The organism is Huijunlia imazamoxiresistens, assembly GCF_037132455.1.
GTDB classification, from domain to species: Bacteria; Bacteroidota; Bacteroidia; order Chitinophagales; family Chitinophagaceae; genus Flavisolibacter; species Flavisolibacter imazamoxiresistens.
Genome location: NZ_JBBBEI010000031.1, coordinates 1 through 56927, shown reverse-complemented (window position 1 = coordinate 56927; position 56927 = coordinate 1). Strand labels below are relative to the sequence as shown.

Here is a 56927-nt window from a genome sequence, read left to right as displayed (position 1 = left end):
GAAAAAAGAGCCGGCGTTTCTGGGGATTGATGCTCCTGTTGCTGCCCCTTTGCTTTCTCCTGCATACGCCCCTGGAGCAGGGCGATGAAGGCTGGGGTGAGGTAGCCGGCGGAATTCAGAAAAATTTCCTCCCGGGAGCCAGTGAACCCCTGGGGGCTAAAGAAAATAAAGCCGCCCCGGCAACGGGCCGCCCGGTAACCGCCTCCGGTGGACCGGTTCTTTCCGGGCCGCCGAAGCAAACCGTTCCGGCGCCGGCGGAGTCCGCCATCCTGACCCAACCGGGCAGAACGGACCGGCCGGTAGCAGGCAGCAGGTTTCATCGGGACCAAAAGACTGGGGCAGGGCTTTCCGCCCAGAAGCCCGTTGCGCTGGCTGTGAAAAACCAAGCTGTCCACAGGCGCGGGGCTGTTCCGCCGGTTTCCGGCGGCCAGGAGCCCGTAGAGCAGGCCATTGCTTCTGTTCCTGTAACAAAAAGGCAGAAGACGGATACCGTGGCGTTGTTGCCGGCCGATTCGCTTCCCATAAAAGAGCCTTCGCCCGTTGCCGCCGATGCCTTAACGGGCAAAATGGTTTCTTTTGAGATTCCGGGAAGAAAGAAGTTTTATGCAGGGGTAGTGGTGGGCCCCGACCTGAGCTGGGTGAAGATCGATAAAGTGCAGGGAGCGGGCTACAGCGCCGGTATCATCGGCGGCTACCGCTTTGCCGGGAAGTGGGCAGTGGAGGCCGGGCTGCTGTGGGACAAGAAAGAATATTTCGCGGAAGGGGAGCATTTCAACCCGGCAAAAATGAACCTGCCGGCCCATACCACCATCCTTCGCGGCAACGGCACCTGCCACATGATTGAAATCCCGCTGACCCTTCGCTACACCCTGGCTTCCACCGGGAAGCACAGTTGGGCGGCTGCGGCCGGCGTTTCCTCTTATCTCATGAAAAACGAGGATTACAAGTATTGGTATAAGCGCTACAGTACCTCCTATTACGCGTACAAGGAGTACCGGAACGCTTCGAAGAACTGGTTTTCCGAGCTGCACCTGGGGGTGGGCTACCAGCGAAAGCTGGGCAACTCCCTGGACATGCGTATCGAGCCCTACCTGAAGCTGCCGCTGGCAGGCGTAGGGGTGGGCAGCCTGCCCCTGAGCAGCGCCGGCCTGCACCTGGGGCTGACGAAGTCCCTGCGGTAACTGCCACTATTTTATAGATCGAATGAAATGACTATGCAAAAAAGGACCCTTCTTTTTGCCGGGATCGCTTTATGCCTGCTCGGCGCGGCCATAGGCCTGTACTGGTACAATAAACCCCGTGCCGGCGTGGACAGGGCTTCGGCCGACTTCACCCTCACGGCCACCGAACTGTTCCGGGCCTACCAGCAGAACGAGCAGCAGGCCGATGCCCGGTACGCGGGCAAGGTGCTGGACGTGTCGGGTGTGGTGGAAAACGTAGAGGCCACCGCCGAAGGCAGCAGCCTGCTGCTGTCGTCCGGCGATCCCATGGGTGGAGTGAACTGCAGCCTGGCCAAAGACAGCGACAAAGCCACGCTGCCGCAAAAGGGCCGCCCGGTGCGGATCAAGGGAAGGTGCACCGGCTTCCTGATGGACGTGAACCTGGTGGACGCCGTAGTAGTGACCCCCTGATGTGTCACTCTTACCCACAACCGTAAATTATAAACCAGACATATGAAACGGATCTATTCCTCCCTGCTGACCATCACGATTTCCGGGCTCATCTTTGTGGCCTGTTCCAAGGATGACGAACAAACCGTCAGCCAGCCCGATACCCCCGCCGGCGGCGGCAACACCTGCGTGACGGCGAATATGAAGTTTTCCACGGATATTAAGCCCATCCTTCAGGCCAACTGCTTTGCCTGCCATGGCAACGGCCTGACCCGGGATGGCGTGAACCTGGACACCTACGCCAATGTGAAGACGGTGGCCGACAACGGCCGGCTGGTGGGCGCCATCACCCATGCTTCGGGCTTTACGCCCATGCCCCGCAACGCCCCCAAGCTGTCCGATTGCGACATCAGTAAGATCCAGGCTTGGATCGCCCAGGGAACGAAGGACAATTAAAAGAAATTGGTCAATGACTACTGACCATTGACCCTTAAACTTTGGCTATGAAAAAAATCATTTTATTGTTGATGATCATTGGAGCGGGGCAGCTTTGCAGGGCGCAGTCCTGCCTGACTCGGAACGGCTTTATCGGCTTTTATTCCAAAACACCCCTGGAAGATATCCGGGCGGAGAACAAGCAGGTGTATGCGGTGATTGATCCCGGCAAGAAAAACCTGGCCATCAGCCTGCTGGTAAAAGGGTTTTTGTTCCGCAAGGAGCTGATGCAGACCCATTTCAACGAGAACTATGCCGAGAGCGACAAGTACCCCAAAGCCACCTTTACCGGCTCGTACAGCGGCGAGGTGGACTTTTCTAAGGACGGCTCGTACCCCGTGCAGGTATCGGGGCCCCTCACCTTCCACGGGGTTACCCGCAACATCACCGTACCGGCCACCCTCGAGGTAAAAGGGGGCAGCCTTACCGGTAAGTCGGTCTTCCAGCTCGAGCCCGGTGATTTCAACATCAAAATACCCTCCCTGGTACGGGAGAAGATCGCCCAGAAAATAGATGTACACGTATCGGTAGGATGCACACCTTCAAAATGATCCCTTATGCAGAAGTATTTTCTTTTCCTGTTCCTTTTCGCTTTTTCGTTTGTGCCTGCCCGCTCCCAGGATACGTCGCTGCTGAAGATGCTCGACGACTCGCTGGCTGCCGGCCCCTGGGCCGACCAGGCGACGGGCACCTTCAAAGCCACGCAGATCATCAATACACCCACCGTGGAAGCCCCGGGGAAAAAGGGGCTCCAGTTTCTGATCATGCACCGCTTTGGCAAGTTGAACGAGGGCGGCTATGCGCTTTTCGGGCTGGATAACGCCACCATCCGCTTCGGCCTCGATTACGGCCTCACCGACCGGCTGGCCGTAGGCATCGGCAGGAGCCAGCTCGACAAGACTTTTGACGGCTCCCTTAAATGGAAAGTGCTGCGCCAGGCCGCCGGCAAGGTGCCCATAACGGTCAGCCTCTACGGACTGCTGACTCATTACACCCTGAAGATGCCGGACAAGCCGTACCTCAACGCCCGTTATCGTACCGCTTATACCACCCAGGCGCTGATTGCCCGTAAGTTCAACCGCAACCTGTCGCTGCAGTTGTCCCCGGCATGGACGCATTTCAACCTGGTGCCCACGCCCCAGGACAACAACGAGGTGTTTTCCCTGGGCATCGGCGGGCGCATGAAGATCACCCGCCGCATCAGCATCAACGCCGAATACAACCTGCTGCCCGGCAGCCAGCTGCCCAGCACTGACCCGGACAATTCGCTCTCGCTGGGCTTCGACTTTGAAACCGGCGGCCACGTGTTCCAGCTGGTGTTTACCAACTCGCAGGGCATGACCGGTCCCTACTACCTGGCTAAGACCCAGGGCGAGTGGGGCGACGGCGATATTTATTTCGGCTTCAACATCTCCCGATCTTTCAGTTTCAAGAAAAACAAATAGTGGTTCTCCATGCTGTTTTGAGAAGTCAAGACCCTGCCCCGGCGGGGTCTTTTTGTGGGCTGGAATTGTATTCCGGGTAAGTACACTTCATCCTAAGTAAAAATAGGCCGAAGCTTCTTATGCGGTATGGATACGTCCTATGCGGAGCAACAGGGGAAATTGCACTTCCCGGATTGGTTGGGTGCCCCAATGCCGCTCCAGGACAGGGGAGAGGCGGTCCACCGGGTTGTAGCCCTGTTGCCCTATAAAATGTTTTACCGCCGACCAGGTGTTCAAATACCCGATCAGGTGTTCCAGGGTCCAGTGCCGCTTAAGGACAAAGCGGGGCGCTTCGATTTCTTCAAAGGGAAAGGGGATGGTGGTATAATGCTCCTCGATATACCTTCTTTCCTGGTCCCAATAAGGGCCAATCACATTGTGGTAAAAATCGTCAATAACCGCATCCAGTTCAGGAGCCACGTTGATCCTGCCATAGCCGGTTACGGCGATCAGGGCACCGGGTTTCGAGGTGCGCCGGACTTCGGAATAAAATTTTTCAAAATCAAACCAATGGATGGCCTGTGCCACCACGACCAGGTCAAATAGCCCCTCCGGGAAGTCGGTCTGTTCGGCAGGCTGAACGGAATAAAAAATATTGGGGACAGTTGGGGCCTGTTCCATTTGAGCGGCGCTGATATCCGTTGCATAAACCTGGTCAAACAATTTTGCCAGTTCGTACGCAACCTGTCCGTTTCCCGTTCCGCAATCCCAGGCTGTTTTTTTGCCCGGGACCAGGGAGTCCAGGTAGTCAAAAAGTTCTGGCGGATAGCCCGGCCGGTATTTCGCGTATTGGTCGGACCGGGTGGAAAAGTTGTCTTTCATCTTTAAAATTAAGAAAATGTACCGGCGAACCATTGTAGGCGTAGGCCGAAAGCCTTTTGCTTGTTTTTCTTTACCTTAATAAGAAAAGGATCATGCAGCAGGATTTTATCCATCCGGATTTTTCATCGGGCAGTTTTATTTTTAAAACGGTCATAAATACGGTTATCCTACTTCTGTTACTGTTGCATAGTATGGGGGTGCAGGCCCAGGTTCCTCCGGGCCTTTCTTCTATTCGCATCCATGATCTGAAACGCGACCTCTTTTCACTGGCCGGCGATTCTTTCCGGGGCAGAAGAGCCGGCACCCCGGATGAGCTGAAGGCGGCCGCCTGGCTGGCGCAACAGGCCCAAAAGGCAGGGTTAAAACCGGCGGGAGATATGGGCACGTACTTCCAGTACTTTCCCCTGGAGCGTACCGTGCTGGCGGCCACCAGCGAAATTTTCCTCAACGGCATGGGACTGCGTTTATGGGAAGATGCCTGGGTACCCGAACCGGCGGAGGCCGACATCAGCGGTCCCGTGCGGTGGCTTTCTTCCCTGGCCGATACGTCGAAGGACGGGATAAAGGGCGGCATTGTGGCCATGAAGATACTGCCGCCGGTTCCTGCAACTCCTTCCTGGGTAAGCCTCTGGGGTTTTCGCTATGTATACAAGGCCATAAGGCTGCAGGCGCAGGCATTGAGCGCACAGGGCGCCCGGGCGGTGGTGCTGGTGGCGGATAGCACCGCATCGGCGGCCCTGGCTTCCCTGGAGCATGAGCTGGATTTTGAAACAGGTTATTATGGTCTGCCCGGCGACCGGCAAAGGGCAGGAGCCACGGAGGTGCCTGTGATCCTGGTTTCGGAAAACTATGCCGCTGCCCTGCAGCGACCCGGCGCCACCTTTGTGGCCCGATTGCGGGAAACCCGTTTTGAATATCCTTCGGTGAACGTGGTGGCGATAGCGCCGGGTACGGACGCCCGCCTGCAACAGGAATACCTGTTGTACAGCAGCCATATCGACCATGACGGGGTAGGGATACCTGTTGCCGGGGATTCCATCTGGAACGGTGCCGATGACAACGCCTCCGTTAGCGTGGCCTTGTTGGCCATCGGCCGTGCCTTTGTTCAAAAACCTGCCCGGCGGCCCGTGTTGTTTGCCTGGCACGGGGCGGAGGAACGGGGCCTGCTGGGTTCGCGCTGGATGGTGCAGCACCCGGTGGTGCCAAAGGAAAGCATCGTGGCGGTGATCAATGGCGATATGATCGGGCGCAATCATCCTGATTCGGCAGCCTTGCTGGGCGTGACGCCGCCCCACCGGAACTCCAAACAACTGGCGGAAGCCGCTTTCGAGGCCAACCGGCAAACCGCCCGCTTCAAAATAGATACTTCCTGGGATCATAAAGATCATTTGGAGCGCTGGTATTTTCGGAGCGATCACCTTTCCTATGCCCGGGCGGGCATCCCGGCCCTGTTTTTCACCTCCCTGCTGCACGCCGATTATCATACACCTAAAGACGAAGCGGACCGCATCGATTACCCCAAGCTCAAACGCATGACGGACTGGATGTATGCCACCGGCTGGAAGGTGGCCAATGCCACAAATCCCCCTGCCCTGGATAGCAAATGAAGCTTCTCGTCCCATAAGCGGCGCCGGCACGTACCCTAAGGATTTTGGTCACGCTCGTCCATGAAGTCGTTTGTATCCAGTTCTTTCTGGGGGATCTTCAGGACCAGCCGGGGATCGTTGGGCGGGAGGACCATGCGGTAGGCGGCGGGGTGGTTGGCCGAACGCTCCAGCGGCAGTTGCAGGCGCTTGGCGTCCAGCCATTCGATGCCCCCCTCGCCGTACAGTTCCTTCCGCCGCTCCAGCAGGATCTCTTTTACCAGTTCTGCGCCCGAAGCTTCCGAAGCTGATTTTTGCGGGTCGCGGTTGACCTGCAGCGTGTACAATACCTCGCCGGCCTCGGGGCGGCCCAGGCGGGCCAGGGCTTCCGCCTCCACCAAGTACATTTCGGCAGCCCGCAGCAGCACCAGCGATTCGTCGAAGTCGATGGTCTTTTTAAACACTTCCTCGCCCGTCACCAGTTGCACTTTTTGCGTCGAAGGCTTGCCGAATTTATTGGTGGCATAGCGGTCGGGGCCGCCGGGGTCATTGCCCGCTATAAAGAAGGTATTACGTACATCTGTAACCGAAAAGGCCGATACCAGCGCGGCGCTCACGTAAAAGTTGCCGTAACCGCTGCCCGTCTGGTCGAAAAACGAGCTGGGGGTGCCGAATTCCAGGGTCTGGCTGCCGCCGCCCTGGGTTTGGGCAAAGCCCCAGATCACCTCGGGGGAGGCTTCCATCTCTTTGAAATGGTTGCGGTACTGGGCGGCATCCAGGGCGCAGCCCTCCCGCGCCTGGCGGGCGGCTTCCAGGGCCTCTTCCCAGCGGCCCTGCTCCAGGTAGATGCGGGCCGCCAGGCCCCGGGCCACGCGCAGGTTCACCTGGCTTTTCAGGCCGCGGTCCATGGGCAGGTGCGCCAGGGCGAAATCCAGGTCCGCATGAATAAATGCGTACACCTGCTGTAGCGTGCCCCTGGGAGCGCCCTTGTTGGCCAGGCTGGACGGCTGGCGGTAGAGGGGGACGCCCGGTGCCAGCGAATCCCTGGCCCAGCCGTGCTGGAATTCGCGCACCAGCTCAAAATACAGCCAGCCCCGCAGCGCCCGGGCCTCGGCCAGGAACCGCTGCTTGTCGCTGTCGGCAAACGTGCTTTTCTCCACCCCGCTGATCAGCACATTGAGCTGGTTGATGTGCTCGTAAAAAAAGCCCCAGGTAAAGGTGACCCGCCGGTACATCGGCTGCCGGTTTTCCTGGCGGTAGTCGAACTGGTACCAGCCGCCCGTGTTGATGACGTCGGTACCCTTGTTCACCCGGGCCAGGTGTACGGCCGCATAGCCCCAGGTGTCCGTGGCGTTGCCGGCCGTCCGGTCGAGGTTTACCCAGCGGCTGCGCAGGCTGCGGTAAATGCCGTGGAAATAGGACCGCACCCCGGCGGGTGTCTTGAACACCTCTTCCTCCGGCACCGAAGAGGTGGGCACCGGCCCGTCCAAAAACGATTTTTTACACGCAACTGCTGATAATAGCAAAAGCAGAAACAGGACGGGCAGGGCGGCTGCGGATGTACAGGCTTTCAACATGGCAAGTATGTTTTTAGGCGCAAGCGTTAAAAGGAAATATCGATTCCCGCAGAGGCGGTTTTGAAGACGCTGGAGGTCAGGGAGGAGGTGCCGGTAATGTTGGCTTCGGGGTCGGCGCCCCGTTTCAGGCGGCTCCAGGTAGCGTAGTTGTCGGCCTGCACGAACAGCCGGGCCGAGCGCACCACCTTGGCGGCCCGCGGTCCCGGTTTGACCGTGTAGCCCAGGGTCAGGTTGCGCAGGCGCAGGTAGGCACCGTCGAAGAGGAAGCGGGTGGACAGCTGGCTGGCATCGCTGTTGTTCTCGTCCAGCCGCGGCACGTTGGTGCGGTCGCCGGCCTTTTGCCAGCGCTGCAGGATGTCGCGGTGCTGCTGGTCGCCATAACCTGAATTAAAGCCGTGCATCAGCCGCACATAGCTGGCGTCGTAATACTTACTGCCCCAGGAGAAGTTGAACAGCAGGCTCAGGTCCCACTGCCGGAAGCTGAGTTTTTGGGAAAAGCCGCCGGTGACTTTCGGGATACCGCTGCCGACCCAGTGCCGGCTGGCCTTATCGTAATTTTTGACGGTCACTTTCTTGCCGGTGGGGGCGCCCGCCGCATTCACCTCGTCGCGGTACCAGAGGGGCGAACCGTCGGCAGGGTCTACGCCCGCCCACTCGGGCAGGTAGAACTCGTACCGCGACCGGCCCACCACGAAACGGTAGGCGCCGGAAGGCGCCAGCGTATCGCGGTCGGTCAGCTTGGTGATCTTGTTGCGGAGCGTGGTGGCGTTCAGCGACAGCTCCCAGTTCCAGTTCTTTTGCTTGATAGCCTGGCCGGTCAGCGAGAACTCCAGCCCGCAGTTGCGGATGCGCCCGATATTGGCATTGATCGAAGGGATGCCGCCCGAATACACCAGCGGCAGCTGGAACAGCAGGTCGATGGACGTTTTTCGGAAATAATCCACGCTTCCCCACAGCCGGTTTTGCAAAAAGGCGAAGTCGGCCCCCAGGTCCAGGTTGCCCTGCTTTTCCCAGCGCAGGTCGGGGTTGCCCAGCTGGGTCAGGTAGGTGCCGGGATTGACGCCTTCCGCGAAGCCGTTGGTGGAAAAGGTGGTGCGGTAGGGAAACCGGCTTTCCAGCCCTTCGTTGCCCAACTGGCCGTAGGAAGCCCGGAATTTTAGAAAATCCACCGCCGGGTGGTTGTGCAGCCAGGGTTCGTCGGACAGCAGCCACGACAGGCCCAGGGAGGGGAAGAGGCCCCAGCGCTTGCCCGACGGGAAGCGCGAGGAGCCGTCGGTACGCAGGCTGGCCTCCAGCGAATACCGCTTTTTCAGCGTGTACTTCAGGCGGGTGAAATAGCTGTTGAGAACACTGGCATCGGAAGAGCCGGTCAGGCTTTCGATGGCGGCCCCCGCGCTCAGCTCCCGCAGGCCGGTAAAGGGAAAGCCGGTTTTGACACCCGTCATCGCCTGGTAGTCGGACCGGTAAGCCTCGGTGCCGCCCAGGGCATCGGCCTGGTGGTCGCCCCATTCCCGTGTCCACTGCAACGTATTGGTCCAGGTCCAGGAGGTGTGGGTCTCCTGGCGGCGCTCCAGCCGGCCGCGCACCTCTTCGCCGTCGCCGAACTCGGGGTTCTGGTAGCTCAGGCTGTAATACAGGTAGCGGTCGATGCCGAAGGTGGAGCGGAAGCGCAGCCCGGGGCGGAACCGCAGCTCCCCGAAGACGTTGAGGTTGTGGTACAGGCGTTGCCGCGATTCTTCGTTGACCTCGGTGGTCGCCGCCAGGTTGGAGGGTTGCAGGGTGTTGCGGTCGGCATTGACGGTGCGGCCGGGGATGGGCTTGCCGAAGTCCCACAGGGGCTGGCCGTTGTTGTCCCGCAGCAGCTCGCCCTGCTCGCCCCGCTGGTAAACGGGATAAAGCGACGACATGGTGCGGATGTACTGCACCACGTTGTTGTAGTCGCCGCTTTCCTGGATGGGATAATCCTGGCGCGAGCTGGTCACGGCGGTGCGGGCGCCCACCAGCAGCCAGTCTTTCAGGTCGGCGCTGTAGTTCATCCGGGCGGTGACCCGCTCAAATTCCGAGCTGCGGATATAGCCCTCCTGTTTCAGGTAGCCGCCGGAAAAGAAATAGCGGGATTTTTCCGAGCCGCCGGACAGGGTCAGGTTCGCATCGGTGCGCAGGGCATTTTTGCGGGTCAGCACCTCCGTCCAGTCGGTATGCCACAGCAGTGGGGCTTCCGGGCGCAGCCGGCCGTTGGTGTCCACGGGCTTTTGGAGCGAAAAGGGGTTGTAGCGGAAGGCCGTTACCAGCCCGTCGGTGGCCAGGCGGGCGGCGTCGGGGGCGCCGGCATGCAGGTTTTTGAGGGCTTCCCAGCCCAGCTCGTAATGTTCGCGGGAGGAGAGGAAGGCGTACTCGGGCAGGGCCCGCGAGCTGAGGCCGAAAGTAGCGGCCAGGGTAATGAGGGGCTGCTGCTGGCGGCGCCCGTTTTTGGTAGAGATGACGATGACGCCGTTGGCGGCCCGCGAGCCGTAGAGGGCGGTGGCCGTAGCGTCCTTGAGGATGCTGATGCTTTCCACGTCGGCGGGGCCGAGCATGTTCAGGTCGCCGTTGAAGGGAACGCCGTCCAGCACGATCAGCGGTTCGGAGGTGGCGTTGACCGAGGCGATGCCGCGGATGCGGATGATGGGGTTGACGCCGGGCTGTCCTGAGGGGTTGATGACCACCACCCCCGGTGCCGTGCCCTGCAGGGCCTGGGTGACCGACACTACCTGCTGGCGTTTGAGGGTTTCACCCGTGACCAGCGACAAGGCGCCGGTGACGGCCCGCCGCTGCTGGCTGCCGTAGGCCACCGTCACCACTTCGTCGAGCGAGCGGCTGGCGATGTCCAGCGATACGTTCAGCTGGGTGCTGCCGGCAGCCAGGGTATGTTCCTGGGTGGCCATGCCCACGGCCGAGAACACCAGGGTGGAGGCGCCCGCCCGCACTTTTAGGGAATACCGGCCCTGCCCGTCGGTGACGGTACCGGTGGAGGTGCCTTTGATCATGACGGAAACCTGGGGGAGACCATTGCCCCCCGGCCCGGTGACGCGGCCGAAGATCGTACGTACCTGCGCCCACAGCAATGCGGGCATGAAAAGGGCTGCCAGCAGGGTCCATAGCGCTTTGCTCATAAAAACCTGTTTTGCGGTGAGGTTGTTGGGGCCGGCTATTTTTCACCCGGGTAAGAAGGGAGCTTTTCTTGGACAGGATGGTCCGGGTTCTTCGCGCCGCAGGAAAGGATTTATGAGGAATAATATAAATTTAATGCCGGAAGTTTCCCGGCCCCCTTACCGCTCTGTTTTACAGGGCGGAATAAAAATTTGGTCAATCCGGTTGATGCCTTATTTTTGCGCCACAATTATGAAACCTTTTGCACATAAACATCATCATGGTCGCACTCTTTCGCAGGGGTAAGCTATTGGTGTGTGTGCATTCAAATAAGCTGGGCTTACCGAAGGGTAAGCCTTTTTTAATTTAATTCAACATGAACCTCAAAATTGCCATTCAAAAATCCGGCAGGCTGCACGACGATTCGGTGAAATTGCTCAACGACTGCGGCATCGGCCTGAAGAACGGGTACAACCAGTTAAAAAGCGTTGCCGACAACTTTCCCCTGGAAGCCTACTTCCTCCGTGACGACGATATCCCCCAGTACGTAGAGGACGGCGTGGCGCATATCGGCGTAGTGGGCGAGAACGTTTTGTTGGAAAAGAACAAGTCCGTGGACATCGCCGAGAAGCTGGGCTTTGGCAAATGCCGCCTGTCCATCGCGGTGAAGAAGACCGACGAGTACGGTGACGCTTCCTTCCTGCAGGGCAAGAAGATCGCTACCTCTTACCCCTTCCTGGTACAGCAGTTTCTGGACAAGAACCGCATCCAGGCCGAGATCCACGAGATCAGCGGTTCGGTGGAGCTGGCCCCCGGCATCGGCCTGGCCGACGTGGTGTGCGACCTGGTAAGCAGCGGTTCCACCCTGTTCATGAACGGCCTGCGCGAAGAAGAGGTGATCCTGCGCAGCGAGGCGGTGATGATCAAGACCAAGGGCCTGGCCGAAGAGCAGCAGCAGATCCTCGACCAGTTGCTGTTCCGCATCCGCTCGGTGCGGAAGGCCAAGCGCAACAAGTACATCCTGCTGAATGCGCCCAACGACGCGCTGGACGCCATCCTGAAGCTGCTGCCGGGCATGAGAAGCCCGACCGTGCTGCCCCTGGCCGAAGGCGGCTGGAGCTCGGTGCACAGCGTGCTGGCCGAAGACGAGTTCTGGGAAAAGATCGAGCAGCTGAAAGCCGCCGGCGCCCAGGGCATCCTGGTGGTTCCCATCGAGAAAATGATCATCTGATAAAATTTCGGATGTCGTCTCCCCCAGGCGAGACGACATCCGAAATCAAAAAGACTTTACTGTACCATGCATATCATAAAAGATCCGTTCCGGCACGAGTACCATGCCTTGTTGCAGCGGCCTTATTCCGACAACTCGGCCGTATTGCAGTCCGTGCAGCATATCCTGAAAGAAGTACGCCTGAAAGGCGATGACGCCCTGTACAGTTTTGCCCAGGAGTTCGACGGCGTGGAACTCCACGGCCTGCAGGTCAGCTCTTCGGAGATCGCCAAAGCCGGTGAGGCCCTGACGCCCGAACTGAAGGTCGCCATCCAGCAGGCAAAGGCCAATATCGAAAAGTTTCATGCTACCCAGCTGTCGCAGCCCGAAAAAATCGAAACCATGCCGGGCATCGAATGCTGGCGCAAGGGCGTGGGCATTGAAAAGGTCGGCCTGTACATTCCTGGTGGCACGGCCCCGCTGTTCTCCACCGTGCTGATGCTGGCGGTGCCCGCCCGGCTGGCGCGCTGCCAGGAGGTGATCCTGTGCACGCCCTGCGACAAAAGTGGCAAGGTGCACCCGGCCGTACTGTATTCGGCCGCGCTCTGCGGCATTACCCGCATTTACCGGGTAGGAGGGGCACAAGCCATTGCCGCCCTGGCCTACGGTACCGAAACCATTCCCGCCGTGTACAAGATCTTCGGCCCGGGCAACCAGTACGTAACGGCTGCCAAGCAACTGGTACAGATGCAGGGCGTGGCCATCGACATGCCGGCCGGTCCCAGCGAGGTTTGCGTGCTGGCGGATGAAACGGCCAACCCTGCCTTTATTGCCGCCGACCTGCTGTCGCAGGCCGAGCACGGCGCCGACAGCCAGGTGCTGCTGGTGAGCACCTCGGAAACCCTGGTGCACCAAACCCTGGAAGAAGTGGAAAGGCAACTGGCCGAACTGCCGCGCCAGGACATGGCCCGTAAAGCCCTTAAAAACAGCAAGGCGCTGGTGGTGGCCAACATTCATCAGGCCATGACGGTGGTGAACGACTACGCCGCCGAGCACCTGATCCTGTGCTGCGAAGAGGCGGACCGCCTGGCCGAACAGGTGATCAATGCCGGCTCGGTCTTTATCGGCAATTACTCGCCCGAAAGCGTAGGCGACTACGCCTCCGGCACCAACCATACCCTGCCGACCAACGCCTTTGCCCGCGCCTACAGCGGCGTGAGCGTGGACAGCTTTCTGAAAAAGATCACCTTCCAAAAGCTCACCCGCGAAGGCCTCCGCAACATTGGCCAGACCGTCGTGGAAATGGCCGAGGCCGAAGGCCTGCAGGCCCATGCCAACGCCGTGAAGGTCCGAACGGCCGCCGGAGCTGAAAAGAAATAAATTGAAAGCCCGGCCACCCGGGCTTTTTCATAAACCCTTGTAATTCAAAAACTCATGTCTTTCAACATAAACGACCTGGTACGGGACAACATCCGGAAACTAACGCCTTACTCCTCCGCCCGCGATGAGTTCAAAGGCGAAGCCCGCGTCTTCCTGGATGCCAACGAAAACAGCCTGGGCTCGCCCCTGAACCGCTGGTACAACCGCTACCCCGACCCCCTGCAATGGGAGCTGAAAAAGAAGATCGCCCAGATCAAATCCGTGCAGGCCGAAAACATCCTGCTGGGCAACGGCAGCGACGAGTGCATCGACCTGCTGATCCGCGCCTTCTGCGAGCCCACCAGGGACAACGTCATCATTTGTCCGCCCACCTACGGTATGTACGAGGTGTACGCCAACATCAACAACGTGCCCCTGAAGTCCGTGCCCCTGACGCCTTCCTTCCAGCTCGACCTGGAAGCCCTGGAAAAGGCAGTGGACGAAAACACCAAGCTGATCTTCCTGTGCTCGCCCAACAACCCCACCGCCAACAGCCTCGACCGCGAGGACGTGGAAATGGTGCTGAACAACTTCGACGGGCTGGTAGTGGTCGATGAAGCCTACATCAACTTCAGCCGCCAGCGCTCCTTTACTTCCGACCTGGCCGACTACCCCAACCTGGTGGTGATGCAAACCTTTTCCAAAGCCTGGGGCCTGGCCGCCCTGCGCCTGGGCATGACCATCGCCTCCCCCGAAATTATCGGCATCCTCAACAAGATCAAGCCGCCCTACAACATCAACCAGGCGACCCAGGAGCTGGCCATGAAGGCACTGGAAAACCTCGACGACGTGAACGCCATGATCGTGGAGATCGTCAAAGAACGCGAACGGCTGGCACAGGAGCTGGGACAGGTATCCTACGTGCAGGAAGTGTATCCCTCCGACGCCAACTTCCTGCTGATCCGCGTTCCGGATGCCACCGGGGTGTACAACTACCTGAAAGGCGCCGGCATCATTGTCCGCAACCGCACCAACGTCATCCTCTGCGAAGGCTGCCTCCGCATCACCGTCGGCACGGCGCCCGAAAACAGCGAGCTGATCGAAGCGATGAAGAAGTTTTAAGTTCATAGGACAGTTCACGAGTTCTGTTGTTGCGGGAAAGCATTTAGGGAGCGTGTTACGTAGTTCCCTTGATTTTAGTGTTTTATTCTCTGTAAAAAGAAGAAAAACCGTAAATCTGGGCTGACTTTTGTTGCTCAGGTACAACCTTAAATCTTCCTGGACCATCTACGTTTAACGTAACAGGTTTTCAACTACAGAACTTGTGAACTCTGGAACTATAAAAAGCCTTCAACATGAAAGCAACTGTATTACGTCTTTCCTTTGGAATTCTTTGCGTAAGTGCGCTGGCCCTGACCGCCTGTGCCGGCGACAGCACCCGCGTAGCGACGGCCGCTTCCACTGACAATGCCGGGCTGAAGCTGCCCAACGGCTTTCAGGCCACCGTTTTTGCCGACGGGCAGGGGCGGGCACGCCACCTGGCGATTACCGGCAAGGGTGATGTGTATGTAAAACTGAACAACGTCAAGGACGGCAAAGGCATCCTGCGCCTGCGGGATACCAACGGCGACGGCAAGGCCGACGACATTACCGGATTTGGCAATTACGGGGGTACGGGCATCGCCCTGAAGGACGGCTACCTCTACGCTTCCTCCAACACCTCGGTCTTCCGCTACAAGCTGAACGATAAAGGCGAAGTGATCGCTCCCAACGCTCCTGAAACCGTGGTCAAGGACCTGGTGGACCGGGGACAGCACAACTCTAAATCCATTGCCCTCGACAATGGGGGCAACCTCTACGTGAACATCGGCGCGCCCTCCAACTCCTGCCAGGTGCAGGACCGGGCCCCGGGCTCGCCCGGCCAGGATCCCTGTCCTATTTTAGAATACGCTGGCGGCATCTGGCAGTTCCGGGCCGATGGCAAGGACCAGTCCTACGCCCAGGGCGTGCGCTACGGCACCGGCATCCGCAACGTGGTGGGCCTCGACTGGAACCATACTTCCAACAGCCTGTTTGCGCTGCAGCACGGCCGCGACCAGCTCAACATGTTCCCCGAACTGTACAACGACAGCATGAGCGCCAACCTGCCGGCGGAAGAAATGCTGGAAGTGAAGAAGGGCTCCGACTTCGGCTGGCCCTATTGTTATTTCGACCCCTACCAGGACAAAAAGCTGCTGGCCCCCGAATACGGAGGCGACGCCAAAAAGCAGGGCCGCTGCGATGGCGTCAGCGCTCCGGTGGTGGCCTTCCCGGCCCACCTGGCGCCCAATGGCCTGCTGTTTTATACCGGCACCCTGTTTCCCGAGAAGTACCGCAACGGTGCCTTCATCGCCTTCCACGGCTCGTGGAACCGGGCGCCCCTGGAGCAGCAGGGATTTTTCGTGGCCTTTGTACCGTTTAAGGATGGGAAACCCAGCGGAAAATGGGAGGTGTTTGCCGACGGCTTTGCCGGCCGCACGAACATCACCTCCACCCGCCAGGCCGAACACCGTCCCTGCGGCCTGGCCCAGGGTCCCGACGGCGCCCTCTACGTTTCCGACGACAACAAAGGCACCATTTACCGGATCGCCTTTGGTGACGGATCCGTGAGCAATAAGCAATAGACAAACACAAAAAATATTCAGTAAATCATATTACTACTATGCGACTTTTAATCATTTGTGCCCTGATGGCAATAACCCCGGTGATGGTGAAGGCGCAAGCAAAGAAAGCACCGGCTGCAGGGGCGAAAAAGCCTGCGGCGGCGGCGAGCGCATCGGTGCAGGCATCCGTGGCGCGGGGAAAGGCGGTGTATGCATCGGCCTGCCTGGCCTGCCACCAGGCCGATGGCGGCGGCGTACCCAACCTGAACCCGCCCCTGGTACAAACTTCCTGGGTGCTGGGACCGAAGGCGGTGCTGATCCGCCAGATCGTGAAAGGCTCCAGCGGCACGGTGGAGATCGATGGCGAACGCTACCACAACACCATGCCGGCCATGCCGCACCTGACCGACCAGCAGATCGCCGACGTGCTGACCTACGTGCGCAACTCCTTCGGCAACAAGGCCAGCGGGGTCACCCCGGCCGAGGTAAAAGCCATACGGGCGAAGGTGAAATAGGCAACAGGCAAGGGGCAATAAGCAATAAAGAAGGAGGGAGGGAAAGGATTTTCGGACTTTTTCCCGACTTTCGGACCTTCCTAAAATAAAACAATGGCAAAGAAAGTACTCTTTATCGACCGCGACGGCACCCTCATCAAGGAGCATCCGCCGACCTACCAGATCGACTCCTGGGAAAAACTGGAGTTTTATCCTTATGCCTTTACCTACATGAGGAAGATCGCCGAGGAGCTGGACTACGAACTGGTGATGGTGAGCAACCAGGACGGCCTGGGCACCAACACCTTTCCCGAAAAAGATTTTTTGCCCATCCATAAGCACATCATCACCTCCTTTGAAAACGAAGGCGTGCATTTTACCAACGTGCACATCGACCGCACCCGCGTGGAGGACAACCAGCCTACCCGCAAGCCGGGTACCGGCATGCTGCTGCAGTACCTCAACAACGACCAGTACGACATCCCGGGCTCCTTCGTCATCGGCGACCGCATCACCGACGTACAACTGGCGAAAAACCTGGGCTGCAAGGCCATCTGGCTAAATAACCACCCCGAGCTGGGCGCCGCGGAGATCAAGGATGCTGCCGACTCCCTGAAAGAAGTGGTGGCCGTGGAAACCGCCAACTGGAAGGATATTTACGAATACCTGAAGCTGGGCGAAAGGATCGTGGTCCATACCCGGGCCACCAGCGAAACCCAGATCACCGTGGAGCTGAACCTGGACGGCAAAGGCAAGGGCAACATCAAAACCGGCCTGGGCTTTTTCGACCATATGCTCGACCAGATCGCCCGTCACGGCATGATCGACCTGGCGGTGGACGCCCGGGGCGACCTGCATATCGACGAGCACCACACCATCGAGGATACCGGCATCACGCTGGGCGAGGCTTTTGCCCAGGCCCTGGGCAACAAGCGGGGCATCGAACGCTATGGTTTCGCCCTTCCCATGGACGAGGCCGAGGCCAAGGTGCTGATCGATTTCGGCGGCCGCAACTGGCTGGTATGGAATGCCCGCTTCAGCCGCGAAAAGATCGGCGACATGCCCACCGAGATGTTCTTTCATTTCTTCAAATCCTTTTCCGACGGCGCCCGCTGCAACCTCAATATCGAATGCCGCGGCGAGAACGAACACCATAAAATTGAAGCCATCTTCAAAGCCTTCGCCAAAGCCATCAAAATGGCCGTCAAGCGGGATGCCTCCAGTAACCAGTTGCCCTCCACCAAGGGAGTATTGTAGAGGGGGAATTGGTTCATTGGTTCATTGGTTCATTGGTTCATTGGTTCATTGGGGGCGTGAGTGCCCCTTGGAAATAAATAAAAAGGACGGCGTAAACTTTCGCCGTCCTTTTTTATTTTATGTGCTCTTTAATTGCTGTAAGAATGTTTCCGTCCCCAATTAACCAATACCCACAATTTACTTCACTCGCGTCCACGTGTCGGATTTGCCGATGAAGGAAAAGCCGATGTAGCCGTGGACGACCAGGGTGTTGGGGTTTTCCATCTTCATGTAGGCTTTGTAGGATTTTCCGTCGGAGGGGTTGTAGATGCGGCCGCCGGTCCATTCGCCGTCTTCGTATGCAAAGTCGCGCAGCATCACCAGCCCGAGCAGGGGTTTCTGGCGCTGGCCGGGGTCGGAGTTTTTCCGGTCCGTTTTCAGGTTGCCGTTCCCGTCACTCGACTCTTTCAGCCAGATGATCTTGCCGAAGTACCGGCTGTTTTGCTTGTAGATCTGGATATGTCCTTTCCCGGTACCGTTTTTCCAGATGCCTACGATGGCATCCGGGTTCAGGGCCGCAAAGACGGGCAGCAGCAGAAATAAGGAAAAAGCAAGCAGCAGGGCCTTTTTCATAAGGAAACTGTTTAGGGGCTGTTGGTGAACAATAGTAAGGATGCTTTTCATCGAACATCATTCCATATTGCCGTGCCGGGCAGTTTTTAACAAACCGGTAGGCTGCATACAGGGGCCGCCGCTTATACGACCACATCCCGGAAGTCGGGCTTCTTGTCGAACACCGATTTGGCGAAGGGGTCGACCGGGCGGATCACGATGCCATGGGTGCGTGCATAGTCCACCGCTTTATGCACGAGGGCGTAACCGATGTCCTGGCCGCGGAGGTCGGCGTCGATCACGGTGCGCTCGATGATCATTTCATTGGCCGCTGGCATGAAATAGATCATTTCCGCTTCAATTTCCCCATCTTCCTCGACAAAGAACATCCCTCTTGAGCCTGTTTTTTTGTGTTGGATAAGCATACTCTAATTTAAAAAAAAGTTTACGAGTTTACAAGTTTTGGAGCTGTTCCGGCTCAGACCGCATGGGGGGCGGGTCGCCTTGCTGCGGTTTCCACCCCTTTTACAGTTTATATTGTACATTTTTTTTGTTCTTTTCTCTTTTCCCTGCATCTTTGCACCCAATGATTCAGGCAAACAACAAATATTGGTGGTGGCATACAAGCTCTTTCGGGGTTCTGTAATGTCATTGCTATATCTTGTTCAGCATATTCAGGCCCCGACAGTGTCGGGGCTATTTTTTTTATCAGTCCCGGTCTGTCTTTGCAGGGCGCAGGCAGTAACAGAAAAAATTAAGAAACATGGACACCCAAATGACGGAAAACATCCAAAGTAAAGCGGAGGCCAAAAAGATCCGTATCCGCACCGAGGTAAAGAAAATGCTGGCCGACGTGTACACCCCCGTAGGCATCTACCTGCGCCTGCGCGACCGCTTCCGCGACACCATCCTGCTGGAAAGCACCGACAACCACGCCGCCGAAAACAGCTATTCGTTCATCTGCATCAACGCCATTGCCGGCATCGAGGTGATGAACACCCAGACCGTGGAGTTTAAGCTGCCCAACCAGAACCCCCAGAAGGCGCCCCTGAAAGGCGTCGAAAAGCTGCCCGACGTGCTGTGGAACTTCATGCAGCGCTTCGAGGCCGAAGCCACCGACCCCAAGGCGGCCATCTTCGCCCAGAACCTGTACGGCTACTTTACCTTCGATGCCATCGAGCTGTTCGAGTCCATCCAGCTGAAACGCACCGGCGACGCCCAGAACAATATTCCCCTGGCCCGCTACCGCCTGTACCAGTACGTGATCGCCATCAACCACTTCAAGGACGAGCTGATCCTCTGCGAGAACAAGATCGACGGCCTGGAAAGCGAGCTGGACGTGGTGGAAGGCATCATCCGCAGCAAGGACGTGCCGGTTTACCCCTTCCGCACCGCAGAGGAGGAAGTGTCGAACATGACCGATGCCGACTACGTGGAAATGGTGAAAAAAGGCATTAGCAACTGCTTCCGCGGCGACGTGTTCCAGATCGTGCTCAGCCGCCGGTTCCAGCAGCCCTTCGTTGGCGACGAGTTCAACGTGTACCGGGCCCTCCGCAACATCAACCCTTCACCCTACCTGTTCTTCTTCGATTACGGCGACTATAAGCTGATCGGCTCTTCGCCCGAAGCACAGCTGATCCTCAAAGGCGGCAAGGCCATCGTGCACCCCATCGCCGGCACCTTCAAGCGCACCGGCGACGACGCCACCGACCAGCAACTGGCCGAAGACCTGCTGAAGGACCCGAAAGAAAACGCCGAGCACGTGATGCTGGTGGACCTGGCCCGCAACGACCTCAGCACCGTTTGCTCCAACGTGCAGGTGAGCCAGTACCGCAAGGTGCATTACTACTCGCACGTGATCCACCTGGTGAGCGAGGTGGTGGGCGATGTGCCCCCCAATACCAACCCCTTCGAGCTGCTGATGCGCACCTTCCCGGCAGGCACGCTGAGCGGGGCGCCCAAGTACCGGGCCATGCAGCTGATCAACGAGCACGAACCCACCCAGCGGGGCTACTACAGCGGCGCCATCGGCATCGTGGGCTTCAACGGCTCCTGCAACCATGCCATCATGATCCGCACCTTCCTGAGCAAGAACAACACCCTGTTCTACCAGGCCGGCGCCGGCGTGGTGGCCGCCAGCAAGCCCGAAAGCGAGCTGAAGGAAGTGGACAACAAGCTCAATGCCCTGAAAAGCGCCATCAAAATGGCGGAAACCATCGGCTAGGAAATGTAAAATGTAGAATATAAAATGTAGAATGTAAAATGTGAGGGCATAGCCCGGCATATGGAACCATCAACTACAAATGAAAAAATTTGAACCCGTCATGCCTAAAATATTAGTTTTCGACAATTACGATTCGTTTACCTACAACCTGGTGCACCTGGTGGAAAAGATCCTGGGCGAAAAGGTGGATGTGTACCGCAACGACCAGATCCCCCTGGACCAGGTGGAGGAATACGAAAAGATCATCCTGTCGCCCGGCCCGGGCGTTCCCAGCGAGGCCGGCCTGCTGCTGCCCCTGATCGAGCGGTTTGCCCCCACCAAGTCCATCCTGGGCGTGTGCCTCGGCCACCAGGCCATCGGCGAGGTGTTCGGCGGCAAGCTGGTGAACCTTACCAGCGTGTACCATGGCGTGGCCACTCCCATTCACCTGATCCATAAGGAGCAGGCTTCCGGTGACGGCCAGCCGCACCAGGACCTGTTTGCCGGCCTGCCCGAGCAGTTTGAAGTGGGCCGCTACCACAGCTGGGTAGTGTCCGACGAGAACTTCCCCGACAGCCTGGAAATCACCGCCCGGGACGTGAACGGCTTCATCATGGCGCTGCAGCACAAGACCTACGACGTGCAGGGCGTGCAGTTTCACCCCGAAAGCGTGCTGACCCCGAACGGCGAAGTCATTTTAAGGAACTGGTTGGGCAAATAGCCGTGTGCAGAACGGGACCGTCATTATAGAAAACAAACCATCCTAAAAACGAACAAAGAGGAAAATGAAAAAGATCCTTTCATTTTTATTCGAATACAAAACGCTTTCGCAGGCCCAGGCAAAAGACATCATCATTAACATGGCCCGCGGCGCTTATAACGATACCGAGATCGCCGCCTTCATGACCGTGTTCCTGATGCGCAGCATCACCATCGAAGAACTCCAGGGTTTCCGCGACGGCCTGCTGGAACTGTGCGTACCGGTCAACCTCAACGGCCACCCCGTCATGGATATCGTGGGTACCGGCGGCGACGGCAAGAACACGTTCAATATTTCCACGCTGGCCTGCTTTATCGTGGCCGGCGCCGGCCAGAAGGTGGCCAAGCACGGCAACTACGGCGCCACTTCGGTCAGCGGCGCTTCCAACGTCATGGAGCAGCTGGGCTACACCTTCAAGAACGACAGCGACCGCCTGAAAAAGGAAGTGGAAGAAGCCAACATCTGCTTTTTGCACGCCCCGCTCTTTCACCCCGCCCTGAAGACCGTGGGCGCCATCCGCAAAAACTTCGGCCTGCGCACGTTCTTTAACATGCTCGGCCCCATGGTCAACCCCGCCGCGCCGGCCTACCAGCTGGTAGGGGTGTACAACCTCGAAATGGCCCGCATCTACAACTACCTGCTGCAGCAGACGGGCAAGCCCTTTACCGTTATCCACAGCCTGGACGGCTACGACGAAATTTCGCTGACCGGCGACACCAAGGTCATTACCAACCGGGGCGAGCGGATCGCCACCCCCGAGGAGTTGGGCCACCGCCTGGTAGCCGCCACCGACATCTACGGGGGCAATACCGTGGAGGAAGCGGCGAAGATCTTCCAGAAGATCATCAAGGGCGAAGGCACCTGGGCCCAGAATGCCGTGGTGCTGGCCAACGCGGCCATGGCCCTCAACTGCACGGGCAACTACGGCTCGTACAACGACGCCTACCAGGCCGCCGTGGAGAGCCTCGAAAGCGGAAAAGCATACCAGTGTTTGCAAAAACTGATTTCTTTGCAGTAAAAACCAGTTCCTGAGTTCCTGGGTTCCTGGGTTCAAAAGTTATTTACGATATGAACATTCTTGATAAGATCATTGCGCAGAAAAGGGTAGAGGTGGCGAAGCGGAAGGCCGAAGTGCCCGCCGCCGAACTGGAGAAGGGTGCCTTCTTTAAAAGCCCCACCTACTCGCTCCGGCAGTCGCTGCTGGACGAAAGCAAGACCGGCATCATCGCCGAATTCAAGCGGAAGTCGCCTTCCAAGGGCATTATCAACGGCAGCGCCTCGGTGGAGGAAGTGACGGCGGCCTATGCCGATAACGGCGCCTCGGGCATTTCGGTGCTCACCGACGGCGAGTTCTTCGGCGGCTCGCTGCTCGACCTGCAAAAGGCGGCCATCATCAACAAAATTCCGCTGCTGCGCAAAGACTTCATGATCGACGAGTACCAGCTGCTGGAAGCCAAGGCCTACGGCGCTTCGGTGATCCTGCTGATCGCCGCCAACCTGTCGGTGGCCGAGGTGAAGACCCTGGCCCGCGCCGCCCGCAACCTCGGGCTGGAGGTGCTGCTGGAGATCCACAACGAAGAGGAGCTGGCGCATATCTGCGACGAGGTGGACCTGGTGGGCGTGAACAACCGCAACCTGAAAACCTTCGAGGTCAGCCTCGAACAGTCCGTGGGCCTCAGCAACCTGATCCCGGCGGACAAACTGAAAATATCGGAAAGCGGCATCCACAAGGTGGAGGACATCCGCTACCTGCAACAATACGGCTACCAGGGATTTTTGATCGGTGAGAATTTCATGAAAAGTGCCCAGCCCGGGGATGCCTTCAAAAAATTTGTCGACGATTTACGAAAGTAACGCATTGCCTTGCCCATACCTATAACCCTAAAAAACAACAAACTATGCGCATTAAAGTATGTGGCATGACGCAACTGGACCAGGTGGAACAGTTGGCCGGTATGGGGGTGACATTCGCCGGGTTCATTTTTTACCCGAAGAGTCCGCGCTATGTGCTCCATTCGCTGACGAAGGACCAGATCCGCAAGATCAAGAGCATTACCAAGGTGGGCGTGTTTGTGAATACACCGGTGGAAGAAGTGCTGCGTACGGTGGACGAATGCCGCCTGCATATGGTGCAGCTGCACGGCGACGAAACCCCCAAGTACTGCGAGCGCATCGCCGACTACATCACGGTGGTCAAGGCCTTCCGCGTCAGCGATAACGACAGCCTGGACTGGATGACGCGGCCGTATGCCGATGTGTGCGACCAGTTCATGTTCGACACCATGGGCGCGGGCTACGGCGGTACGGGCAAAAAATTCGACTGGCGGGTGATGCGCGACGCCTACATCAACAAGCCGTTCTTCCTGAGCGGCGGCATCGAGCAGGGCGACGAGGACAAGCTGCGGGAGTTTTCCGTGGAACCCGTGGCCAAATCGCTCTTCGCCATCGACATCAACAGCAAGTTCGAAGTAAGCCCCGGCATCAAGAACCTGGACAAGGTGAAAACATTCGTAGAGCAATTAAAAAAGTAAGTTTGAAAATGGTGGAAACAACCTACAAAAAGCCAAGCGAACAGGGATATTACGGCCAATTCGGCGGCGCCTATATCCCCGAAATGCTGCACCGCAACGTGCAGGAACTGCAGTCGCGCTACCTCGACATCATGTACGATGCGGCCTTCCAGAAGGAATACCAGGAGCTGCTGCGCGACTACGTGGGACGGCCCACTCCGCTCTACTTCGCCAAGCGCCTGAGCGAGCAGTACAACACCAAAATTTTCCTGAAGCGCGAAGACCTTTGCCATACCGGCGCCCACAAGGTGAACAACACCGTGGGCCAGATCCTGCTGGCGCAGCGCCTCGGCAAAAAACGCATCATCGCCGAAACCGGTGCCGGCCAGCACGGCGTGGCCACCGCCACCGTCTGTGCCCTCAAAGGCATGGAGTGCATCGTGTACATGGGCGAAAAAGACATCGAGCGCCAGGCGCCCAACGTGGCCCGTATGCGCATGCTCGGCGCCACCGTTATCCCCGCCACCAGCGGCAGCAAAACCCTCAAGGACGCCACCAACGAAGCCATCCGCGACTGGATCAACAACCCCGTGGACACGCACTACATCATCGGCAGCGTGGTGGGCCCCCACCCGTACCCCGACATGGTGGCCCGTTTCCAAAGCATTATCAGCGAAGAAGTGCGCTGGCAGCTGAAGGTGAAGACCGGCAGCGAGCTGCCCGATTACGTGCTGGCCTGCGTGGGCGGCGGCAGTAATGCGGCCGGCGCCTTTTATAACTTCCTCGACGAGCCGGACGTGAAGATCGTAGCGGTGGAGGCCGGCGGCCTGGGCCTCGACAGCGGCGCTACGGCGGCCACCACCCGCCTGGGACGCATGGGCGTGCTGCACGGCAGCAAAAGCCTGGTGATGCAGACCGAGGACGGCCAGGTAGTGGAGCCCCACAGCATTTCCGCCGGCCTGGATTATCCCGGCATCGGCCCCCTGCACGCCCACCTCTTCGACAGCGGCCGCGGCCTGTTCCTGCACGCCACCGACAACGAAGCCCTCGAAGCGGCGTTCCAGCTGGCGAAGCTCGAAGGCATCATCCCCGCCCTTGAATCCTCGCACGCCCTTTCGGCCCTGAAGCAGATCCAGTTCAAGGAAAACGAAACGGTGGTGGTCTGCCTGTCCGGCCGCGGCGATAAAGACCTCGCCACGTATATGAAAGCCATGGGCGTAGAAGGAAACGAAGTGACGGGGTAGAACCGGGCTTTTTCAAAAAAATCATCCACACCAATCCAGGTTCCGACAATCATGAGCAGAATAAAAGACCTTTTCGAAAAGAAACAGAATAAAGTCCTCAATGTCTATTGCACGGCGGGTTTCCCCAAGCTGGAAAGCACGCTGAAGGTGATGCGGGCGTTGCAGGAAAACGGTGCCGACCTCATCGAGCTGGGCATGCCCTACAGCGATCCCCTGGCCGACGGCCCGGTGATCCAGGCCAGCAGCGCCGTAGCCCTCAAAAATGGCATGACCATCAAGAAACTGTTCGAGCAGCTGCAGGATTTCCGCAAGGAGATCACCCTTCCCGTGGTGTTAATGGGCTACATCAATCCCATCCTGCAGTACGGCTTCGAGCGCTTCTGCGCCGATGCCGCCGCCGCCGGCGTCGACGGGCTGATCCTCCCCGACATCCCGATGTACGAGTTCCAGAACGAGTACGGCCCCATCATCAAAAAATATAACCTTGACTTTATCTTCCTGGTGACCCCCGAAACCTCCGAAGATAGGGTGCGGCAGCTGGACGAGATGAGCAGCGGCTTCCTGTATGCCGTTTCCTCTTCCTCCACCACCGGCAAGGACAAGGACTTTTCCGCCGCCGAAAATTATCTGGAAAAGCTCAAAGGCATGAACCTGAAAAACCCGGTGCTGGTAGGCTTCGGCATCAAGGACAAGAAAACGTTCGAAGCGGCCTCTAAACACGCCAACGGTGCCATCATCGGGAGCGCCTATATCCAGGCGCTGCAAAGCGGGGATAAAATAAAAGAGGCGACCAGGAAGTTCCTGGGCGCCATTTTAAAGTGAGCGGAAGACGGGACTCGAACCCGCTGCCTACAGCTTGGGAAGCTGTCGCTCTACCAGGTGAGCTACTTCCGCAGGTGATTTTTACAATCGAAAGATACAATGAACTTAGCAATAATCAAATACAACGCAGGAAATATTCAGTCGGTGCTCTATGCCCTGGAACGCCTGGGCATCAGCGCCGAAGTAACGGACGATCCCGAAAAAATCCGCAGCGCCGACAAGGTGATCTTCCCGGGAGTGGGGGAGGCCGGTAGCGCCATGCAAAGCCTGAAAGCGGCCGGCCTCGATGCCGTGATCAGGGAGCTGAAGCAACCGGTGCTGGGCATTTGCGTGGGCATGCAGCTGCTGTGCACTCATTCCGAGGAAGGCAATACCGACTGCCTCGGCATTGTGCCGGTACGGGTGAAAAAGTTCAACACCCTGTTCACGGCTAACGGGCAGGAACAACGCCTGAAGGTGCCGCAAATGGGCTGGAACCGTATTTACCACCTGCGCTCCCCGCTGTTCCGCAACATCGAGGAAGGCAGCTTTATCTACAACGTCCACAGCTTCTTCGCCGAAGACAGCGAATACACTATTGCCAACTGCCAGTACGGTATCGAGTACGCCGCAGCGGTGCGGAAGGACAATTTCTACGGGGTGCAATTCCATACCGAGAAGAGCGCCCAGACCGGCGACCAGATCATCCGCAACTTTTTGGATATCGCTTAGGGAACCAATATTCATCAACGCTTTTGACCAACAACATGGAAACATACGATCAGAAGGGACAGCAGCCGGCGGCGACCGCCACAGCCGGGCCCATCATTCCCGCCATCGACATCATCGACGGCAAGTGCGTCCGCCTGACCCAGGGCGACTACAACCAGAAAAAGGTGTACAACGAAAACCCGCTGGAAGTAGCCAGGGAATTTGAGGATGCCGGCCTGAAGCGCCTGCACCTGGTAGACCTCGACGGGGCCAAGGCCGGGCAGGTTCGCAACTGGAAAGTGCTGGAAGCCATTGCCGGCAAGACCGGGCTGGTGATCGACTTCGGCGGCGGCGTCAAAACCGAGAAGGACGTCGACATCATCCTCAACAGCGGCGGCGCCCTGGTGACCGTGGGCAGCATTGCCGTCAAGGACGAAGCTACCTTCGTGGGCTGGCTGAAACAATTCGGGGCCGACAAGTTTTTACTGGGTGCCGACGTCAAGGACGAAAAGATCGCCGTGCACGGCTGGCTCGAAACCACCGACGTATGGATCTACGACTTCATTCAAAAGTACCTGGACCATGGCGTGCAGCAGATCTTCTGCACCGACGTGGCCAAGGACGGCGCCCTGCAGGGACCTTCCCTGGAGCTGTACCAGAGCATCATCGGCAAGTTTCCCGGCCTGCACTTCATTGCCAGCGGCGGGGTGAGCAACATCGCCGACGTGCAGCGGCTGCTCGAGATCGGCTGCAAGGGGGTGATCATCGGCAAGGCCATTTACGAAGGCCGCATCCCGCTGTCCGAACTGACCAAACTGAATCAACAATAACTCCTTTCAATTCCTGATAGCCCATGCTTCCAACAGAAAACAGTACGACAGGGACCGCCGGCTTTGTTTCCCCCGCCGGGGGCAGCCTGGCCAAGCGGATCATTCCCTGCCTCGACATCAAGGACGGCCGGACCGTGAAGGGCACCAATTTCGTCAACCTGCGCGATGCCGGCGACCCCGTGGAGCTGGGCGCCACCTATGCCCGCCAGGGAGCCGACGAGCTGGTGTTCCTGGACATTACCGCCACGGTGGAGCGGCGCAAGACCCTGAGCGAGCTGGTGAAGCGCATCGCCCATGCCATCAACATTCCTTTTACCGTAGGCGGCGGCATCCGCAGCGTGGAGGACGTAAGCGTGCTGCTCAATTCCGGGGCCGATAAGATCTCCGTGAACACCGCCGCCTTCAAGAATCCCGAGCTGATCACCGGTATCGCCAATACCGCCGGCAGTCAGTGCGTGGTGCTGGCCATCGACACGCGGCTGGAGGAAGACGGCGAATGGTACGTTTACCTCAACGGTGGGCGCACCAAGACCGACGCCAAATGCTTCGACTGGGCCAGGGAGGCCGTGGAGCGGGGCGCCGGCGAGATCCTGCTGACCTCCATGAACCACGACGGTACCAAGGCCGGCTTTGCCCTGGACATCACCAAAAGGCTGTCCGAGGCCCTGCCGGTACCCGTCATCGCTTCGGGCGGCGGCGGCACCATGCAGCACTTCGTGGACGTGTTCCGGCAGGCGCAGGCCGATGCCGCCCTGGCCGCCAGCATCTTCCATTTCAAGGAGATCGAAATCCCCGACCTGAAACGCTACCTGAAAGATCAGAACCTGGCGATTCGCCTTTAAAATACCTTTGTCCAAACTGACAACACAAACGATGAAAATAGATTTTAACAAGTATGCCGATGGCCTGGTGCCTGCAGTGGTGCAGGACTACAACACCAGCAAAGTACTCATGCTGGGCTTTATGAACGAGGAAGCCCTGAAAAAGACCGAGGAGCTGGGACTGGTCACCTTCTTCAGCCGCAGCAAGAACCGCCTGTGGACCAAGGGCGAGGAAAGCGGCAACCACCTGGTGCTGCGCCAGATCCTGGTGGACTGCGACAACGACACCCTGCTGGTGAAAGCCGAGCCCAAGGGACCCGTCTGCCATACCGGCGCCGACACCTGCTGGAGCGAGAAGAACCACCGCGACGACTTCCTGTACTACCTTGAAGATATCATCCGCCTGCGCCGCAACAGCAACGATGCCACCTCCTACGTAAGGCGGCTGTTTGGCAAGGGCATCAACAAGATCGCCCAGAAAGTAGGGGAGGAGGCCGTAGAGCTGGTGATCGAGTCAAAAGACGTTAATCAGGAGTTATTTTTGAACGAGGCGGCTGATCTATTATTCCATTATTTGATATTATTGCAGGCGAAAGATTGCTCGCTGGCCGATGTGATTGCGATATTGCAGCAGCGTCATCAACCCAAATAATATGAGAAAACTCCTTTTTGCCTTCCTGCTGTTTCCCACGTTTGTGTTTGCCCAGAGCCAGGGCTTTACCCTGACCGGCTCCATCACCGGCCTGCCTGAGGGCACCGAGGTGAAGGTGACCAATGCCAATGACAACGCCGTGCTGGAGAAATCCAAGGTGGCGGGCGGCAAGTTCGTCGTGAAAGGTTCCATTCCCGAGCCCGGCCTGTACTTCCTGGTACTGGGCAAGGAGCAGCCCCAATACATTTACCTGGAGAACAGCACCATCAGCGTCAGCGGTTCGACTAAGGCCCTTCCCAGCCTGCAGGTGACCGGCAGCAAGTCGCACCAGGACTTCGATGAATTCCGTAAGGTATTTAATCCCCTGGTGGGCAAGATGAACGCGGTGGCCGGCCAGATCAATGAGAGCCCCGACGAAGTGCAGCGGGCCTCCCTGATGGGGCAATACGGCACGATCCGTCAACAGGTGAAGGAGGAAGTAGCCAAGTTCGTTACCGCCAAAAAGGAGTCCTATGTGTCGCCTTTCCTGCTGTACGTGACGGCCCAGCTACTTGACGATCCCCTGCAGGTAGAGCAGTTTTACCTTTCCCTTTCGGAAAGTGTCCGCAATACGGCCATCGGCAAAAACCTGGCGGAGTTCATTGCCTACAACAAGGTCGGCGCCGTAGGTACCGATGCGCTGGATTTTACCCAGAACGACCCGGCGGGTCAGCCGGTTTCGCTGGCTTCCTTCCGCGGCAAGTACGTGCTGGTGGATTTCTGGGCCTCCTGGTGCAAGCCCTGCCGCATGGAGAACCCCAACGTGGTAAAAACCTTTCAGAAGTTCAACGCTAAAAACTTTACCGTCCTGGGCGTATCCCTGGACCGCGATAAGGAACCCTGGCTGAAGGCCATTAAGGACGATAGCCTGGCCTGGACGCAGGTGAGCGACCTGCAGTTCTGGAACAACAGCGCCGCCCAACTGTACCATGTACAGGGCATCCCGCAGAACTTCCTGGTCGACCCCAAGGGCAAGATCATTGCCCGCAACCTCCGCGGTGAAGAGCTCGAAGCCAAGCTGTGCGAAGTGCTGGGATGTAACTAAGGCAGGTTTTGCGCAAAATATTGGAAAAGCATTCAATGAAAGTTGGGTGCTTTTTTTTATGGGGCGTAAAACCTCTCCCCCGGTTTCGCCTCTGGCGAAACCGGGGGAGAGGTTTTACGCCAGCCGGAACAGGAAGACGGTTGGAGAAGAAGTTTGGGATAATATAAAATAAAAAAGCCCCAGTTTTCACTGAGGCTACGAAGTGGGAGCACACGGGATCGAACCGCGGACCCTCTGCTTGTAAGGCAGATGCTCTAAACCAGCTGAGCTATGCTCCCAAAATAAATTATCTAAGAACTAAAGAACTTCTGTAAAAGAAGTAGAAGTGGGAGCACACGGGATCGAACCGCGGACCCTCTGCTTGTAAGGCAGATGCTCTAAACCAGCTGAGCTATGCTCCCAAAATAAATTATCTAAGAACTAAAGAACTTCTGTAAAAGAAGTAGAAGTGGGAGCACACGGGATCGAACCGCGGACCCTCTGCTTGTAAGGCAGATGCTCTAAACCAGCTGAGCTATGCTCCCAATAAGAAATAAAGAACGAATTGTAATCTCTAAAGAGATTTTGTGGGAGCACACGGGATCGAACCGCGGACCCTCTGCTTGTAAGGCAGATGCTCTAAACCAGCTGAGCTATGCTCCCAATATCTTTTGAAACTTTGTAAAGAACTTTTTGTTTTCCCTTTCCGGCGGCTTTTTTTCGTGACCGTTGTTCCGTTTTGGGAGTGCAAATATAGGGGCGTTTTTATTGCTGCAAACTTTTTCTCAAAAAATATTTTTTAAATCTTCCAGTCCACGATCTGGTTCGCCCATTCCTCCTTGAACGGAGCCGTGATGCGGATATAATTATCGCTATAACCTTCCATCATGCCGTTCTTGACATGGCTTTCAAACAGCACCTTGCGCGTCTGTCCCACGTGCTGCTCGGTAAAGTGCTGCATCTTCATGTAGCTGAGGTTCCGCAGGATCTTGTTCCGCTCATGACGAACGTTTACCGGCACGACAGGCGTTATCTCCAGGGCCTTGGTAGCATCCCTTTCCGAATAGGTGAATACGTGCAGGTAGGAAACGTCCAGGGAATGCAGGAAGTCGAACGTCTCCTGGAAGTGCTCCTCGCTTTCGGAGGGAAAACCTACGATCACATCCACGCCGATGGCGCAATGCGGCATCAGCTCCTTGATGGCCGCCACCCGTTCGGCATACAGCTCACGCTTGTAGCGACGGCGCATGCGGGCCAGGATCTCGTTGCTGCCGCTTTGCAGCGGAATATGAAAATGGGGCATGAACTTTTTGCTCTGCGCCACAAAACTGATGATCTCCGGCGTCAGCAGGTTCGGCTCGATAGAGGAAATACGGTAGCGCTCGATGCCTTCCACCGCCTCCAGGGCCACCACCAGGTCGTAAAACGATTCCTCGCTCTTTTTGGCGCCGTCCGGACCCTTTCCAAAATCGCCCAGGTTCACGCCGGTCAGCACAATTTCTTTGACACCGCTCCGGGCCAGGCGTTCGGCATGCCCCAGCACATTGGCGATACTGTCGCTGCGGCTCTTGCCCCGCGCCATGGGAATGGTGCAGAACGAGCAGGTATAGTCGCAACCGTCCTGTACCTTTAGAAAGGTGCGGGTGCGGTCGTTGATGGAGTAGGAGGCATGGAAGCCCGACACTTCTTCGATATCGCAACTGCTGATGCGGGCGGAGTCGCCCTTGGTCAGCTCCTTGAGGTGTTGCGCCAGGTTGAACTTTTCGGCAGCGCCCAGCACCAGGTCCACACCGGGAATGCCGGCGATCTCTTTGGGCTTCAGCTGGGCATAGCAGCCGGTGATCACCACCATGCTTTGGGGTGTCTTGCGCAGGATGCGCCGCACCAGCTGGCGGCATTCCTTGTCGGCATTGTCGGTAACCGAGCAGGTGTTGATGACATACACGTCGGCCTCGTCCTCGAATTCCTTCTTCACAAAGCCCTCCGCTTCCAGTGTGCGGGACAGCATGGAGGTTTCCGAAAAATTGAGCTTGCACCCCAGTGTATGAAACGCTACGGAACGTTGTTTTTCCATAAGGGCGCAAAGGTAAATCTTGTGGGGCGAAAAAGGCGGGCCGGCAACGGATTTAACGAAATGGGGACAGGAGGGATCAGGCGATCACCGCTTCCACGGTGGCGCCAATGCCGCGGTCGGTGATCTCGTCGCACAGGGGCTTCAGGTCGTCGTAGGAGCCCTCTTTTACCGCGTATTTGCCTTTGAAGTGGATGATATAGGCGCATTGTTCCGCCTGCTCGTGGGAATGGTGGCACACTTCCATCAGGGTTTCGATCACCCATTCGAAGGTGTTGACGTCGTCGTTCCACACAATTAACTGGAAGGGCTCCTCGGCGTCTACCAGCAGCTCTTCCACGATCTGGGGAGTGGTTTCGGTTTTATGGTTTCCTGCCCGTTGCATAGCGACAAAGATAATCACTTCGCGCCATCTCCTGAAGGCAGGAGGGGCCGGCATACCGGCCGCCCCCGGAGCAGCCGGTTTTTTAGCTTAGGTGGTGCAGGGGGAAACCCGTAAAGGGCATAAGAAAACAATGTATTATATATAACTAAATGCAAAAAAGGAGCTTGATTTCACTGCTGCTTTTTGGAAGCAACCTATCTTTAAGTTATTAAATTCCTATTTCCTGTCCATGTCTGTACCCGGTTTATCCAATTCTTCTGAAAAACACCTGCACCCCGTCTTCCCCCCCGGCAAGGCAAGGATGCTGGACTATTGCGCCGCCGCGGTTATTTTCTGGAATCACCACGGCGAACTGCTCTGGGGCAACAAAGCTGCTGCCGACCTCTTTGGCTATGCCCGGGAAGACCTGTCCCACCAGCACTTTGCCGACCTTTTCCCCTCGGCCGATACCCACTATATTCCCTTTCTGGCACAGGAAAACAACCACAGCAACGCCGATCTTACCCTCAGCGCCCGCACCCGTCACGGCCTCATCTTCTGCACCCTGCAACCGGTGCCCTTCGAGGAAGACAATATGGAGGGCACCTGCACCACCATCATCCCGCTTCCCGCCCGCGAACGGGAACTGCTGCCCCTGAACGAGCAGCCTTCCCGGGAAGTGCTGGAACACCCCCTACCGGGTAGCTGGGAACACCTGCCCGGCCAGGAAATGTATTACTCCCCCATGGTGGGGCTCCATACCGAGATCGCCCGGCGCCGCAAGGTCGAGGAAACCTATAAGAACCTCTTTTATTACAACCCGCTTCCCATGTGGACCTTCGACCGGGATACCCTGGCCATCAGCGAGGTCAACGATGCCGCCACCTTCCATTTCGGCTATACCCGCGCCGAATTCGCGGAAATGACGATCCTGGACTTTCTCCCCTCCGAGGACCGGCAGGAGGTGCAGGAGATGGTGCAGCAAAACAAGGAAAAGGACCGGGTGGATTATGAAAACCTCCGCCTGAAAAAGAAAAACGGGGAAACCATCTATGTGCACCTGACGCGGTATTGCTTTCCCGTCGGCAATAAGGATTATGGCCTGGTGCTGGTGCAGGACGTTACCGCCAATGTGCTGGCGGCGGAAGAGCTTCGCCGTTCGCACGAACAATATTTTCGCTTATTCCGCGAATACCCGGCGCTTTCCTGGATCATCGACCACGAGTCGCTTCAATTCCTCGACGTCAACGAGGCCGTGGTCCGGCATTACGGCTACAGCCGCGAGGAGTTCCTACAAATGACGCTGCCCCAGGTGTGCCGGCCGCAGAGTGAGGGAACCATCCTTGCCACCGCCGGGCAGGAATACGGGGAAGAGGTTTATTGTTTCCCTAGCCTGCAGCACCGGAAAAAGAACGGGGACTACATTACCGTGGAGCTCCGTGGCCGCCTGCTGGACTATAACGGGCGGAAAGCCCGCCTGGTGGTGCTCAAGGACATTACCGAAAAGGTACAGGCCGAGCAGGACCTGCACGCCAGCAACCGCCGTTTTCACCTGGTATCGCAGGCTACCTCCGACATGATCTGGGAATGGAACGTGGCCGCCGGCACCTTTGCCCGCAGCACCGAAGGCCTGCGGCGCGTCTATGGCGTAGCCGACGGCACCGGCATCCGCAAGATGACGGCCTGGATGAAACGTATCCACCCCGAAGACCGTCCTGCCGTCCGCAAGGCCCTGAAAAAAGTAGTGCAGGCCGCCTCCGCCGGCACCTTTGAAGTGGAATACCGCTTCTGCAAGGACGACGGCACCTACGCCTTCGTGTACGACCGCGGCATCGCCGTTCAGGACGAAGAGGGAAAGGCTGTAAGCGTCACCGGGGCCGCCCAGGATATTACCGACCGCAAGAAGCTGGAACAACAGTTGCTGCAGAAGGAACTGGACAAGCAAAAGCAGATCAGCCAAGCCTCCATCGACATCCAGGAGCGCGAACGCCGGGAGATCGGCAACGACCTCCACGACAACGTCAACCAGATGCTGACCACCATCAAGCTCTACCTCGACATTGCACTCAGCGACGAGGCACTGCGCGAAGAGCTGGTCCGCAAAGCCACCAGCACCCTGTTGCGGGTGATCAACGAGATCCGGCACCTGTCGCGTTCCTTGATGGACCCCAGCATCCGCGACCTGGGCCTGCAGGACGCACTGGAAGACTATGTGCTCGGCATCAATAACAACCGCGAACTCCAGCTAACGATGCGTTCAGAACCGCATATCGAACAACTGCTGGATGAAGATCAGAAGCTGATGGTTTTCCGCGTCGTGCAGGAAGCGATCAACAATACGCTGAAGCATGCCGACGCCACTGCCGCCCATATCGATATCCGTGAAAACAAGGGCCTTATCACCCTCACCATTATCGACGACGGGCAGGGTTTTGCCAATCAGGCATCCGGCAGGGGAGGAGGGCTGAAAAATATTGAAAATAGGGTATATTTGGCCGCCGGGAACCTGGCAATCCAGTCGTCTCCGGGCCATGGCTGTAAACTGAGTATTAACTTTCCTGTTCATATTAAAAATAATTCCGACCTTTAACTCCGATTGACTATGGAAAAGATAACGATACTGATAACCGATGATCATACGCTTGTACGTGAAACCTGGAGTTTTATTCTGAATACGGATCCGCGTTTTACCGTGGTAGCGGAAAGTGGCAGCGGTGAAGAAGCCGTGGAGCTTGCCAAGAAATTGCGTCCCAACATCGTGATCATGGACATTAACCTGCCGGGCATGAATGGCATTGAAGCCACTCAGCTTATCCGCAAGTTTTCGCCCGCCTCCAAGATCCTGGGCGTATCGCTGCATACCCAGCCGACCTATGCCCGCAAGATGATGCAGAAGGGCGCCATGGGCTATGTGACCAAAAACTCTTCCCGCGAAGAAATGTTCAAGGCGATCCTGGAGATCAACAGCGGCCGCAAGTATGTATGCGACGAGATCAAGAACATCCTGTCCGAGCAGGTGATCAGCGGCGGCGACGACAACCAGACGGGCCTGAACTCCCTGTCGCAGCGCGAAATTGAAACCATCGGCTACATCAAGAAAGGATTCTCCTCCAAAGAGATCGCCGATGCCCTGAACATCTCGGTCAAGACCGTAGAGGTGCACCGCTACAACATCCTCAAAAAGCTGAACCTCAAAAACGCGGCGGCCCTCGTCAACTTTATCAACAACAGCCAGCTGGACCTGGATTAACACCTCACCCCCGGCCCCTCTCCATCTGGAGAGGGGTGCCCAAACCACAGTTTTATCCTACTGGCGGGGACAATAATATTTCATCATTTAAAGAGCCTTTTCCTTTACAGGAAAGGCTTTTTTTCTTCCCTGCCAGTAAGAAAAGCTACTAATTTGGGCACCCCTCTCCAGATGGAGAGGGGCCGGGGGTGAGGTTTGCCATTAGAATCCTAATTTTGCACTCCAATTTTAAAAACAGCATGAGTACGCTTTCAAAGAACTTTGAGCCCCAACAGGTGGAGGAAAAATGGTACCAGCACTGGCTGGAGAAAAAATACTTCAACAGTAAACCCGACGACCGGAAGCCGTTTACCGTCGTCATTCCCCCGCCCAACGTCACCGGCGTGCTGCACATGGGCCATACGCTGAACGAAACCGTACAGGACATCCTGGTGCGTAAAGCCCGCATGAGCGGCTTCAACGCCTGCTGGGTTCCCGGCAGCGACCATGCTTCCATCGCCACCGAAGCCAAGGTGGTTCAGCTGCTGGAAAAAGAAAAAGGCATCAAAAAACAAAACCTTTCCCGCGAAGAGTTTTTAAAGCATGCCTTCGAGTGGAAAGAAAAATACGGCGGCATCATCTACCACCAGATCAAAAAGCTGGGCTGCAGTGTGGACTGGGACCGGGTGAACTTCACCATGGACGACCACTACTACCAGGCCGTCATCAAGGTGTTTATCGACCTCTACAACAAAGGCCTGATCTACCGCGGCGCCCGCATGATCAACTGGGACCCCCAGGCCAAGACCGCCCTCAGCGACGAGGAAGTGGAATACCGCGACGTGCAGGGTAAGCTCTACTACGTAAAATATAAAGTGGCCGGCGAACCCCAAGACGTGCGCCACCAGGCCACCGACTACATCGTCATCGCCACCCAGCGCCCCGAGACCATCATGGGCGATACCGCCATCTGCGTCAACCCCAACGATGAACGCTACAGCTTCCTGAAAGGGAAACGGGTGATCGTGCCCCTGGTAAACCGCGAAGTGCCCGTGATCTTCGACGAGTACGTGGATCCCGCCTTCGGTACCGGCGCCCTGAAAGTGACCCCGGCGCACGACATCAACGACTACAACCTGGGCCTGAAGCACAACCTGCCCGCCATCGATACCCTGAACGAAGACGGCACCCTGAGTGCGGCCGCCGAAGTGTTCGTAGGCCTCGACCGCTTTGTGGCCCGTAAAAAGGCCGTGGAGCAACTGGCCCACGAAGGCCTGCTGGTGAAGGAAGAGGAGTACGGCACCCGCCTGGGCTTCTCGCAGCGCACCAGCGCCGTGGTGGAACCCCGCATTTCCACCCAGTGGTTCGTAAAAATGCGCCACCTGGCCGACGAGGCCCTGGAAGCCGTTGTTGGCGGCAACGTGCAGATCCACCCCGAAGAACGCTTCCTCGCCACTTATAAATACTGGCTCGAGAACGTGAAGGACTGGTGCATCAGCCGCCAGCTGTGGTGGGGCCAGCGCATTCCCGCCTTTTACGACGACAAGGGCACCGTGTACGTGGCCGAAACCGCCGAAGAAGCGGCCAAGCTGGCCGGTACCGACGCCGCCTCCCTGCGCCAGGACGAGGACGTGCTCGATACCTGGTTCTCCTCCTGGCTGTGGCCGATGGAGGTGTTCCACGGCATCACCCAACCGGGTAACCCCGATATCAACTATTACTATCCTACCAACGTGCTGGTAACCGGCCAGGACATCATCTTCTTCTGGGTGGCCCGCATGATCATGGCCGGCATGGAATATAAGCAGGAAAAGCCCTTCGAGCACGTGTACTTTACCGGCATGGTACGCGACAAGCAGGGCCGCAAGATGAGCAAGAGCCTCGGTAACTCCCCCGACCTGCTCGAGCTGATCGAGCGCTTCGGCGCCGATGCCGTACGCTTCGGCATCATGATCGCCGCCCCCGCCGGCACCGACCTGCTGTTCGACGACAGCAGCTGCGAGCAGGGCAAGTTCTTTAACAACAAGCTGTGGAACGCCCTGAAGCTGGTAAAAATGTGGGAAGAGCGCCAGGCGCCGGCCACCGACGGCCAGGCCCCGCAATTTGCCGTGCAATGGTTCCAGGGCCGCCTCAACGAGGTGAAGGCGCAGGTGGAAGAGCTGTACAGCCAGTTCCGCCTGAGCGAAGCCCTCAAAATCATTTACTCCCTGATCTGGGACGACTTCTGCAGCTGGTACCTCGAATGGATGAAGCCGGCCCAGGAAGCCTCCATCAGCACACAGGACTACGAGCAGACCCTGAACTTCTTTGAAGAGCTGATGCAGCTGCTGCATCCCTTCATGCCGTTCGTGACCGAAGAGATCTACCACCAGCTCCGCCAGCGGGCCGAAGGCGATGACCTCTGCATGCGCCAGTTCGACCTGTCGGGCAGCGCTCCTAAAGAAGTGCTGCTGCAGGGCCAGCTCCTGAAAGAGGTGATCTCGGCCGTTCGGGATACCCGCAACAAGAACAGCATCAAGCCCAGGGAAGCCGTGAAGCTGTCCATCGAAACCGCCGAGCAGGCCCTGTTTGCCGGCGTGGAAGGTATTTTGCGCAAGCAGGTAAATGCCGACGAGGTGAGCTACGTGAGCGAGGCGGTACCCGAAAGCCTGACCGTAGTGGTGGGTACCAATAAGCTGTACGTGCAAACCGAAAAACCCCTGGACACGGCCGCCCAGAAAGAGCAACTGCTCAAGGACCTGGCTTACCAGCAGGGCTTTTTACAGTCGGTGGAGAAAAAGCTCGGCAACGAACGCTTTGTGCAGAACGCCAAACCCGAAGTGGTAGAGCTGGAGCGCAAGAAAAAGGCCGATGCCGAACAGAAGATCAAAGCGATCGAAGAAAGTCTGGCAGGTCTTTAAAGTTTACGAGTGTACAAGTTTACGCGATTACAAGTTCCCTGGAACCTTGTAATCTTTCTTTAAAAATAAAACAGACGCCTTCCGTTTTAGCGGAAGGCGTTTTCTTTGCAAAATGCCTCAAGCGCCGACCATAGCCGGAAAGGAGCACCAGAAGCAGTTCAAGCAGTTTCTTCAGCGGGCCGATAAGAACAAGGTGCTGAAGCAGTTGCCCCGCCTGCACGACGAAGCGGTGGAGCAAACCGACTGCCTGCAGTGTGCTGCCTGTTGTAAGAATTATTCCCCCCGCTTCAAGACGCCCGACGTCAAGCGGATCAGCAAACACCTGCGGATGCGGGAAAGCGACTTCATCGATACCTACCTGCGGGTGGACGAGGACGGCGATTTCGTGGTGAAATCCTCGCCCTGTCCCTTCCTGGGCGCCGACAATTACTGTTCGGTTTACGAGGTGCGGCCCTCCGATTGTGCCCGCTTCCCTTATACCGACGAGGACGTGCTGATCAAACGGCAAAGCCTTACTTTAAAGAATGCCTCTTTCTGCCCCATCGTGTTCCATGTGCTGGACCGGCTGGTTCAAAATAAATAAACGCTAGTATTCAAACTTTCTCAGTCCCGGGGCTTTGAACCAGGCGATGATCACGACCAGCAGGGTCATGGAACCGCCGAAGACCACGGCCGGGACGGTACCCATCAGGCGGGCGGTAAAGCCGCTTTCGAACTGGCCCAGCTCGTTGCTGGAGTTGACGAACATCGAGTTGACGGCGCTCACCCGGCCCCGCATCGTATCGGGCGTGGTCATCTGGAACACGTTGCCCCGGACGATGACGCTGATGCCGTCGAGCATGCCGGCAATGACCAGGGAGGCAAACGACATCCAGTAAATGTCCGAAAGCCCGAAGGCGATGATGCACAGGCCGAAACCGCCCACCGCGTACATCAGGATGGTGCCCTGCTTTCGTTTCAGCGGGTTCAGCGTGAGGGTAATGATCATCAGCACCGCGCCGATATCCACGGCGGCATTCAGCCAGCCGAAGCCGATGGGGCCCACCCTCAGGATGCGTTCCGCGAACTCGGGGATCAGGGCCACGGCCCCGCCGAACAGCACCGCGAACAGGTCGAGCGAAATGGCGCCCAGCATCACCTTGTGTGTAAAAACATAGTTCAGTCCTTCCTTCATGCTTTCCCACACCCGCATGTTGGTTTTCGCTGCCAGGATCGGCTTTTTGCCGATGCGCGACAGGAAAAGCGACGCCAGCAGCACATAGACCAGGATAATGTAAAAGGTGCCGTGCACCCCGAACCAGGCAATGAAAAAGCCGGCGGTGGCATGCCCGGCAATGGAAGCGCCCAGCCAGGTGGAGGAGCTGATGTTGGAGGCATAGTGCAGCACCGGCCGCGGCACCAGTTGCGCCAGGATGGCATTGGTGGCCGGCCCGGCAAAAGCCCTGATGATGCCCGTGAGGAAGATGATCCCGTAAATGCACATCTCTATACCTGTTACCGACAACCGCTGAGCGGTAAAGGACGATGTGACCAGGATCAGCCCTAGCACACACAGGCTGTAGGACAGCATGCCCTTGAGCAGCAGGGTGCGCTTGTCGGACTGGTCAATAATGTGCCCCGCATACAGGGCCAGGCAAAAGACCGGCACAAACTCCGACAGGCCCACCAGGCCGATGGAAAAGGAGCTTTTGGTCAGCTGGAACAGCTTGTACGCAATCACGGTCGACACCATGCGCAGGGCCATGATGTAAAAAAAGCGGGCGACGATGTACGTGCGGAATTCGGGCTCTTTCAAAGGGGCGAGGGAGGGATTGTTGCGCAGAATCCCCTTCTTCTCTAACCGATGCTCTTCTTGATTCATGTGCAAGTTTACGAGTTTACGAGTATACGAGTTCCTGACGGGCGCCAGCAACTCGTAAACCCGTAAACTTGTAAACCTTACCGGAACCTCCCACTCACCACCAGTTCCTTGCTTCCCGGTGTATAGGTATAAAAGCCTTCGCCCGACTTGACGCCCAGTTTGCCGGCGGCGACCATATTGACCAGCAGGGGGCAGGGGGCGTATTTGGGCTGGCCAAAGCCCTGGTGCAGCACCTGCAGGATGCTCAGGCACACATCCAGGCCGATAAAGTCGGCCAGCTGCAGGGGGCCCATGGGGTGGGCCATGCCCAGCTTCATGATGGTATCGATCTCCTCCACGCCCGCCACGCCCTCGTACAGGCTGCAGACGGCTTCGTTGATCAGGGGCATCAATATGCGGTTGGCCACGAAGCCCGGGTAGTCGTTGACCACGCAGGGCACCTTGTCCAGCAGGCGGCTGAGAGCCACCACTTCGGCGGTCACTGCCGGCGCTGTGGCGTAACCGTTGATCACTTCCACCAGCTTCATCACCGGCACGGGGTTCATGAAGTGCATCCCGATCACTTGCTGCGGACGGGAGGTGGCGGCAGCAATGCGGGTGATGGAAATGGAGGAGGTGTTGGTGGCCAGGATGCAGGAGGGAGGCGCCTGTTCGTCGAGCTCTTTGAAGATGCGCCCTTTCAGCTCGCTGTTTTCGGTGGCGGCTTCCACTACTAGGTCGGCATCCTGTATGCCGGCGGCCAGGGAGGTGTGCTGCGCAATGTTTTGCAGGGCGGCTTCCCTGGTTTCGGCGCTGATGGCGCCCTTCGCCAGTTGGCGGTCGAGGTTTTTGGCAATGGTTTCCAGCGCCCTGGTCAGCTGGGCGGGGGAAACGTCCACCAGCGAAACGGAATAGCCGTACTGGGCAAACAGGTGCGCAATGCCGTTACCCATCGTGCCGGCGCCGATAACTGCAACTTTTTTCATACGAACAAGTTAAGAAGTTCCTGAGTTTCTGAGTTCCTAAGTTCTTTGGAGGAACATGCATTTATCCATCCAAACAACTCAGGAACTCAGAAACTATTTCAGGAACACATCATACAAAAACCGCAACAGCGTTCCGGTGACCACGATCAGGAAGAAGGTGCGGATGAGGCGGTTGCCCTTGGCCAGGGCCAGGCGGGCACCGGCGGCGCCGCCAAGGGCGTTGCAGGCTGCCATGGGCAGGGCGATCTCCCAGAGGATGCTGCCATGGGCCAGGAAAAGGGTGATGGAACCCAGGTTGGTGGCCAGGTTAACCAGCTTGGCATGGGCGGAGGATTGCAGGAAGTCGAACCCGAGCAGGGTGACGAAGGCCAGTAGCAGGAAGGAGCCTGTACCCGGGCCGATAAAGCCGTCGTAAAGGCCCAGCACCAGGCTGATCAGCACTGCATACAGCAGCTCCCGCCGGGGCGAGTGGTCCTTGGCCTCGTGCTGTCCGAAATCCTTTTTGCGAAAAGTATAGATGGCCACGGCGGTGAGCACCACCAGCAGCAGGGGTTTCATAAAGCTGTTGCTCACTCTGGTCAGGAGGTACGAGCCGGTAAAGGAGGTGAAAAAGGCGACGGTGCAAAGCAGGGTGGCCAGCTTCCACCGGATGGGCACCCGGCGCAGGTACTGGAGGGCGGCGAGGCTGGTACCGCTGAAGGCCGGGATCTTCAGCGACCCGATCACGGTTACTACCGGGTGCGCCGGCAACAACACCAGGGCCGCCGGCGTCTGGATCAGGCCGCCCCCGCCCACAATGGCATCGACAAAACCGGCACAAAAAGCCACCACGCAAAGCAGCACCAACTGCACGATATCTATAGCCATAAAAACCGCGAAGCTATTTCTTTATCTCTTTTCGCTCATTGGCTTGCAGGCAAAAAAAAAGTGCATTCTTGTAGAATGCACTTTTGCCACTGAGCAGATCATGAATTACTGGCTGCTTTCGTTTTCACTGGATCTTTCATTTTGTTGTTGCGAGCCACGTTGGCTACGGCCACCGCCACGGGAGCTTTGTCCGCCTTTTCTGCCGGCTTCTCTCGCTTCTTCAGAAGTCCACTCGTGTGCGACGCCTTGCTGGTGTGCAGCGCGTCCGCCTTCACTCGCAATTTCTCTTTGACGTTGTGGGTCCATAGAAGCGAAACCCCGGTTGGAACTGCGTCCGGAATTCTCTTGTGGGTTTCTTTGATTCTTGTTTTCTGCCATAGCAAATGTTTTTTATAGGTTAAACAATAAAACAGTTTAGTAGAGCCCAAATAAATGCCAAGCTTTTTTAAAGGCAGAGTAAGGGGTGCAGTGGGGAAATTTTACCAACAAATAGAATCTTTTGTTGAAGTATCGAACCACATCAATGATTAAACCAAACTCATCGAGCGTTCCGGACCTATGGTAAAAAATATTTATTGCTGAGCTTTTGAAGCTCAACCATAAATAATAGCTCATCAATATTGGATTTTGGAGCAGGGGAAGGGGAAACGTCTCTGCGGAAAGCAAACCCTATACCAGTTTTGATGAGCTTGGCAACGGAAGTTGGGAAACTTTTCCACATCCGGGGCGCCGGTATTGGGAGCTTTTAGCGGTGGCTGGTAACGCCTACCTGCTGGCAGTAGTCCAGTACCGGGCAGGTGGAGCAATGAGGACGGGTGCCGGTGCAGATATGCTTACCGAAGGGCATGATCAGGCGGTTGAGGTCGATCCATTTTTCTTCGGGTACTTTCTTTTCCAGCTCCCGCATAGTTTGTTCGGGTTGCCGGGTGTGGATATAGCCCCAGCGGTTCACCACCCGGTGCACGTGTACGTCCACGCTGATAGCGGCATGGCCGGCGGCAATGCCCAGGGCCAGGTTGGCGCATTTGGGGCCAACGCCTTTCAGGTCGGTCAGCAGTTTGAAGTCGGCCGGGAGCTGACCGTCGTATTGTTCTACGGCGGCACGGGCAATGCCCAGCATGGTGGCCGCTTTCTGACCGGGAAAGGTGCAGCCGTACAAAAGAGTTTCAAGCTCTGCAAAGGAAAGTTGCAGGAGTTGTGCGGGGGTGCGGGCGGCGTCAAACAGCCGTTTCGATACGGGGATGGTGGTCTCGTCGAGCGTGCGGATGGAAACGATGCAGGAGATCAGTTGTTCGAAGAGCGTAGTGTACCCCTGCTCGAACAGTTCAAACATGGCGGCCTTCGGATAAGGCGTTACCGCCACTTCGATGCGCTTTAAGACCACGGAAAGTTGAAAGGGACGTTTCATGAACAGTTCGCGGGTTTGCAGAGAGCCTTTTTAAGTTTGTAGACTGTGGTTTGTGGTTGGTGGTTAGGGCCGCTCACAGGTGAGGACGACCACTTGCCGGGGTTCCACAAATCACAGTCTACAAACCACAAACTATTATCTGTTCTGTTCTGCAGGCCGGTCGCTTTCTTTCGACGGGTCGGCATCCACTTTTTTACCCTTCTGGGTATCCATGGTCACTGGGTCGATATTCTGCGTGCTTTCCGGGTCCTGGGTGAGGCTGTCGCCTCTTGAGGTCCCGGTGCCGCCGGCCCGTTCCTGGGGTGCGGAAGGATGGTTTCTTTGCGCGCCCTGCTGGTTTTCCCGATTTTCCATACAATAAATGTTTCCTTCCCTTGTTCGCAATATCATGCCATTTGCAGGAGGAGCAATGGGCAATGGGCAATGGACAATAGCGGAGAAACATACAATTATATATTAAGGAGCCCTCCCCAAATTCCAATGAACCAATAAACGAATTCCTACTTGCCTATTGACTATTGCCTATTGCTGGGCGACCAGGATCTTGACCACTACTTTCTTTTCGTTGGGCTCATCCACTTTGATGGTGGGGCGGTGGGCGTCCTGCGGGAAGAAGAGGAAGAAGGTGCCGGGGGTGGCTATATAGAACTTTCCTTCGGTCTTGAAGTTGGCGACATCCTTGGCTTCGTTGTAGGGATTGATAACGGTGGCGGTGGCCACGGGAGCAACGCCCATCTTTTCCTTTCCTTTGGCTACATACTGGAGGTCGATGTATTTTTTATGCGCTTCCCACTGGGTTTTGTCGAACTCTTTCAGCGGGTTTTCGGTGACGTTGACAAAGACACTGTCGCCGGCCAGCTTGTATTTGCCTACGGGCAGTTGTTCCAGGTCGTGGTTTTTCAAAAAGGCAAAGGCCGTGTCCCACAGGTGCTGGTGGGCGGCATACTGCCGGGCGAACTCCTGGGCGTTGGTGGATTTATGCGGCTTCAGTTTCAGGCCGTTGAGGTAATTGCCTTTCTTGAACCATTTTTTGGCTTGCTTGGCCGTTAGTGCCGGCTGGGCCGTTGGCGCTTGTGCCCCGGCCGCGGCAGCCGTCAGCAGGAAGGCGGACAGCAGGCCGGGAAGTACGATTTTTTTCATTTTTCGGGATTGTGAGCCGCAATATTACTCCATTTCGGATTGAGGACCCCGCTTTTCCGTTCCTGCCAGTTGCTGCAGCTCTTCCAGTAGCGCCGCCTGCTTCGGGTTGATCTTTTCCCGGGCTTCGGCCAGGCCGAACCAGGCCCCTTTGTCGGTTTCGGGAAAGCTTTTCCATTGGCCGGATCCGGGCGGCCACTGCAGCGGGAAGTAGCTGCTGCAGCGGAAGTCGGCTGCATCCACGTCCTGTTCCAGCGCCCAGGCCACCACCTTTTTGCCCGCCTTTTGTACAATAGGGGTCAGCGGCAAGAAGGGGCCGGAAACCTGGAAGCCGGTTTCCTCCTGAAGCTCCCTTCGGGCAGCGGCCAGCGGATCTTCCTCGTCGGTAAATTCTCCTTTCGGCACCGACCAGGCACCGGTATCCTTATGAGCCCAGAGCGGCCCGCCGGGATGTACCAGAAAGACTTCCAATTCCCGGTCGCGAAACCGGTACAACAAAATTCCTGCGCTTTGACGGGTAGGCATAATTATAGATGATGATTGCGGTGGGAAAGGGCTGTTTACTGGTACGGAGGAGTGCAAGATCCGGACCTTACCGACAGCTTTCCGCTTTTCTTTTTTCTTTTAATATTTTAAATTTTTCGTAATGCCCTTAGTATTTTTACGATATCTTTATCTGAATCAAACCTTAAATTAACCTTAAAAAAGTCTGACCATTATGAGAAAAGGAGTTTTTGCGGCCCTCGCGGCCATTGTGACCGGGTTTTCTGCCTGCGACAAAGTAGTGGACGCTGTTGTTCCGGATTTTCCCATTACCACCAGTTCGATTAGTGTAGAGGTGCCTGTTATTTCCAATACCACCCAGGTGCTGGCGATCGACACGGCTTCCTTGTACCTCAATATCGACAGCGTAGTGATGGAAAAGTCGGATGGAAAGATTGGCTACAACAAGGTCAATTCGATTAAGATCACAAAAATCGCCTTTACGGCATCGAATACGGATGCCAACAACAACCTGGGCAACCTGGAATCGGCAAAAGTGATGTTTCACACAGATTCCAACCCCACCCCGGTAGAGATTGCGTCTACCCCGATTGCCGCCACGGAAACCTCTTTTAAGGAGATCGTGCCTTCTCCCCAGCAGGAACTGAAAGGGTATTTAAACGGTAAACGGCTCACCTACACCCTCCATGCCAAGGCGCGTAAGGCTACTACAAAGCCGATACCGTTGTCTATGGTGGTGACGTTCAATGTGGACCTGTAATCCCGGCTTCATCCAGGCCCGCTCATCCAGGCGGGCATCCATACGAACTGAAGCCCCGCTCCGGCGGGGCTTTTTCATGCCCGTAACCCTGCCTTTATTGCCGGGTATAATCCTTGCAACGGTTCCGGCTACAAAACCATTTATGAAAGAATTGTTTGATGAGTCCGGCTTTGCCGAATTGGCTGTCCGCTGTCCCGCCTGCGGCTGGGAGGGAGCAGGATCCGATACGGTGATCATTGATTTGTACGGCCTCAGCGCCCGGAAGGAAGTGCATTGTCCGGCCTGCGACCGGTTTCTCGGCGGCCTGCAGGGCAAACCGCCGAAAAACCGCAACACCGGCGATGCCGATACCACGGATGATCAGCTCAGCTCGCAGATGGGATGATGGGGTAGATTTCGGATGTCGGATGTCGTCTCGCCCTTGGCGAGACGACATCCGACATTTCATGGTTGTGCCGGCAACAATACACGAAAAATAGCTCCCTGGTCCGGTTCGCTTTCGGCGGCAATGTATCCTTTGTGGTTCTCCACCACTTTATGCGCAATGGCCAGTCCCACGCCGGTGCCGGGATATTCGCTGCGGCCATGCAGGCGGTGAAACATCTGGAAGATCTTTTCGGCGTTCTCCTGCTCAAAACCCTGACCCTGGTCCACTACCTCGATGAGGTGAAAAGCGCGCTGCTGGTCGGAAGAAGGTACCATCTGCGGCAGGTCCTTGCCCAGGACGGGCCGGCTGCGGATGTCGATACGGGGCGGTTCGTCGGGCTTATGGAATTTTAAGGCATTGCTCAGCAGGTTTTGAAACAACTGGTACAGCTGCCGCTTGTCGCCGGTTACCTGGGGCAGGTCGCTGAAGGAGAGGACCGCCTGTTTCTCCCGTATGGAGGTTTCCAGGTCTCCCCGCACATCTTTTACCAGGTCCTGCAGGAGCACCGGCTCGAAAGGGTTTTTGCGGGAGCTGAGCCGTGAATAGGTCAGCAGGTCGTCGATCAGCTGGCGCATGCGGTTGGTGGCCCCTTCCATGCGGGTAAGCATCATGGCGCCTTCCTCGCCCAGCTGGTCGCGGTAGCGGGCGGTCAGGCGGTCGGCGAAAAAGTGGATCTTGCGCAGCGGCTCCTGCAGGTCGTGCGAGGCGGCATAGGCAAAATCCTCGAGGTAGGCGTTGGAACGCTTCAGCTCCTTTACCGACTCCTCCAGCTGTGTCTGCGCCTGTTTATAAGAGGTGACGTTGACAAAAGTCGCCACCACGGCATGCTCCTGGTAAGCCACGCCCAGGTCGAACCAGCCCTCCAGCCGGTGGTCCTGGTAATACAGTTCCTGCCGCTGTACCTGTCCCGTCTCCAACGCCCGTACATAAACGTCGAAAAAGCCGTAGGCTTTATAGGCCGGGAACAGGCTGGTCAGCCGTTGGTCGCCGGTCAGGTCCAGGGCAAAACCCAGCTGCGCTTTCAGGGCGGCATTGGCGGCTTTGACCAGAAAATCCGTGACCCGGCCGTCTTCCAGCACCGGCTGTAACAACACGATGCCATGTATGGAAGCGTCCAGCATGCTTTGGATAAAGCCGTCCGTGAGGGGTTGCGGGGGGAGGGGCTGAGGGTTCGTCATGTGCGTCAGGTCGTAAAATGAATTCAAAATAAAAGATTTATAGGGAATGACAGGCAGCCGGGAAAGATAATTCCCCGAATGGGGCCGCCGGCATGGAAAAATTAACGGCCCGGGACAGCCGGTGAAGGGGCAGGGGGCAGGGAGAAAAACGGGGCAGGGCCAGGCAGTTTCCGGGAGGGAAAGACTTAACAAATGTTTTTTTCAAAAATATTTTTTGTTCTGCCAATACCCCTACCTTCGTGAGGTATTTTGAGCATTGCATTTAGTAAGCGTACAATTAATCTGCTTTTATTCTGCTGGTTTATTTAGTCCCTTCACTTTCTTGCCTCGTCTCAGATCATTGTTAATTATTTTTTTTAAACCAAGTATGAACATTTACGTTTCCAATTTGAGCTTCAACGTTCAGGATGAAGACTTAAGAGAATTTTTTGCAGAGTATGGCGAAGTATCTTCTGCTAAAGTAATCACCGACAAACTCACCGGCAAATCCCGTGGATTTGGCTTTGTGGAGATGCCCGACGACGAGGCTGCCCGTAAGGCTATTGCCGAGCTGGAAGGTGCTACTGTAGAAAACAGGACCATCCGCGTTACTGAAGCCAGGCCGAAAGAAGAGCGCCCCAACGCTGGCGGCTTCAAGCCCCGCAACAATGGCTTTGCCGGTGCAAGAAGCGGTGGTGGTTTCAAAAGCCGCTATTAAGATATTCCTGCATGGAAAAAAAGAGCCCCGGTCCTCCGGGGCTTTTTTCATTTACGGGCAAAACTTGCCTATGGCCGGTGCCGGTGCTTCCGGCGGCGCTGATAAAAGAAGTTGAAATAAAGAGAGAGCAGCACGGCCGCCACAAAGCAGGCCAGGGTGACCGTATCGATTAGCGCAGGGGAAAATTCCCGGCCGGTAAGCCGGTGGGCCATGTACGTAATAAAGGAATTCGGGAGCGGGCGCTCGCCCAGCTGTTCTTTTACCTGCCATTGCCAGTCGGTAATGGGGCAATAGCCCAGGCCGAACCAAAGGCCCAGCAGGAACCAACTGGCCGCAGTAGCCGTCACCAGTGCCAGGTGGGCCCTGCGTGTTGCGGGCCAGATCCATCCCAGCAGGTTAAACCCAATGAGGACCAGGTGAACGATCGTCAACAGTACGTCGAAGAGCCGAAGCATGCGGAAAGGTACGCAACCGGCCGCAGGAAGGCCCGCCGCCGGGATATTTAGGAAAGGCGCTTTAGTTGATAGCTGCCAGGATGTAGTCGTTCAGCTCTTTCTCGGTGCCGCTGACCCATTGGGGCAGGGGGGCGTCCTCCACAATCTTCCAGTCGTTATTTTCGGCCCGCTGCATGGTGAACATGATGCGGTTGCCGCGCTCGTCGGACACATCCACATGAAACAGGTGGTCGGGAAGCTTGCGGAAATTGAATTCGCGGAGCCGGCCGGCAGCCTTGATCAGACGGGTAAAATGTATGTTTTTGGTGAATTCTAGAATCATAGTCAGGATTTGATGCGCAACGTTACCAATTTCCGTGCGGCGTTTCCCTAAGAAAATCACAATGTTATTTTTTTTTAATAAAATGGTAACACTTCCCGTTTTCCCTTTCCTTTTCAAAGGCGCCGGTACCGGCAGGCGGGGCTGCATTTTGGCATTGATTTTCGAGGAATAACCCAAACTGTTATTTTATGGCAACAAACCCCGATAAGACAACCGGTTCGGAAAGGGAACAAGGCAACCGTGATCAAAGCAACTGGTCGACGGAGCAGAGCCGTGATGCAAGACACAGGACCGATTTTGGACGCAAGGAGGACTTCGGCGACGATTATGAAGTAAAGCAGGAAGACGGGATGACCGAGGACGAAGCAAGATCGGAAAAGGGAAACCGGCCCGGCAACCAGCCCGATAGACGGTAAGCGGAATCAGTAACTGTTGAAAGCCCCTGTTGATGCCGGGGCTTTTTGCTGCCAACCAAAGCTTCCGGCTGCCTGCGACGGATAATTATTCCTGGGGCCGCGACAGCCGGAAGAGGTGTTCCAATTTGCGCGAGGTTTCTGTTTGTTCAATCAGATGGAGGTAGATAACTGCAATATAGGGGCGGCAGCGCTACCCTGCAAGCTTCGGCACAGAAAAATCCGCAGCCTTTCCCCGCCGCCGGGCGGGCGGCCTCCCTGCAGGTGTGCCGGGAAAGCTTTCAAAAAATTAGCATTCAGCGCATTACTGGCATGTTTGTTTGATAGGTATAGCATCAGGCAGAGTTTCCGGGAAACGGTTATTCCTGGGAAATCCCTATTATAAGGTTGTGGTTATGGAACAAAACAAGAAAGCGCAGGTGCGGGAATATCCTTTTTATATTAAGGCCACCACAATATTGCTGGGGCTCGTGTTATTGGTGTATATCCTGAAGGCCCTGGCCGGGGTGCTGATCCCTTTTGGCTTTGCCACCCTGGCGGCCATTTTGCTGAATCCCCTGTACAGCGGGCTGGAGCGCCGCCTGCCCAAGGTGGGCGCCCTCCTGATCACGCTCCTGCTGGCGATTGCCGCCCTGGGCGGCTTTTTCTATTTCCTTTCCACCCAGATCGGCATGTTCCTCGACAGCTTACCGCTGCTGATGCGCAAATTATCGACCCTGCTGGTCGAGTTCCAGGTATGGTCGAAGCAGCACCTGGGCATCGCCATGGACCGCCAGGTAGCTTCGCTGAAGAACACGCTGCACAACGGTCCCGACTTTTTGGCCGGCAGCATGGGCACCATCCTGGGAGTGGTCAGCGCCTTTGTCTTAATGCCCATCTATATTTTCCTGCTGCTGTATTACAAACCGCTGATCCTGGACTTCCTCTTCCAGCTCTTCCAGGAACGCCATTCCCTAAGGGTGGCCGAGGTGCTGAGCCAGACCAAGAGCGCGGTGCAGAGCTACATGATCGGGCTGCTGCTGGAAACGGCCGTGGTTTGCGTGCTCAATAGCCTGGCGCTGTTCCTGATCGGCGTTCCCTATGCCATCGTTATCGGGGTGATCGGCGGTATCCTCAACCTGCTGCCCTACATTGGCGGCCTTATCGCGATTGTACTGCCGGTGCTGACGGTGACGGCCATTGCGGACGGCTTTTCCACCCAGCTGGTCATCATCGGGGCGTATTCCTTTATCCAGTTTATTGACAACAACATCCTGGTGCCCCGCATCGTCTCCAAAAAAGTGCAGATCAATGCGCTGGTTTCCATCATTGCCGTGCTGCTGGGCGGCGCCCTCTGGGGGGTAGCGGGCATGTTCCTGTCCATTCCCATCATCGGGGTGCTGAAGATCATCTTCGACCGGGTAGCGGAGCTGAAGCCCTGGGGCCGCCTGCTGGGTGACGAAGTCCCCTCCGAACACGTGGGTGTAGTATGGCAGAAACGCTGGAACCGGATCTTCCGGCGGATGCAGCAGAAAAAGGAAATGGAAACCACAACCGATACGGTTTAAGGGAGTTTGCGGGGCCAGTGATGCCGCTTCCGTTGAAAATGTAGAAGCCCGGCAGTTCAGCGGCAACGGCCTGGTGCAACCCTGTCCCAATTTGAGTATCCTGCATCCGGGTCCTACCGGCACCGGGAAGTAGGGGCTATCGGGCCGGCAGGCGGTACAAAACTGCCGTGCATCGATATTCGCTCTGCTTTTCCGCCGCCATGGTTTATCTTCGGAGAAAGAAAAAAACATGAGCCGCTACCGGAACAGATCGCTGCCCGTTTTTATTGCCGCCGCCTATATGCTGTTCTGTGGCTGCCGGAAAAAAGAGCAGGAGCCGGCACCTTCCGGCCCGGTCAATGTTACCCTGCACTTCCGGCCCGTGTCCGGCGCTCAGGGGCTGCAAGCCGGGGTATCCTATACCAACGGCCACAACGAAACCTTTACGGTGCGCTCCTTTAAATTTTATGTCAGCGCCCTGCGCTTCGTCAGCGAAACGGGCGGCCGGACCTACGCTGTGGACCCGGTTCCCTATTTTCTGGTAAATGCTTTTGATACGGCCGCCCTCAACCTAAAGGTATACGTTCCCGCCGGCCGCTACAACAAGGTCCAGTTTACCCTCGGGGTGGACAGCCTGCGGAATGTCAGCGGAACGCAAACCGGCGCGCTCGACCCGGCCAACGGCATGTTCTGGACCTGGAACACCGGCTATATCATGGCTAAGCTGGAGGGGTATTCGCCCCAGTCCAACCAGCCCAACAACCTGTTCGAGTACCATATCGGCGGCTTTAAAAGCACCGAAAATGCGGTAACGGCCGTTACCGTTTCCCTGCCATCCGGTTCGGTCATCAATACCCAGGACAGCCGGGCCGCCCGGGTAGACCTCACGGCCGATGTGGCCCGCTGGTTTTCGGGCCCCAACGACCTGTCCATTACCACCACGCCGGTCTGTATGACCCCGGGCCCCCTGTCGGTAAAAATTGCCCAGAACTATTCCGGCATGTTTGCCGTGGAAAAAGTGGAGTAAGAAAGCCATGCAACGAACCAACTATATCATTGCTTTACTGGCCGGCCTGATCGCCTGCAGCGCCCTGTTGGTAGGGGCCTGCCGGAAGCCCGGTACGCCGGCGATGACGGAGCCGACACCCTTGTCGTTTACGGTGCCTGCGGGTTTCCCGGCGGTAAAGTACAACCTGGCGGAGAACCCGCTGACCCGGGAAGGCTTTGAGCTGGGACGGCGCCTGTTTTACGACGGCCGGCTGTCCAAAGACGGCAATTTTCCCTGTGCCTCCTGCCACCAGCAGTTTGCCGCCTTCGCCACCTTCGAGCATGACCTGAGCCATGGCTTCGACAACCAGTTCACCACCCGCAATGCCCCCGGGCTGGCCAACCTGGCCTGGCAGGCCGAATTCCACTGGGACGGGGGCGTAAACCACCTCGACCTGCAGCCACTGGCGCCCCTCACCGCCCCCAACGAAATGGCCGAAGACCTCAGTAATGTGCTGGACAAGCTCCGCCGCGATACCGGCTACCCCCGCCAGTTCCGGGCCGCCTTCGGAACCGATGAGATCAATTCGCAGCGGATGCTGAAGGCCCTCAGCCAGTTCATGGTCCCCATGGTCTCGGCCAATTCAAAGTACGACAAGGTGAAGCGGGGCGAAGGCACTTTTTATTATTACGAGCAGGCCGGGTACGAAACCTTTAAGGCCAAGTGCGCCACCTGCCATACCGAGCCCCTGTTTACCGACTTCAGCTACCGCAACGTGGGCCTGCCGCTGAGTACTTCCCTGAAAGACTATGGCCGCATGCGGATCACTTCCCGGCGGGAAGACTCCCTGCGGTTCCGGGTGCCCAGCCTGCGCAACGTAGCGCTGACGTTTCCTTACATGCATGACGGCCGTTTCTGGACCCTGGAAGCCGTGCTGGACCACTATGCCGGCAAGGTGCAGCAGGGCCCTACCATTGACCCCCTGGTCGCCCCGGGCATTTCGCTTTCGTCCGTGGAAAAGGTCAACCTGGTTTCCTTCCTCCGCACGTTGACCGACTCCACCTTTATCAGGGATACCCGGTTTGCACAACCGTAGCCTGCTCCAGGGGGTTCGGAACCCAGGTAACGACCTTTCCTGTAACAACGGCCTTGCAGGGTTCCGAACCCTTGAGCTGTAGGCCGGATATGGCTGACCGTAAGTTCCCGGTCAGCAGGCGGTGCCAACGGCCGTTGCTTCCGGGCAGAGCTTTCCCCTTTTTGGGCGCCCCTTTTGGATTTCTTTCGTTGACGACACATCAGGTAAGATTATTGCTGCAATAGGGTTTGCAGCCGCATCCATGCCCCGGAGGGGGAGGAGGGAGGTTGCCCCGTGCGGCCGGGCTAGATGCGTATTTTTACGCGTAGGTTCTAGGGGATTTACGTGAAAGTTTCCGGCCGGTGGCATGATTTTTTTTGATTTCCTGTTGACCTTTCCGTTCCCATGACCGACTAGATTACGGGGCTGTGCCCGCTGCCAAATCCCCAACCGTTCTTCCCTGCTCTGTGTGCTGACCCGATCCCGCCTTACGAAAGAGCCGCGCTCTGTTCCCGCCTTATGGACTGACATTTAATTCCTATTAAAAACCATCAGAGTATGAAAAGATCCCTGTTCTTTTTTCTCTGCTCTTTGTTGCTGACCACCGCCCTCACCGCCCAGGTAACCCTTATTCCCTACAAGGATTCCTGGAAATACCTGGATAACGGTTCGGACCAGGGCACCGCCTGGCGCTCGCCCGCCTTTAGCGACGGCGGCTGGAAAACCGGCTCCGGGAAATTCGGCTACGGCATGGACGGCCTGGCCACCACCCTGGGATTCGGCCCCGACAAAGACCACCGGTATACCACGTATTATTTCCGCAAAACCATCACGGTCGCGAACCCCGATAGCTACAGCAGCTTTGCCGCGGCGCTCAACTTCGACGACGGCATCGTGCTGTACGTGAACGGCAACGAGGTTTATCGCAACAACATGCCCTCCGGGTCGGTCTCCCACACCACCTTCGCCGCTTCCTCGGCCACCCTCTCCAAAACCGCTACCATCAATAAAAGCGCCTTCGTGGCCGGTACCAACGTGCTGGCCGTGGAAGTGCACCAGATCTCGCTGACCTCGGGGGATATGGCCTTCGACCTGCGGCTGCAGGCCACCCCCGACGCCACCGCGCCCAAGGTGTCCGGCACTACCCGCCAGCTGCCGGCCGCCAACCCCACCAATGCCTCCTCGGCTACCTGGCGGGTGGTGTTTACCGAAAAAGTCAAGGGCGTGGATGTCGCCGACTTTACCGTTACCCCCACCAGCGGTACACCGGGCGGGTCGGTGGCCTCCGTGACGCCGGTGGGCAGCGACGGTGCCACCTATGACGTGAAGGTGAGCGGCATCAGCGGCACCGGCGCCCTGCGCCTGGATACCAAGGCCAGCGGCACCGGCATCACCGATATGGTGGGCAACGCCCTCAGCACCGGCTATACCTCCGGCCAAACCTATACCATCGAACGCACGGCGCCTACCCTGCTGAGCATCAACCGCCAGTTGCCCACGGCTACCCTCACCAATGCCACCTCCCTGGTATTCCGCGCCACCTTCTCCGAAGCAGTGACCGGCGTGGAGGCCGCCGACTTTGCCCTGACCCGCATCGACGGCAGCGTCACCGGCGCCCCGGACGCCATCACCCCCGTGGGCACCACGGGAACGGCCTTTGACGTGCGCGTGGCCGTGAATGGCTCGGGCAACCTGCGCCTCGACCTGAAAAGCTCCGGCACCGGCATCGCCGATATCGCCACCAATGCGCTCACCGGCGGCTTCACCACGGGACAGACCATCCAGGTGGACCATGCCCTTCCCTACGTGACCGGCATTACCCGCCTGACACCGCTGACGGAGCTGACCAAAGCTTCCACCCTGGTATACCGCGTAGTATTTTCCGAAAAGGTAACCTCGGTCGGCGTGGCCGACTTCAGCCCGGTGGCCGCCACCGGCACCGTAAAAGGAACCATTGAATCCGGCGACTTGGACATGGTGGGCACCGACGGCACTACCTATGACGTGAAGGTGACCTCGGTCAGCGGCAGCGGCCTGCTGCGCCTCGACCTCAAAGCCAGCGGTACCGGCATCGTGGATGCGGCCAAGAACGCCTGCGGCGGCTACACGACGGGCCAGGTCTTTAATGTGGACAAAACGGCTCCCAAGGTGGGCAGCATCGTACGCTTCGCCCCACTCGTGACCAGCACCAACGGCACCTCCGTAGTGTACCGGGCCGTCTTTAACGAGCCGGTGCGGGGCGTGCATGCGGCCGACTTCTCGCTGACCACCGTCAGCGGCACCGCCAAAGGCGTGATCGCTGCGGATGCCCTTAAACCGGTGGGCGCCGACAGCACCACCTACGATATTAACGTGAGCGCGTTGACGGGCAACGGCCAGCTGCGGCTGAACCTGAAAAGCAGCGGCACGGGCATCACCGATGTGGCCACCAATGCCATCAGCAGCGGCTTTACTTCCGGGGAAAGCTATACGCTGGACGTAATAGCGCCCACGGTGGTAAGCGTGAGCCGGCAACTGCCCGATGCCTCCACTAATAACGCCACCGCCCTGACCTACCGGGTAGTGTTCTCCGAAGCGGTGACGGGACTGAAGAATACCGACTTCCTGTTCACCACGGTCAGCGGCACCACCACCGGTTTGGTGGCCGCCGGCGGGGTGGTGGCCGTTGGTACGGCCGGCACTACCTGGGACGTGACCGTGAGCAACGTAACGAATACGGGCACGGTGCGGCTGGACGTAAAGACCAGCGGCACGGCCATAAAGGATATTGCCACCAATGGCCTGGCCGGGGGCTTTTCCACGGGCCAGACCTTTAATGTGGACCAGACCCGCCCGGTAGTGACCGGCATTGCCCGGCAGGCGCCGGTAGCCGAAACGACCAACACCTCCACGGTGACCTGGCGGGTGACGTTTTCCGAAAAAGTGAGCGGGGTGGACCTGTCCGACTTCGCGCTGAGCGCGGTCAGCGGCGTGCGCACCGGCGCGCCGGGAACGGTGACGGCGGTAGGCACCAGCGGCACCACCTATGACGTGACCGCCACGGGCATCAGCTCGCACAGCACCGTGCGCCTGGACGTTGCCGCCACCGCCCTGCTGCAGGACGTGGTGGGCAATGCGCTGAGCGGCGGCTATGCCCTGGGCCAGACCTACACCATCGACCCCCCGGCAACGGTATTGAGCATCAACCGACAGCTGCCTTCCACCGAGCAAACCAATGCCTCCTCGGTTACCTGGCGGGTGGCTTTTTCGGAACGGGTGAATAACGTGGACCCTGCCGATTTCACCCTCACCAACCTGGGCGGCTCTTCCAGCGGCGCGCTGGCCGCCGGTTCGGTGATGATGGTGGGCGGCACCGGCTCGCTCTACGAGGTAACGGTGACCAATATCTCCACCACCGAAGTGATCCGTCTCGACCTCAAATCCAGCGGCACCGGCATCACCGACTCCTATGGCAGCGGCATCAGCGACGGCCCTTCCCCCAGTGGCGGCTTAACGTTTTCGGGCTTCAAGGCGGGGCAGTCCTACACCATCGATAAAACCCTGCCCGCCATTACCGGCATCAGCTGGCAGCAGCCCGCCACCAACCTGACCAACGGCACTTCGGTGACCTGGCGCGTGACGTTTTCAGAAAAAGTCTCCGGCGTGGACCCCGCGGACTTCAACCTGACCACCCTTACCGGTACGACCACCGGCATGCTGGCGGCCGGCGCCGTGGTGCCGGTAGGCACCGAAGGCACGACCTACGAGGTAACGGCCACCTCCATCTCGGGTACGGGCAGCCTGCGGCTGGACCTGCGCAACGGCGGCACCGGCATTACCGACATGGTGACCAATGCCATCGGTACCGGTTATACCACGGGCCAGAGCTACCAGTTCGATTATACGGCGCCATCGCTGCTGACTTTTAACCGCTACAAGCCCACGGTCGAATC

The 56927-nt window shown here is 57.5% G+C and carries 54 protein-coding genes and 5 tRNA genes (1 of these 59 running past the window's edge); 36 read left to right on the top strand and 23 right to left on the bottom strand.

Annotation, left to right across the window (positions count from 1 at the left end):
- The 5 genes in view from V9K67_RS23680 to V9K67_RS23660 are tightly spaced (at most 47 nt apart) and all read left to right on the top strand, a layout consistent with a single transcriptional unit that may run on beyond the window.
- Positions 1-1181, top strand: the 3' portion of a protein-coding gene (locus V9K67_RS23680) for an outer membrane beta-barrel protein (protein WP_336726966.1). It extends 109 nt beyond the left edge of the window; 1181 of the gene's 1290 nt are visible here — the last part of the coding sequence; its start codon lies beyond the left edge, outside the window; it ends in the stop codon at positions 1179-1181.
- Between the two features lie 33 nt (positions 1182-1214).
- Positions 1215-1631, top strand: coding sequence for an OB-fold protein (locus V9K67_RS23675; RefSeq protein ID WP_336726965.1), 417 nt, complete (start codon positions 1215-1217; stop codon positions 1629-1631).
- 42 nt (positions 1632-1673) lie between these two features.
- Entirely contained in the window at positions 1674-2066 is a 393-nt protein-coding gene (locus V9K67_RS23670) for a c-type cytochrome (RefSeq protein WP_336726962.1), read from the top strand.
- Between the two features lie 47 nt (positions 2067-2113).
- Positions 2114-2656, top strand: coding sequence for a YceI family protein (locus V9K67_RS23665; RefSeq protein WP_336726961.1), 543 nt, complete (start codon positions 2114-2116; stop codon positions 2654-2656).
- Positions 2657-2662: 6 nt separating this feature from the next.
- On the top strand, positions 2663-3550 hold the full coding sequence (locus tag V9K67_RS23660; RefSeq protein WP_336726959.1) for a DUF5777 family beta-barrel protein: 888 nt from the start codon (positions 2663-2665) through the stop codon (positions 3548-3550).
- Positions 3551-3667: 117 nt separating this feature from the next.
- On the opposite strand, the gene V9K67_RS23655 is transcribed toward V9K67_RS23660, so the two are convergent.
- Positions 3668-4411, bottom strand: a complete 744-nt coding sequence (locus V9K67_RS23655) for a class I SAM-dependent methyltransferase (RefSeq protein ID WP_336726957.1) — start codon at positions 4409-4411, stop codon at positions 3668-3670.
- A gap of 191 nt (positions 4412-4602) precedes the next feature.
- Between V9K67_RS23655 and V9K67_RS23650 the strand changes: the two genes are divergently transcribed.
- A complete protein-coding gene (locus tag V9K67_RS23650; RefSeq protein ID WP_336726956.1) occupies positions 4603-6018 on the top strand; it encodes a M28 family metallopeptidase in 1416 nt (471 codons plus the stop codon).
- Between the two features lie 35 nt (positions 6019-6053).
- Here V9K67_RS23650 and V9K67_RS23645 read toward each other — a convergent pair whose 3' ends face one another.
- Positions 6054-7484 (bottom strand): RagB/SusD family nutrient uptake outer membrane protein, encoded by a 1431-nt coding sequence (locus V9K67_RS23645; RefSeq protein ID WP_336726953.1) that lies wholly within the window; start codon positions 7482-7484, stop codon positions 6054-6056.
- Between the two features lie 113 nt (positions 7485-7597).
- A complete protein-coding gene (locus V9K67_RS23640) occupies positions 7598-10723 on the bottom strand; it encodes a SusC/RagA family TonB-linked outer membrane protein (RefSeq protein WP_336726951.1) in 3126 nt (1041 codons plus the stop codon).
- 353 nt (positions 10724-11076) lie between these two features.
- Between V9K67_RS23640 and hisG the strand changes: the two genes are divergently transcribed.
- The 6 genes from hisG (at position 11077) to hisB (ending at position 17662) form a co-directional block, all read left to right on the top strand.
- A complete protein-coding gene (gene hisG / locus V9K67_RS23635; RefSeq protein ID WP_336726949.1) occupies positions 11077-11931 on the top strand; it encodes an ATP phosphoribosyltransferase in 855 nt (284 codons plus the stop codon).
- Positions 11932-11997: 66 nt separating this feature from the next.
- The gene (hisD, locus tag V9K67_RS23630; RefSeq protein WP_336726948.1) at positions 11998-13290 is read left to right on the top strand and encodes a histidinol dehydrogenase; all 1293 of its coding nucleotides are present in this window, start codon (positions 11998-12000) and stop codon (positions 13288-13290) included.
- A 54-nt stretch (positions 13291-13344) separates the two neighbouring features.
- The gene (hisC, locus tag V9K67_RS23625; protein ID WP_336726947.1) at positions 13345-14391 is read left to right on the top strand and encodes a histidinol-phosphate transaminase; all 1047 of its coding nucleotides are present in this window, start codon (positions 13345-13347) and stop codon (positions 14389-14391) included.
- A 233-nt stretch (positions 14392-14624) separates the two neighbouring features.
- A complete protein-coding gene (locus V9K67_RS23620; RefSeq protein ID WP_336726945.1) occupies positions 14625-15932 on the top strand; it encodes a PQQ-dependent sugar dehydrogenase in 1308 nt (435 codons plus the stop codon).
- A 38-nt stretch (positions 15933-15970) separates the two neighbouring features.
- Positions 15971-16426: a c-type cytochrome gene (locus V9K67_RS23615; protein ID WP_336726943.1), complete on the top strand. Its 456-nt coding sequence runs from the start codon at positions 15971-15973 to the stop codon at positions 16424-16426.
- A gap of 93 nt (positions 16427-16519) precedes the next feature.
- Positions 16520-17662, top strand: a complete 1143-nt coding sequence (hisB, locus tag V9K67_RS23610; protein WP_336726941.1) for a bifunctional histidinol-phosphatase/imidazoleglycerol-phosphate dehydratase HisB — start codon at positions 16520-16522, stop codon at positions 17660-17662.
- 177 nt (positions 17663-17839) lie between these two features.
- On the opposite strand, the gene V9K67_RS23605 is transcribed toward hisB, so the two are convergent.
- Together V9K67_RS23605 and V9K67_RS23600 are read right to left on the bottom strand one after the other, a co-directional pair.
- Complete coding sequence (locus tag V9K67_RS23605) at positions 17840-18274, bottom strand: DUF2147 domain-containing protein (RefSeq protein WP_336726939.1); 435 nt, start codon at positions 18272-18274, stop codon at positions 17840-17842.
- A 122-nt stretch (positions 18275-18396) separates the two neighbouring features.
- On the bottom strand, positions 18397-18678 hold the full coding sequence (locus tag V9K67_RS23600; protein WP_336726936.1) for a GNAT family N-acetyltransferase: 282 nt from the start codon (positions 18676-18678) through the stop codon (positions 18397-18399).
- Between the two features lie 338 nt (positions 18679-19016).
- Here V9K67_RS23600 and V9K67_RS23595 point away from each other — a divergent pair, with 338 nt between their 5' ends.
- The 7 genes from V9K67_RS23595 to trpA all read left to right on the top strand — a co-directional run bounded on the left by V9K67_RS23595 (position 19017) and on the right by trpA (position 25792).
- Positions 19017-20477 (top strand): anthranilate synthase component I family protein, encoded by a 1461-nt coding sequence (locus V9K67_RS23595; RefSeq protein WP_336726933.1) that lies wholly within the window; start codon positions 19017-19019, stop codon positions 20475-20477.
- Positions 20478-20577: 100 nt separating this feature from the next.
- Entirely contained in the window at positions 20578-21177 is a 600-nt protein-coding gene (locus tag V9K67_RS23590; RefSeq protein WP_336726931.1) for an anthranilate synthase component II, read from the top strand.
- A gap of 64 nt (positions 21178-21241) precedes the next feature.
- Positions 21242-22234 carry an anthranilate phosphoribosyltransferase gene (gene trpD / locus V9K67_RS23585; protein ID WP_336726928.1) on the top strand — a complete coding sequence of 331 codons (993 nt, stop codon included), beginning with the start codon at positions 21242-21244 and terminating at the stop codon, positions 22232-22234.
- Between the two features lie 50 nt (positions 22235-22284).
- Positions 22285-23070, top strand: a complete 786-nt coding sequence (gene trpC / locus V9K67_RS23580; protein WP_336726927.1) for an indole-3-glycerol phosphate synthase TrpC — start codon at positions 22285-22287, stop codon at positions 23068-23070.
- Between the two features lie 44 nt (positions 23071-23114).
- A complete protein-coding gene (locus V9K67_RS23575; protein ID WP_336726924.1) occupies positions 23115-23747 on the top strand; it encodes a phosphoribosylanthranilate isomerase in 633 nt (210 codons plus the stop codon).
- An 8-nt stretch (positions 23748-23755) separates the two neighbouring features.
- Positions 23756-24970 carry a tryptophan synthase subunit beta gene (gene trpB, locus V9K67_RS23570; protein WP_336726921.1) on the top strand — a complete coding sequence of 405 codons (1215 nt, stop codon included), beginning with the start codon at positions 23756-23758 and terminating at the stop codon, positions 24968-24970.
- 51 nt (positions 24971-25021) lie between these two features.
- Positions 25022-25792, top strand: a complete 771-nt coding sequence (trpA, locus tag V9K67_RS23565) for a tryptophan synthase subunit alpha (RefSeq protein ID WP_336726919.1) — start codon at positions 25022-25024, stop codon at positions 25790-25792.
- Here trpA and V9K67_RS23560 read toward each other — a convergent pair.
- A tRNA-Gly gene (locus V9K67_RS23560) sits at positions 25792-25864 on the bottom strand. The two genes, trpA and V9K67_RS23560, sit on opposite strands and share 1 nt — an antisense overlap.
- A 27-nt stretch (positions 25865-25891) precedes the next feature.
- Between V9K67_RS23560 and hisH the strand changes: the two genes are divergently transcribed.
- The 5 genes from hisH to V9K67_RS23535 are packed head-to-tail and all read left to right on the top strand — an operon-like array spanning position 25892 to position 29869.
- Positions 25892-26503 carry an imidazole glycerol phosphate synthase subunit HisH gene (gene hisH, locus V9K67_RS23555; RefSeq protein WP_336726917.1) on the top strand — a complete coding sequence of 204 codons (612 nt, stop codon included), beginning with the start codon at positions 25892-25894 and terminating at the stop codon, positions 26501-26503.
- Positions 26504-26538: 35 nt separating this feature from the next.
- Positions 26539-27312 (top strand): 1-(5-phosphoribosyl)-5-[(5-phosphoribosylamino)methylideneamino]imidazole-4-carboxamide isomerase, encoded by a 774-nt coding sequence (gene hisA / locus V9K67_RS23550; protein ID WP_336726914.1) that lies wholly within the window; start codon positions 26539-26541, stop codon positions 27310-27312.
- A gap of 23 nt (positions 27313-27335) precedes the next feature.
- The gene (gene hisF, locus V9K67_RS23545) at positions 27336-28154 is read left to right on the top strand and encodes an imidazole glycerol phosphate synthase subunit HisF (RefSeq protein ID WP_336726912.1); all 819 of its coding nucleotides are present in this window, start codon (positions 27336-27338) and stop codon (positions 28152-28154) included.
- Between the two features lie 31 nt (positions 28155-28185).
- Positions 28186-28785 (top strand): bifunctional phosphoribosyl-AMP cyclohydrolase/phosphoribosyl-ATP diphosphatase HisIE, encoded by a 600-nt coding sequence (gene hisIE, locus V9K67_RS23540; RefSeq protein ID WP_336726910.1) that lies wholly within the window; start codon positions 28186-28188, stop codon positions 28783-28785.
- 1 nt (position 28786) lies between these two features.
- Complete coding sequence (locus V9K67_RS23535) at positions 28787-29869, top strand: redoxin domain-containing protein (protein WP_336726909.1); 1083 nt, start codon at positions 28787-28789, stop codon at positions 29867-29869.
- A 203-nt stretch (positions 29870-30072) separates the two neighbouring features.
- Here V9K67_RS23535 and V9K67_RS23530 read toward each other — a convergent pair.
- From V9K67_RS23530 to V9K67_RS23505, 6 genes are all read right to left on the bottom strand, one after another.
- Positions 30073-30147 (bottom strand) — tRNA-Val (locus V9K67_RS23530).
- A 48-nt stretch (positions 30148-30195) separates the two neighbouring features.
- Positions 30196-30270, bottom strand: a tRNA-Val gene (locus V9K67_RS23525).
- A gap of 48 nt (positions 30271-30318) precedes the next feature.
- Positions 30319-30393 (bottom strand) — tRNA-Val (locus V9K67_RS23520).
- A 43-nt stretch (positions 30394-30436) separates the two neighbouring features.
- Positions 30437-30511, bottom strand: a tRNA-Val gene (locus tag V9K67_RS23515).
- A 136-nt stretch (positions 30512-30647) separates the two neighbouring features.
- Positions 30648-31922 carry a tRNA (N(6)-L-threonylcarbamoyladenosine(37)-C(2))-methylthiotransferase MtaB gene (mtaB, locus tag V9K67_RS23510; protein WP_336726908.1) on the bottom strand — a complete coding sequence of 425 codons (1275 nt, stop codon included), beginning with the start codon at positions 31920-31922 and terminating at the stop codon, positions 30648-30650.
- 76 nt (positions 31923-31998) lie between these two features.
- Positions 31999-32304 (bottom strand): ATP-dependent Clp protease adaptor ClpS, encoded by a 306-nt coding sequence (locus V9K67_RS23505; protein ID WP_336726906.1) that lies wholly within the window; start codon positions 32302-32304, stop codon positions 31999-32001.
- Positions 32305-32533: 229 nt separating this feature from the next.
- Between V9K67_RS23505 and V9K67_RS23500 the strand changes: the two genes are divergently transcribed.
- The 4 genes from V9K67_RS23500 (at position 32534) to V9K67_RS23485 (ending at position 38995) form a co-directional block, all read left to right on the top strand.
- Positions 32534-34873, top strand: coding sequence for a PAS domain S-box protein (locus tag V9K67_RS23500; RefSeq protein WP_336726904.1), 2340 nt, complete (start codon positions 32534-32536; stop codon positions 34871-34873).
- 12 nt (positions 34874-34885) lie between these two features.
- The gene (locus tag V9K67_RS23495; protein ID WP_336726902.1) at positions 34886-35533 is read left to right on the top strand and encodes a response regulator; all 648 of its coding nucleotides are present in this window, start codon (positions 34886-34888) and stop codon (positions 35531-35533) included.
- Positions 35534-35772: 239 nt separating this feature from the next.
- Positions 35773-38412 carry a valine--tRNA ligase gene (locus tag V9K67_RS23490; RefSeq protein ID WP_336726901.1) on the top strand — a complete coding sequence of 880 codons (2640 nt, stop codon included), beginning with the start codon at positions 35773-35775 and terminating at the stop codon, positions 38410-38412.
- Between the two features lie 112 nt (positions 38413-38524).
- The gene (locus tag V9K67_RS23485; RefSeq protein ID WP_336726899.1) at positions 38525-38995 is read left to right on the top strand and encodes a YkgJ family cysteine cluster protein; all 471 of its coding nucleotides are present in this window, start codon (positions 38525-38527) and stop codon (positions 38993-38995) included.
- Between the two features lie 3 nt (positions 38996-38998).
- On the opposite strand, the gene V9K67_RS23480 is transcribed toward V9K67_RS23485, so the two are convergent.
- From V9K67_RS23480 to V9K67_RS23445, 8 genes are all read right to left on the bottom strand, one after another.
- On the bottom strand, positions 38999-40273 hold the full coding sequence (locus tag V9K67_RS23480) for an MFS transporter (RefSeq protein ID WP_336726898.1): 1275 nt from the start codon (positions 40271-40273) through the stop codon (positions 38999-39001).
- Between the two features lie 77 nt (positions 40274-40350).
- Positions 40351-41238, bottom strand: coding sequence for a 3-hydroxyacyl-CoA dehydrogenase family protein (locus V9K67_RS23475; RefSeq protein ID WP_336726896.1), 888 nt, complete (start codon positions 41236-41238; stop codon positions 40351-40353).
- A gap of 93 nt (positions 41239-41331) precedes the next feature.
- Complete coding sequence (locus tag V9K67_RS23470; protein WP_336726895.1) at positions 41332-42105, bottom strand: sulfite exporter TauE/SafE family protein; 774 nt, start codon at positions 42103-42105, stop codon at positions 41332-41334.
- Positions 42106-42210: 105 nt separating this feature from the next.
- Positions 42211-42483: a KGG domain-containing protein gene (locus V9K67_RS23465; protein WP_336726894.1), complete on the bottom strand. Its 273-nt coding sequence runs from the start codon at positions 42481-42483 to the stop codon at positions 42211-42213.
- Between the two features lie 367 nt (positions 42484-42850).
- On the bottom strand, positions 42851-43513 hold the full coding sequence (locus V9K67_RS23460; protein ID WP_336726892.1) for an endonuclease III domain-containing protein: 663 nt from the start codon (positions 43511-43513) through the stop codon (positions 42851-42853).
- Between the two features lie 135 nt (positions 43514-43648).
- The gene (locus V9K67_RS23455) at positions 43649-43867 is read right to left on the bottom strand and encodes a hypothetical protein (RefSeq protein ID WP_336726891.1); all 219 of its coding nucleotides are present in this window, start codon (positions 43865-43867) and stop codon (positions 43649-43651) included.
- 168 nt (positions 43868-44035) lie between these two features.
- Positions 44036-44653, bottom strand: coding sequence for a NanQ anomerase/TabA/YiaL family protein (locus V9K67_RS23450; RefSeq protein WP_336726888.1), 618 nt, complete (start codon positions 44651-44653; stop codon positions 44036-44038).
- 24 nt (positions 44654-44677) lie between these two features.
- Positions 44678-45175 (bottom strand): NUDIX hydrolase, encoded by a 498-nt coding sequence (locus V9K67_RS23445; RefSeq protein WP_336726885.1) that lies wholly within the window; start codon positions 45173-45175, stop codon positions 44678-44680.
- Between the two features lie 193 nt (positions 45176-45368).
- Here V9K67_RS23445 and V9K67_RS23440 point away from each other — a divergent pair, with 193 nt between their 5' ends.
- A complete protein-coding gene (locus tag V9K67_RS23440) occupies positions 45369-45914 on the top strand; it encodes a hypothetical protein (RefSeq protein WP_336726882.1) in 546 nt (181 codons plus the stop codon).
- Between the two features lie 142 nt (positions 45915-46056).
- Positions 46057-46299: a hypothetical protein gene (locus V9K67_RS23435; protein ID WP_336726880.1), complete on the top strand. Its 243-nt coding sequence runs from the start codon at positions 46057-46059 to the stop codon at positions 46297-46299.
- 59 nt (positions 46300-46358) lie between these two features.
- Here V9K67_RS23435 and V9K67_RS23430 read toward each other — a convergent pair whose 3' ends face one another.
- Positions 46359-47546, bottom strand: a complete 1188-nt coding sequence (locus V9K67_RS23430; RefSeq protein WP_336726878.1) for a sensor histidine kinase — start codon at positions 47544-47546, stop codon at positions 46359-46361.
- A 340-nt stretch (positions 47547-47886) separates the two neighbouring features.
- Between V9K67_RS23430 and rbp the strand changes: the two genes are divergently transcribed.
- A complete protein-coding gene (gene rbp / locus V9K67_RS23425; RefSeq protein WP_336726877.1) occupies positions 47887-48216 on the top strand; it encodes an RNA-binding regulator in 330 nt (109 codons plus the stop codon).
- A 68-nt stretch (positions 48217-48284) separates the two neighbouring features.
- Here the strand turns inward: rbp and V9K67_RS23420 are convergent, their stop codons facing one another.
- Entirely contained in the window at positions 48285-48671 is a 387-nt protein-coding gene (locus V9K67_RS23420) for a DUF2784 domain-containing protein (protein ID WP_336726875.1), read from the bottom strand.
- 61 nt (positions 48672-48732) lie between these two features.
- Positions 48733-48993 carry a hypothetical protein gene (locus tag V9K67_RS23415; RefSeq protein ID WP_336726872.1) on the bottom strand — a complete coding sequence of 87 codons (261 nt, stop codon included), beginning with the start codon at positions 48991-48993 and terminating at the stop codon, positions 48733-48735.
- Between the two features lie 188 nt (positions 48994-49181).
- Here V9K67_RS23415 and V9K67_RS23410 point away from each other — a divergent pair, with 188 nt between their 5' ends.
- The 5 genes from V9K67_RS23410 to V9K67_RS23390 all read left to right on the top strand — a co-directional run.
- On the top strand, positions 49182-49409 hold the full coding sequence (locus V9K67_RS23410) for a hypothetical protein (RefSeq protein WP_336726870.1): 228 nt from the start codon (positions 49182-49184) through the stop codon (positions 49407-49409).
- A gap of 392 nt (positions 49410-49801) precedes the next feature.
- Positions 49802-50953 (top strand): AI-2E family transporter, encoded by a 1152-nt coding sequence (locus tag V9K67_RS23405; protein ID WP_336726867.1) that lies wholly within the window; start codon positions 49802-49804, stop codon positions 50951-50953.
- 229 nt (positions 50954-51182) lie between these two features.
- Complete coding sequence (locus V9K67_RS23400; RefSeq protein ID WP_336726865.1) at positions 51183-51959, top strand: MbnP family protein; 777 nt, start codon at positions 51183-51185, stop codon at positions 51957-51959.
- 7 nt (positions 51960-51966) lie between these two features.
- A complete protein-coding gene (locus V9K67_RS23395) occupies positions 51967-53016 on the top strand; it encodes a cytochrome-c peroxidase (protein ID WP_336726862.1) in 1050 nt (349 codons plus the stop codon).
- 537 nt (positions 53017-53553) lie between these two features.
- The coding region (locus tag V9K67_RS23390; RefSeq protein ID WP_432205902.1) for a beta strand repeat-containing protein at positions 53554-56927 on the top strand (3374 nt) is incomplete at its 3' end.

Excerpts from the sequence above, each read along its gene's own strand:
- hisG (WP_336726949.1), top strand. The coding sequence starts at position 11,077 with ATGAACCTCAAAATTGCCATTCAAAAATCCGGCAGGCTGCACGACGAT.
- V9K67_RS23670 (WP_336726962.1), top strand. The coding sequence starts at position 1,674 with ATGAAACGGATCTATTCCTCCCTGCTGACCATCACGATTTCCGGGCTC.
- V9K67_RS23675 (WP_336726965.1), top strand. The coding sequence starts at position 1,215 with ATGCAAAAAAGGACCCTTCTTTTTGCCGGGATCGCTTTATGCCTGCTC.
- mtaB (WP_336726908.1), bottom strand. The coding sequence starts at position 31,922 with ATGGAAAAACAACGTTCCGTAGCGTTTCATACACTGGGGTGCAAGCTC.
- V9K67_RS23410 (WP_336726870.1), top strand. The coding sequence starts at position 49,182 with ATGGCAACAAACCCCGATAAGACAACCGGTTCGGAAAGGGAACAAGGC.
- V9K67_RS23465 (WP_336726894.1), bottom strand. The coding sequence starts at position 42,483 with ATGGCAGAAAACAAGAATCAAAGAAACCCACAAGAGAATTCCGGACGC.
- trpD (WP_336726928.1), top strand. The coding sequence starts at position 21,242 with ATGAAAAAGATCCTTTCATTTTTATTCGAATACAAAACGCTTTCGCAG.
- V9K67_RS23435 (WP_336726880.1), top strand. The coding sequence starts at position 46,057 with ATGAAAGAATTGTTTGATGAGTCCGGCTTTGCCGAATTGGCTGTCCGC.
- hisC (WP_336726947.1), top strand. The coding sequence starts at position 13,345 with ATGTCTTTCAACATAAACGACCTGGTACGGGACAACATCCGGAAACTA.
- rbp (WP_336726877.1), top strand. The coding sequence starts at position 47,887 with ATGAACATTTACGTTTCCAATTTGAGCTTCAACGTTCAGGATGAAGAC.
- hisF (WP_336726912.1), top strand. The coding sequence starts at position 27,336 with ATGCTTCCAACAGAAAACAGTACGACAGGGACCGCCGGCTTTGTTTCC.
- V9K67_RS23470 (WP_336726895.1), bottom strand. The coding sequence starts at position 42,105 with ATGGCTATAGATATCGTGCAGTTGGTGCTGCTTTGCGTGGTGGCTTTT.
- V9K67_RS23480 (WP_336726898.1), bottom strand. The coding sequence starts at position 40,273 with ATGAATCAAGAAGAGCATCGGTTAGAGAAGAAGGGGATTCTGCGCAAC.
- V9K67_RS23495 (WP_336726902.1), top strand. The coding sequence starts at position 34,886 with ATGGAAAAGATAACGATACTGATAACCGATGATCATACGCTTGTACGT.
- hisB (WP_336726941.1), top strand. The coding sequence starts at position 16,520 with ATGGCAAAGAAAGTACTCTTTATCGACCGCGACGGCACCCTCATCAAG.
- hisH (WP_336726917.1), top strand. The coding sequence starts at position 25,892 with ATGAACTTAGCAATAATCAAATACAACGCAGGAAATATTCAGTCGGTG.
- hisD (WP_336726948.1), top strand. The coding sequence starts at position 11,998 with ATGCATATCATAAAAGATCCGTTCCGGCACGAGTACCATGCCTTGTTG.
- hisA (WP_336726914.1), top strand. The coding sequence starts at position 26,539 with ATGGAAACATACGATCAGAAGGGACAGCAGCCGGCGGCGACCGCCACA.
- trpB (WP_336726921.1), top strand. The coding sequence starts at position 23,756 with ATGGTGGAAACAACCTACAAAAAGCCAAGCGAACAGGGATATTACGGC.
- V9K67_RS23600 (WP_336726936.1), bottom strand. The coding sequence starts at position 18,678 with ATGCTTATCCAACACAAAAAAACAGGCTCAAGAGGGATGTTCTTTGTC.
- V9K67_RS23595 (WP_336726933.1), top strand. The coding sequence starts at position 19,017 with ATGGACACCCAAATGACGGAAAACATCCAAAGTAAAGCGGAGGCCAAA.
- trpA (WP_336726919.1), top strand. The coding sequence starts at position 25,022 with ATGAGCAGAATAAAAGACCTTTTCGAAAAGAAACAGAATAAAGTCCTC.
- V9K67_RS23415 (WP_336726872.1), bottom strand. The coding sequence starts at position 48,993 with ATGATTCTAGAATTCACCAAAAACATACATTTTACCCGTCTGATCAAG.
- V9K67_RS23590 (WP_336726931.1), top strand. The coding sequence starts at position 20,578 with ATGCCTAAAATATTAGTTTTCGACAATTACGATTCGTTTACCTACAAC.
- V9K67_RS23450 (WP_336726888.1), bottom strand. The coding sequence starts at position 44,653 with ATGAAAAAAATCGTACTTCCCGGCCTGCTGTCCGCCTTCCTGCTGACG.
- V9K67_RS23500 (WP_336726904.1), top strand. The coding sequence starts at position 32,534 with ATGTCTGTACCCGGTTTATCCAATTCTTCTGAAAAACACCTGCACCCC.
- V9K67_RS23650 (WP_336726956.1), top strand. The coding sequence starts at position 4,603 with ATGGGGGTGCAGGCCCAGGTTCCTCCGGGCCTTTCTTCTATTCGCATC.
- V9K67_RS23420 (WP_336726875.1), bottom strand. The coding sequence starts at position 48,671 with ATGCTTCGGCTCTTCGACGTACTGTTGACGATCGTTCACCTGGTCCTC.
- trpC (WP_336726927.1), top strand. The coding sequence starts at position 22,285 with ATGAACATTCTTGATAAGATCATTGCGCAGAAAAGGGTAGAGGTGGCG.
- V9K67_RS23455 (WP_336726891.1), bottom strand. The coding sequence starts at position 43,867 with ATGGAAAATCGGGAAAACCAGCAGGGCGCGCAAAGAAACCATCCTTCC.
- V9K67_RS23395 (WP_336726862.1), top strand. The coding sequence starts at position 51,967 with ATGCAACGAACCAACTATATCATTGCTTTACTGGCCGGCCTGATCGCC.
- V9K67_RS23615 (WP_336726943.1), top strand. The coding sequence starts at position 15,971 with ATGCGACTTTTAATCATTTGTGCCCTGATGGCAATAACCCCGGTGATG.
- V9K67_RS23640 (WP_336726951.1), bottom strand. The coding sequence starts at position 10,723 with ATGAGCAAAGCGCTATGGACCCTGCTGGCAGCCCTTTTCATGCCCGCA.
- V9K67_RS23575 (WP_336726924.1), top strand. The coding sequence starts at position 23,115 with ATGCGCATTAAAGTATGTGGCATGACGCAACTGGACCAGGTGGAACAG.
- V9K67_RS23485 (WP_336726899.1), top strand. The coding sequence starts at position 38,525 with ATGCCTCAAGCGCCGACCATAGCCGGAAAGGAGCACCAGAAGCAGTTC.
- hisIE (WP_336726910.1), top strand. The coding sequence starts at position 28,186 with ATGAAAATAGATTTTAACAAGTATGCCGATGGCCTGGTGCCTGCAGTG.
- V9K67_RS23535 (WP_336726909.1), top strand. The coding sequence starts at position 28,787 with ATGAGAAAACTCCTTTTTGCCTTCCTGCTGTTTCCCACGTTTGTGTTT.
- V9K67_RS23505 (WP_336726906.1), bottom strand. The coding sequence starts at position 32,304 with ATGCAACGGGCAGGAAACCATAAAACCGAAACCACTCCCCAGATCGTG.
- V9K67_RS23620 (WP_336726945.1), top strand. The coding sequence starts at position 14,625 with ATGAAAGCAACTGTATTACGTCTTTCCTTTGGAATTCTTTGCGTAAGT.
- V9K67_RS23445 (WP_336726885.1), bottom strand. The coding sequence starts at position 45,175 with ATGCCTACCCGTCAAAGCGCAGGAATTTTGTTGTACCGGTTTCGCGAC.
- V9K67_RS23660 (WP_336726959.1), top strand. The coding sequence starts at position 2,663 with ATGCAGAAGTATTTTCTTTTCCTGTTCCTTTTCGCTTTTTCGTTTGTG.
- V9K67_RS23400 (WP_336726865.1), top strand. The coding sequence starts at position 51,183 with ATGAGCCGCTACCGGAACAGATCGCTGCCCGTTTTTATTGCCGCCGCC.
- V9K67_RS23665 (WP_336726961.1), top strand. The coding sequence starts at position 2,114 with ATGAAAAAAATCATTTTATTGTTGATGATCATTGGAGCGGGGCAGCTT.
- V9K67_RS23405 (WP_336726867.1), top strand. The coding sequence starts at position 49,802 with ATGGAACAAAACAAGAAAGCGCAGGTGCGGGAATATCCTTTTTATATT.
- V9K67_RS23440 (WP_336726882.1), top strand. The coding sequence starts at position 45,369 with ATGAGAAAAGGAGTTTTTGCGGCCCTCGCGGCCATTGTGACCGGGTTT.
- V9K67_RS23655 (WP_336726957.1), bottom strand. The coding sequence starts at position 4,411 with ATGAAAGACAACTTTTCCACCCGGTCCGACCAATACGCGAAATACCGG.
- V9K67_RS23460 (WP_336726892.1), bottom strand. The coding sequence starts at position 43,513 with ATGAAACGTCCCTTTCAACTTTCCGTGGTCTTAAAGCGCATCGAAGTG.
- V9K67_RS23605 (WP_336726939.1), bottom strand. The coding sequence starts at position 18,274 with ATGAAAAAGGCCCTGCTGCTTGCTTTTTCCTTATTTCTGCTGCTGCCC.
- V9K67_RS23490 (WP_336726901.1), top strand. The coding sequence starts at position 35,773 with ATGAGTACGCTTTCAAAGAACTTTGAGCCCCAACAGGTGGAGGAAAAA.
- V9K67_RS23475 (WP_336726896.1), bottom strand. The coding sequence starts at position 41,238 with ATGAAAAAAGTTGCAGTTATCGGCGCCGGCACGATGGGTAACGGCATT.